Annotated in this window: 31 protein-coding genes, 4 pseudogenes and 1 riboswitch; of the genes and pseudogenes, 5 read left to right on the top strand and 30 right to left on the bottom strand. The window is 40.4% G+C overall.

Annotation, left to right across the window (positions count from 1 at the left end):
- Positions 1-171 (top strand): annotated as a pseudogene (locus tag ACFX4X_RS20225) (IS4 family transposase); the annotation flags it as partial.
- A 227-nt stretch (positions 172-398) separates the two neighbouring features.
- Here the strand turns inward: ACFX4X_RS20225 and ACFX4X_RS20220 are convergent.
- From ACFX4X_RS20220 to ACFX4X_RS20160, 13 genes and pseudogenes are all read right to left on the bottom strand, one after another.
- Positions 399-1,907 carry a glycoside hydrolase family 32 protein gene (locus ACFX4X_RS20220; RefSeq protein ID WP_377385815.1) on the bottom strand — a complete coding sequence of 503 codons (1,509 nt, stop codon included), beginning with the start codon at positions 1,905-1,907 and terminating at the stop codon, positions 399-401.
- Positions 1,908-2,042: 135 nt separating this feature from the next.
- Positions 2,043-3,506, bottom strand: a complete 1,464-nt coding sequence (locus tag ACFX4X_RS20215) for a glycoside hydrolase family 68 protein (protein WP_377385812.1) — start codon at positions 3,504-3,506, stop codon at positions 2,043-2,045.
- A gap of 145 nt (positions 3,507-3,651) precedes the next feature.
- Positions 3,652-4,926, bottom strand: coding sequence for an ABC transporter substrate-binding protein (locus tag ACFX4X_RS20210; RefSeq protein ID WP_377385809.1), 1,275 nt, complete (start codon positions 4,924-4,926; stop codon positions 3,652-3,654).
- On the bottom strand, positions 4,926-6,092 hold the full coding sequence (locus tag ACFX4X_RS20205) for a response regulator (protein WP_377385806.1): 1,167 nt from the start codon (positions 6,090-6,092) through the stop codon (positions 4,926-4,928). Before ACFX4X_RS20205 ends, ACFX4X_RS20210 begins: the two co-directional genes overlap by 1 nt.
- Before the next feature lie 5 nt (positions 6,093-6,097).
- The gene (locus tag ACFX4X_RS20200; protein WP_377385803.1) at positions 6,098-7,900 is read right to left on the bottom strand and encodes a cache domain-containing sensor histidine kinase; all 1,803 of its coding nucleotides are present in this window, start codon (positions 7,898-7,900) and stop codon (positions 6,098-6,100) included.
- Between the two features lie 248 nt (positions 7,901-8,148).
- Positions 8,149-8,607 (bottom strand): annotated as a pseudogene (locus tag ACFX4X_RS20195) (iron chelate uptake ABC transporter family permease subunit); the annotation flags it as partial.
- Positions 8,608-8,657: 50 nt separating this feature from the next.
- Positions 8,658-8,901: pseudogene (locus ACFX4X_RS20190) on the bottom strand (alpha/beta fold hydrolase); the annotation flags it as partial.
- A gap of 422 nt (positions 8,902-9,323) precedes the next feature.
- Positions 9,324-9,847: pseudogene (locus tag ACFX4X_RS20185) on the bottom strand (EamA family transporter); the annotation flags it as partial.
- A 53-nt stretch (positions 9,848-9,900) separates the two neighbouring features.
- Positions 9,901-11,505: an FMN-binding glutamate synthase family protein gene (locus tag ACFX4X_RS20180; protein ID WP_377385800.1), complete on the bottom strand. Its 1,605-nt coding sequence runs from the start codon at positions 11,503-11,505 to the stop codon at positions 9,901-9,903.
- A gap of 47 nt (positions 11,506-11,552) precedes the next feature.
- Positions 11,553-12,182 carry an NAD(P)H-binding protein gene (locus ACFX4X_RS20175; protein ID WP_377385797.1) on the bottom strand — a complete coding sequence of 210 codons (630 nt, stop codon included), beginning with the start codon at positions 12,180-12,182 and terminating at the stop codon, positions 11,553-11,555.
- 632 nt (positions 12,183-12,814) lie between these two features.
- On the bottom strand, positions 12,815-12,997 hold the full coding sequence (locus ACFX4X_RS20170; RefSeq protein WP_034307388.1) for a YolD-like family protein: 183 nt from the start codon (positions 12,995-12,997) through the stop codon (positions 12,815-12,817).
- Between the two features lie 509 nt (positions 12,998-13,506).
- Positions 13,507-15,039: a flotillin lipid rafts scaffold protein FloT gene (locus ACFX4X_RS20165; RefSeq protein ID WP_061463537.1), complete on the bottom strand. Its 1,533-nt coding sequence runs from the start codon at positions 15,037-15,039 to the stop codon at positions 13,507-13,509.
- Positions 15,040-15,056: 17 nt separating this feature from the next.
- Positions 15,057-15,578: an NfeD family membrane protein gene (locus ACFX4X_RS20160; RefSeq protein ID WP_377385794.1), complete on the bottom strand. Its 522-nt coding sequence runs from the start codon at positions 15,576-15,578 to the stop codon at positions 15,057-15,059.
- A 301-nt stretch (positions 15,579-15,879) separates the two neighbouring features.
- Here ACFX4X_RS20160 and ACFX4X_RS20155 point away from each other — a divergent pair, with 301 nt between their 5' ends.
- Positions 15,880-16,452, top strand: coding sequence for a biotin transporter BioY (locus ACFX4X_RS20155; protein WP_289337457.1), 573 nt, complete (start codon positions 15,880-15,882; stop codon positions 16,450-16,452).
- 309 nt (positions 16,453-16,761) lie between these two features.
- Here ACFX4X_RS20155 and ACFX4X_RS20150 read toward each other — a convergent pair whose 3' ends face one another.
- The 3 genes from ACFX4X_RS20150 to trhA form a co-directional block, all read right to left on the bottom strand.
- On the bottom strand, positions 16,762-17,034 hold the full coding sequence (locus ACFX4X_RS20150; RefSeq protein WP_377385791.1) for a YusW family protein: 273 nt from the start codon (positions 17,032-17,034) through the stop codon (positions 16,762-16,764).
- Positions 17,035-17,038: 4 nt separating this feature from the next.
- On the bottom strand, positions 17,039-17,239 hold the full coding sequence (locus ACFX4X_RS20145; RefSeq protein ID WP_377385789.1) for a hypothetical protein: 201 nt from the start codon (positions 17,237-17,239) through the stop codon (positions 17,039-17,041).
- A 120-nt stretch (positions 17,240-17,359) separates the two neighbouring features.
- On the bottom strand, positions 17,360-18,004 hold the full coding sequence (gene trhA, locus ACFX4X_RS20140; protein WP_289337455.1) for a PAQR family membrane homeostasis protein TrhA: 645 nt from the start codon (positions 18,002-18,004) through the stop codon (positions 17,360-17,362).
- A 157-nt stretch (positions 18,005-18,161) separates the two neighbouring features.
- On the opposite strand from trhA, the gene ACFX4X_RS20135 reads away from it, so the two are divergent.
- Positions 18,162-18,749 carry a DUF2087 domain-containing protein gene (locus tag ACFX4X_RS20135; RefSeq protein ID WP_125161395.1) on the top strand — a complete coding sequence of 196 codons (588 nt, stop codon included), beginning with the start codon at positions 18,162-18,164 and terminating at the stop codon, positions 18,747-18,749.
- A 65-nt stretch (positions 18,750-18,814) separates the two neighbouring features.
- Here the strand turns inward: ACFX4X_RS20135 and ACFX4X_RS20130 are convergent, their stop codons facing one another.
- The 3 genes from ACFX4X_RS20130 to ACFX4X_RS20120 form a co-directional block, all read right to left on the bottom strand.
- Positions 18,815-19,414: a cell wall hydrolase gene (locus ACFX4X_RS20130; protein ID WP_289337454.1), complete on the bottom strand. Its 600-nt coding sequence runs from the start codon at positions 19,412-19,414 to the stop codon at positions 18,815-18,817.
- 119 nt (positions 19,415-19,533) lie between these two features.
- A complete protein-coding gene (locus ACFX4X_RS20125) occupies positions 19,534-20,100 on the bottom strand; it encodes a GNAT family N-acetyltransferase (RefSeq protein WP_377385783.1) in 567 nt (188 codons plus the stop codon).
- A gap of 39 nt (positions 20,101-20,139) precedes the next feature.
- A complete protein-coding gene (locus ACFX4X_RS20120; RefSeq protein WP_377385780.1) occupies positions 20,140-20,544 on the bottom strand; it encodes a secondary thiamine-phosphate synthase enzyme YjbQ in 405 nt (134 codons plus the stop codon).
- 167 nt (positions 20,545-20,711) lie between these two features.
- On the opposite strand from ACFX4X_RS20120, the gene ACFX4X_RS20115 reads away from it, so the two are divergent.
- Positions 20,712-21,080 (top strand): VOC family protein, encoded by a 369-nt coding sequence (locus tag ACFX4X_RS20115; protein ID WP_377385777.1) that lies wholly within the window; start codon positions 20,712-20,714, stop codon positions 21,078-21,080.
- A 44-nt stretch (positions 21,081-21,124) separates the two neighbouring features.
- Here the strand turns inward: ACFX4X_RS20115 and ACFX4X_RS20110 are convergent, their stop codons facing one another.
- The 11 genes from ACFX4X_RS20110 to ku all read right to left on the bottom strand — a co-directional run bounded on the left by ACFX4X_RS20110 (position 21,125) and on the right by ku (position 38,762).
- A complete protein-coding gene (locus ACFX4X_RS20110; protein ID WP_377385775.1) occupies positions 21,125-23,017 on the bottom strand; it encodes a PTS fructose transporter subunit IIABC in 1,893 nt (630 codons plus the stop codon).
- A 4-nt stretch (positions 23,018-23,021) separates the two neighbouring features.
- Positions 23,022-23,942, bottom strand: coding sequence for a 1-phosphofructokinase (gene pfkB / locus ACFX4X_RS20105; protein WP_377385773.1), 921 nt, complete (start codon positions 23,940-23,942; stop codon positions 23,022-23,024).
- On the bottom strand, positions 23,942-24,694 hold the full coding sequence (locus tag ACFX4X_RS20100) for a DeoR/GlpR family DNA-binding transcription regulator (RefSeq protein ID WP_377385770.1): 753 nt from the start codon (positions 24,692-24,694) through the stop codon (positions 23,942-23,944). The genes pfkB and ACFX4X_RS20100 overlap by 1 nt, the downstream gene beginning before the upstream one ends.
- A 236-nt stretch (positions 24,695-24,930) precedes the next feature.
- Positions 24,931-26,217 (bottom strand): 2-oxoglutarate dehydrogenase complex dihydrolipoyllysine-residue succinyltransferase, encoded by a 1,287-nt coding sequence (odhB, locus tag ACFX4X_RS20095; protein WP_284470479.1) that lies wholly within the window; start codon positions 26,215-26,217, stop codon positions 24,931-24,933.
- 1 nt (position 26,218) lies between these two features.
- Positions 26,219-29,071 (bottom strand): 2-oxoglutarate dehydrogenase E1 component, encoded by a 2,853-nt coding sequence (locus ACFX4X_RS20090; RefSeq protein WP_089364858.1) that lies wholly within the window; start codon positions 29,069-29,071, stop codon positions 26,219-26,221.
- 365 nt (positions 29,072-29,436) lie between these two features.
- The gene (locus ACFX4X_RS20085) at positions 29,437-30,207 is read right to left on the bottom strand and encodes a dioxygenase family protein (protein WP_377385765.1); all 771 of its coding nucleotides are present in this window, start codon (positions 30,205-30,207) and stop codon (positions 29,437-29,439) included.
- Between the two features lie 80 nt (positions 30,208-30,287).
- Positions 30,288-31,169 carry a polysaccharide deacetylase family protein gene (locus ACFX4X_RS20080; protein WP_377385762.1) on the bottom strand — a complete coding sequence of 294 codons (882 nt, stop codon included), beginning with the start codon at positions 31,167-31,169 and terminating at the stop codon, positions 30,288-30,290.
- Positions 31,156-34,605, bottom strand: a complete 3,450-nt coding sequence (gene metH, locus ACFX4X_RS20075; protein ID WP_284470477.1) for a methionine synthase — start codon at positions 34,603-34,605, stop codon at positions 31,156-31,158. Before metH ends, ACFX4X_RS20080 begins: the two co-directional genes overlap by 14 nt.
- Positions 34,598-36,445 carry a bifunctional homocysteine S-methyltransferase/methylenetetrahydrofolate reductase gene (locus ACFX4X_RS20070; protein ID WP_377385759.1) on the bottom strand — a complete coding sequence of 616 codons (1,848 nt, stop codon included), beginning with the start codon at positions 36,443-36,445 and terminating at the stop codon, positions 34,598-34,600. The genes metH and ACFX4X_RS20070 overlap by 8 nt, the downstream gene beginning before the upstream one ends.
- A gap of 103 nt (positions 36,446-36,548) precedes the next feature.
- A riboswitch (SAM riboswitch) is annotated at positions 36,549-36,647 on the bottom strand.
- Between the two features lie 111 nt (positions 36,648-36,758).
- A complete protein-coding gene (locus tag ACFX4X_RS20065; protein ID WP_377385756.1) occupies positions 36,759-37,409 on the bottom strand; it encodes an MOSC domain-containing protein in 651 nt (216 codons plus the stop codon).
- Positions 37,410-37,919: 510 nt separating this feature from the next.
- Positions 37,920-38,762 (bottom strand): non-homologous end joining protein Ku, encoded by an 843-nt coding sequence (gene ku, locus ACFX4X_RS20060; protein ID WP_377385753.1) that lies wholly within the window; start codon positions 38,760-38,762, stop codon positions 37,920-37,922.
- Positions 38,763-38,911: 149 nt separating this feature from the next.
- Between ku and ligD the strand changes: the two genes are divergently transcribed.
- Positions 38,912-40,756 (top strand): DNA ligase D, encoded by a 1,845-nt coding sequence (gene ligD / locus ACFX4X_RS20055; RefSeq protein WP_377385750.1) that lies wholly within the window; start codon positions 38,912-38,914, stop codon positions 40,754-40,756.
- The last annotated feature ends 76 nt before the right edge of the window (positions 40,757-40,832 follow it).

Below are 40,832 nucleotides of genomic sequence, written 5' to 3'. Positions count from 1 at the left end.
TCTACGATGTTTAGAATGCGTCAGTTACTTTTAGATAAGAAAAAGAAGGAGTTAAGTGAATATAAATCCATCTATATGATAAAAGACTATTATTTATTGTTTTATCAAGGATTACAAAAGGACGCCAAAGAATTATCAAAAGTTTTTCTACGTCTGTCACAAAAACTTAAAGCTGCCTAATATTTTTTTAAAAAAACTATTTGATGTTTTTTTGTCATGAGCATTTTTAGTGTAACCTTAGCAAATTAAAGAGAACACACTTTTATATTATCTCTTGCGCGCTTAGCTTGATGGCGATGTGGTGGTACCCCTTTTAGTAAATGTACATATTTGAAGGAGTCATTTCTTATAAAAGAATGTATGTGTACTCATATGAAAGGTATCTGCCAAGATGAGGTTCAATTAATCGGATCAAAATGTGTAACCTTCATATTCTTAAAGATCGTTTTGCCGCCCTCGGAGAAGAGAGTAATTCCTTTATCTTCAGCATGAGGGAATATTAAGTTTGAATAAGCAGCCTTTCCATCATCCACAAAAACTTCAATACTCGTTTTATCGACGAGTATCTTTAAATGAACCTTCTTCTTACTGACATCAAATGGTGCAGTACTTTCAACGAACTGATTCATTTCGTCAGGTTGATCTGTGAATACTCGATTGACATAAGAGTAATTTCCTTCTGCAGAAATGCCTACGTCAACGTGGCGTTTTTGATCATCTGACTCCCTGAGCCTAAATCCTGCAGTCTTAAAATCCGACCATGAGAGATCTGCCTCTATTTGATAGGCATCTCCTTTAACATCAAGTGTTTCCGAGCCATCCACTTCGATTTTATCAAAAGAATTCGTTGAGCTTGTCAATTCTTTTAATGCTTCTGAAGGCTGTGAAGAAAGATAATACTTGTTCTCTCCTTCACGCTTTAGTTCAATTTGACGGACGATCGAATCCATTCCGTTAAACCCTTCTTTTAATGTCGGCGTATTGTTGGCGTAGGCCCAGTTATTCATCCAAGCGAGGGCATAGCGTTTGTCTAATTTGTCACTTGCCTTGCCATCTTCAAACGATACTCCGCCATACCAATCGAAACCGTAGTCTAGCCATTGGGGTTCATGGTTATCTAGAAGAAATTCTGTTCCATTAAACGTTCCTGTCCAGTATGCATAGGTGTTGGGTTTCCCTGCTGCTTTTCCGTTTGCACTGACGCCCAGCACCCACTTTACTGTCCCGTCATCAGCGCGGATCTGGTAAAGGTCAGGGCACTCTAAAACTCCAATGTTCTTAGTGGAAAAGCTGCTCGTATAGCGCCAATCTTTCAGATTATTAGACTCATAAAAACCTATTTTCGATCCTTCGGCCAAGGTCATGACCCATTTTTGATTTGTGTTATCCCAGATGATTTTTGGATCTCTAAAATCCTTCGTTCCTGGATTTTTCATAATAGGCTCGTCACTGTAAGAGGTAAACGTATTTCCTTTGTCCGTACTGTACCATAGAAATTGTTCTTGTTTCTGGCCATCCTTAGAAGGTTGTGTTGCGATCGCCACAAAAGCCTCTTTTCCAAACCCAGCTGTATTATCCGTGTCTATAACGACTGACCCTGTCCATGGATCCCCATTTTGATTCGTATATTTTGGAATGGCAATTCCTTCATCATTCCAGTGAATCAAATCTTTAGAGGTGGCATGTCGCCATTCTGTACCATTGCCATCCGGGTAATCTCCATTATAGAGGTAAAAATAATGATAATTTCCTTCATAGTAAACGGGCTTCTGTGGATCGTTTTTCCAATGATCAGGAGAAGTAAAATGATAGGCAGCCCGGTAAGAGTGCTTTTCTACCTTATTTGGCTGATTAGCTTCTTTTGTTTTATAAAATGAATGAATCAAAATTCCTGTGCTAATAACCATCCATAATCCAAGAACGAATAATCCAACCATCTTATATTTCTTTTTGTTCACTTAAACTCACCACTTTCCTCTTTTAAAATAGAAAAAAGAAAATGCCAAGTTTTCCTGACATTTTCTTTTTCTTTTCACTGGTAATTACTTAACCGTAATCTGGCCTTGTTCAAGAATACTGTCTTTTACTACTGATGTTTTTTCCCCTTTAATGTTAAGCTGGAAGCTTGGGGCAAAGGTAGATTTATTGTCTTCAAAATAACCTCTGTTTGTCATGTAGCTAGTCACTACAACATTATCACTGTCAGCCTGCGGGATCGCATAGTGTGCATAGTTCCAAGTGATGTCATGTGGATCTAGATCCTGATGCAGGACGATGCCCGTTTTATTTAATGGTTTATATGGGCCAGTTAAGGAATTTGACGTGTAGCCTAACATGTAAATATCTTGATTATCGATTCCATCAATGGTCATTTTTGATCCTCTTGAACTTGTGAATAAATACCACTTGCCATCCTTTTTAAAGATGTTTGGACGTTCGATTTCATCTGTGACCGTATTTGAAACAATCAATGGCTTCATTTCTTTTTTCAATGTATAATCGTCGTTTACTTCAATAATTCCAATTGCACCGTTGGCAAGTTCAGCTAATTCTTTTTTAGGGCTTTGCATAAGTTTGTTTTTTTCACCTTGGAAGAAATTATTGCTGTTGCCATAATAAGCTCGATTGTATAGCGATTCTTCGCCTTGGTAGCCATATTCTGTACCCGTATTTGCTTCAAATACAAGGTATTTGCGGCCGTTGTCTTCTACATAGTGAGGGTCTCTGAAGGTATGATTATCAGCAGAATTTCCGTCCTCTACAAATTTATCTACAGTTTGATAGTACTTGCTGTCTTTGCCTTCATAGATGGATTTGTAATCCTCAACACCATCCACTTCTAATGTTTCAGAATCTGGCTCTGAGAGGTTTACTTGAGCGGTTGTCAAGGTTTGTTTACCATAATTTCCCGACTCAGGTATATACGGTTCCCGGTTTGTATAGAATAAGCGAACTTCCCCGTCCTCAGTGAAGGTTGCAGATCCTGACCACTCTTCGGCTTGCTCTTTTAGGTAAGGATCATTTGGAACGTTTTTATCATTGTCATCAAATACTCTTCCAGCATTCTTCCAAGCATCAAGGGAGTCGTCGCCCACTTTTTTGTAGAATATGTAGATGAACGTATCGCTCGCGTTTTTAGGATCGCCTGCTAATCCAAAAACGATATGATATCCTTTGTACTCTGCAACAGTCCCGTCAGCGTTTTGCAATGGCCATGTATCCCACACATCTAAATCAATGGTTTCGCCTGATTTCGTTACTTTTTTGGCAGAAGGGATGTTTTTAATTGTGGATTCGTCAAACTTAGGAACGGCATATCTAGTATCACCGTGCTGATTAATCATATCTTTCATAGCTGATCGAGTGATTTGTGAAGTATCGTACGTTTCTTTGTAATCTGCCGGATCCTTTGAAGCTGCAAATGATTGGGTAACAGTACCGCTTAATAGAATGCCAGTACTGAGTATTCCTGCTGTTGCCTGTTTGGCAAGCCTGCTAAAGTTCATAAGTCTTCCTCCTCGTTTTATGTGTTTGCTAGTACAATAGAATTATAGGCCATTCCTGAAAAGAGAGGTATGCCACATATTGATTGGAATTTAGTCGTATATTGATATCGCAATTGCGGAAGGCAAAAAAAGCCCCGGCAAGAGGCTATTCCTTCGAAAACCTCTCCCAGGACTTCTGATATTCATTGAGCAGCTGATGGCGGTTCAGCTGTTTCCCGACATAGAGCTGAGTCGCGGCTCCGAATTCCTCTCTAATTTCAACAGGGAAGTGAAACCAGTTAGATGGGACGGTGTTCCCATCTTTGTAATTTCGAAGAGTTTCTTCTGCGAGCGGCCCTATATCATCAGTTTTAATGTTCTTAAACGCAGGAATGAATTTGAATTCTTCCGTCATGAACCGTTTTCCTTGTTCTGACATCACCATCCAATTTAAAAACTTCTTGGCTTCTTTTTTCTTTTCAGGAATGGACTGTTTATTTACGGCCCAATAATTTGGAACGCCGACGACAAGGGCTTCCTTTAAAGGTCGGTCATTAATCGGAATCGGCATAAAACCAATGTTCATGTCAGGCGAAGCTTGATCGATCATCGGCTGAATCCAGTTGCCTTGCTGAATGATGGCTGCTTTTTCTGAGGTAAACAGATTCACTTCCATTGTATAGTCCGTTGATAGTGGATTATCATTTCCGTACTTTATGGTGAGATCCAGCAGGGCAAGTAGATCCTTGAATGTTTGATTGGTACTGATTTTTTCCGTTCCGTTATTTAAATTTCTTATAAAAGCATCAGTATCCTTTTGCTGGGCAAAAGCAACATTCATTAGATGGTCGCCCAATTCCCAGTCTTCATAGTAGCCTGTTGCAAAGGGAGTAATGCCTGCATTCTGCAGCTTTTCGGCAGCTGCTGTCAGTTCAGAAAGAGTGGCGGGCTGTTCAGTAATGCCGGCTTGTTTAAATAGATCCTTATTATAGATAAAGCCATACCCTTCAAGGTTAACCGGCATTCCGTAAATTTTCCCGTCCAATGTGACCGGCGTCAGGGCTTCTTTGTATGCTTGATTAATCCAGGGCTCCCCTGAGAGATCCTCCAGATAGTTCCGCCATAGCTTGGCATTTTCATAGCCGCTGTTTGTAAAGATATCCGGACCAGTGCCGGTCGCCATTTCGGCTTTTAGGTCGGCGAGGTCATCCATTGCGCCTCCAACAGTATGTACCCTGATATTGACGTGAGGATTTTCCCGTTCATAAGCACGCGTCATTTCTTCAAATTGAGTGGAGATTTCCACTTTCGGATTCCTTAAATCCAGCGTGATTTTCCGCTCTGTCTTTTCCGTTTTTTCTGGTGGGGCTTCGTCCTGACATGCAGAAAGAGACAGACTGACGGCTCCGATTAACAAAAGGGATAAAAACTTGTTTTTCATCATGTCACCCCTTTAGATTCATGTTGATCGTTCTTATTCCTGAACTCAAAAGGCGTCATGCCGACGACCTTTTTAAATAGCTTTGAAAAGTAGATTTCATCTTGATAGCCAAGCATGGTCGAGATGGAGTAAATGCTTTTGTCTTTTTGTTGCAGCCACGACTTTGCCTGTCTGATTCTAAGCTCCGTGATGTATTTGGACAGGGTCATTCCGGTTTCTTGCTTATACTTTCTTGAGATATGCTCGCGGCTTAAGAAGAAAACATTCGACAGCTTTTCCAGACTCAAATCCTCCATATAATACATGTCAACATAGGAAACCATGTCTTCCATGCGGCGAGCGGCATCTATTTCATCCAGACGGTGGATGGATCGGAAGTTTTGTTCCTCGAGCTTTTTCTGCAGAGCCTGAAACGAGGTCCTGATATCCGATAAAGTTTCGACCTGGTCTTCAGTTACAAGCCTTACAGGGATATCGAACTCCTGGCTGATCCATTCCTCAACGGAGAGCCATTGATCGTGAATGGTGATAACAAGGCAGAGGTTAAGATCCGTCTGCAGAGAAAACGCATTTCCTAATTTGCGGTCCGCAAGTTCATCTGAAAGCTTTTGAATATAGAGATCCGGATTGTGCATCTGGTAAAAGGAGAGCAGTGTCAGCTTATAGCCCTCCGATTCAGGAAGAAACTCGGCAAGGCTGATTGCATCTGAACGGTCCCCCAGACATATCGCAGTGGCTAACTGGTTTCTCCGCAGTTTTTTCACATCTTCCAGCACTTCAGCATGTTCAAAGTCATCCTTCCAGGCTTGTACCGATTTTTCCAGAGTATGATTGAACGCCTCATACTCAATCGGCTTCAGCAGGTAATCAAAGCTGCTGTGCTGAATGGCTTTCCGCATATAGGAATAATCGTTATATCCAGTAATGAAAATAACTTTCCCCGGATAGGAAATGGAATCCAGCCACTCAATCAGTTCGATTCCGCCCATACCGGGCATTTTCACGTCTGTAAAGATAATCTCAGGGCGTTCTTTCTCAATCAGTGATTTTGCCTCATGGCCATTTTTCGCTTCCAATAGCTTGGTGATGCCGTAAGTTTCCCACTTGCCTAAATGGCGTATGACGTCCCGCACATTGAATTCATCATCGACAATCAGTGCTTTCACCGTGTTCATCTCCTTTCCTGAAGTAAGTCTTTATCATTCCCATGGTCGGTCTTTATCGGGATCCTCATGCTGACGGAAACACCTTGTCCGTCATTAGAATCTACTTTCATTTCTGCACTTGGTCCATACCCTAGAAGCAGCCTGTCACGAATATTCTTCAGGCCTATATGTTCATGCGAATAAGTCCCTTCGTAAGGGGGTGTATAGATATGTTCCCGTAGAGTCTGAAGCTCTTCTTCCGTCAGACCCGGACCATCATTCTCTACAGTAAAGCACAGATCGTTTCCTTGTTTTTCCCCGTTAATGGACAAATGAGCGTTGCTGTAACCTTCCTCATACGTGTGTTTAATGTAATTCTCTGCTAGGGGCTGCAGAATCATACTTGGAATTGTCATGTCCAAAATGGATTCATCGATATTGACCGAGTAACTTACATTTTCACCAAAACGCTCTGTTTGAAGGGAGAGGTACGCTTTTGTATACTCAGCTTCATCCCGAACCCTTACCCATTGATCTGCCTGCATTGAGTAGCGCATCATTTTGGACAGCGAAGTCAGCAATTGATAGACCTTTGGTGCATTCGACCTGAGGGCAACAGCGCCGATGGATTGTAAAGCGTTAAACAAAAAATGAGGATTAACCTGTGATTTTAACGCCCTGAACTGGTTCTTCCTGTTTTCAATTTCAAGCTTATATTCTCGGTCAATGTGGGAATTGATCCGGTTCATCATGTCCTTCATGTGTGACTCCAAATGGCCAATTTCATCGCTTTTGGTATCATCAAAGGGGACATTCATATTTCCGCCTTCAATGGAGCGGACTTTGCTGCTCAGCCTCGTAATGGGACGGGTAATCCTATTTGAGATAATGCATATCATAAGCAAACCCAGTATTCCTACGCCGATGCCGACAAGGATATTGGTATAGGCGGTTTTCCTGGCATCTTCAAATAAAGCCTGACTCGACATGACCTTAATCAATTTCCAGCCGTTCAGTGACCCTGATAACTCCTTTGATAAGATAATATCGTCATCATGCCGGCTCCTATTCCCGTCAAGACGTTGCTTTTCATCGGTAGGAAGAGGTTTTCCAATCAGGGCACGATCGTTTGCATACATGACGCGATCTTTTGAATCAATAAGCAAAACAGAAGATTCGTCTCCCTGGACAAGGTTATTGCAAATGCGGGCGTACTCGCCCAAATCAATGTCGATTGTAATCATCCCAAGAAACTTTTTAGAAAGAACGTCTTTAATTTTGTGGTGAAAAGTCATCACCATCGTTTTGTCCGATTTTGGAACAATGGCTGCATTATTGTAATTCTCAAGAGTGTGGGGCGGCTCAATTAAATATTGTGAGTCAGATGTATACAGCTGTTTGATCGGGTCCTGGTTAAGAAAATTCGGCTGATACCTGTGTGTGCTGATCATTGCATTATAGACAGTAAATGACTCATTGTTTTTAGCAATATAGAAACGGATTTGCCGGAATTCTTTTCTCATTAGATAAAAGGTTTCGAGACTCTTTTCCATGGTCATAGGGCTGAAATAAATGGAGTCTTCGAAGCCATTATTAAAAATCCGAAACAGATCAGGGTTGCGGTACAGAATATATGGAAAATCAATCATGTCGTCAAAATACTGCTCCAGTTCATCCGCATTCTTTTGAAGCAGCTCCCGGCTGTTTTCAAGTTCATACTGCTCCACACTGTTTTTTGTATAAGTGTAGATGAAAAAAACGGACAGGAAATAGGGCAGAACGATGAAAATCAGCAGCATGATCAATAAACGGCTTTGTATACTTTTCACAGGAGGCACCCCCTTTCGCAGTAGGCTCTTTTTTTAGTCTTCTCACTTTAGCATCCTAAAACTATATCAAATCAAAAAACCAAGTCAATCATGCTTAAGTAGGATTCGTGTAAGTGCATGTATCGTTATATATCGCAGTTCGGGCTTATATTATGTTCTAATCTGCGCTGCGCCAGAGATTTGAAGAAGATAAGGCAAACAAAAAAGCTGAAGACATCTTCAGCTTTTACAAAAATTGTTTTTTACTCCTACTTCTTCATCAACAAAAACAAAATATAAGGAGCCCCTATTAAAGCGATCATAATCCCCGCAGGTATACCTTTGGGTTCAAGTATGTTTCTTCCGATGGTATCTGCCAGAAGCAGCAGCCAGGCGCGGATCAGAATCGCTACCGGCAGGAAGAGCTGATTTCGAAATCCGACCAGAGCTCTTGCAAAGTGCGGAGCCCTGAGCCCGACGAAGGCGATGCCTCCTGTGACAAGGACAGCTGCTGCTGCAAGCGCAGCCCATGGAAGGATGGCCCAAATGAAAGGCCAGTCTGCACCCCATATGTTCCCTGACACCAATTTGCAATAAAAATCCACCTTTTGGCGATCAGCAGATGAAATAAGGACAATCATTAGACCTGAGAGGGCCATAGAAAATCCCACCCCGGTTAATTCAAGTTTGACTGGCCGCCCCGAAATGGGAAATAAATATAAAAGTAAGCCTTTGTCACTTTGGGCAAAGGCTCCTTTTTTGACGGGTTTCTTCTATATTAATTTTTTAGAAATGTTAGCAGCGCTTCATTAAATTCTTTTGGGGTGAGTTGCGTTTAATCCATGCGGACCACACTTTATTAGAGCGAGCTTACTACCAGGAATGGAATCAAATGTACGTTTTCCACTTAACTCAAAAGGTACAGTTGTATCAGAGTCACCATGAATAATAAGAGTAGGTATATTGAACTTTTCCAAGTCCTTTCTAAAATCTGTCTTACTAAAGGCCGTTATACAATCGAGCTATCATTATCCCTAAAACAAAGATTATGAAATCCTGCGAATAAGCAAGTATTTGTTAGAAAATCGCATTAAACTGATGAGTGGAAAAGAAAGAAGGATTTGAAAATAATATTGAAATATCCATAAAAATTAGACCCTTTATCTAAAAACATTTTAAAATATGGCTGTTTTCACATACTATGTTGCTATTTACCAGGTAGTGAGTTGTGGTTGGTTTCCCCTCCAGATGCTCGCTTTCTGCGGGGCGGGCGGTGAGCCTCCTCGGCGTAAACGCCTGTGGGGTCTCACCTGTCCCGCTGCTCCCGCAGGAGTCTCGCACTTCCGCTCCAATCAACCTTAAATAGTTTCGTTTTAAAAACAACAATCTTTACGAAAAGAGCCTAAAATATAAAACAGTGGGAAATGAATGCTTCCCACTGTTTTTAACGTTCAGCTGGTGTTTTCATTAATTGTTTTGATAAGTTGACTGATCTAATTTCACTAACAAATGTAGAGCCTAATAGTAATATCCCACCCAGCATTTGAACAATTGTCATTTGTTCTAGCAAGATAATTGCAGAAATCAATATAGCTACAAATGGAGCTACATAACTTAGTATAGCTATACTCTGTGTTTTGATTTTTCCATACAAGGGAAAAATAACCAAAATCCAATCCCTGTATTGATGATCCCTAAAATTTTTAAAAAAGGAGTGGAAGAACTTGATACTTCAAAAATACCAAAGCCTTCAGTAAGGAAAACATATGGCATTAGAAGTAATGTGGTTGTTCCAGGCTGAATGATGGTCAGCTCTAACTTTCCCATATTTTTAATAAATTTATTTAAAAGCAATAACGCTGCATAAAATGCAGCTGCGATTAATCCAAAGGAAATTCCAATAAAATCATCTGATCTGGATGCACTCACGCCTTTTCCTACAATCATTAACATACCAATGATCGCTACAAATTTCGTTTTTCTTCAACATTTTTTTTAAAAACAACTTTCCATTTCTCCACTTATTCCTTATTTCTTAACTTCTCCACTTTTTCGGGAGTTAGGGTGATGTCCCGGACAAGGGAAACTCTTCCCCACTCATCCTTGTGAACGATGTGTTTTCGTTCAAATTTGGTCGGAGTATCTATACCTGCTGCAGCTGCAAGGTTAAATAGCCCCTCGCGGAGGGAAATCACGTAATTGGCGACTCGGTATTGTTTTTCTTCAATAACCAGACCATCCTGCAACTTTGAATCAGTTGTGGCTACTCCTGCAGGGCAATGGTTTGTATGGCAGATTTCAGCCATGATGCAGCCAACGCTAATCATAAAACCGCGGGCTATATTGACTAAATCTGCCCCCATCGCTAAAGCGACCGCCACTTTATCTGGAGAAGTCAGCTTGCCTGATGCAATCAGCTTGACCCTGTTACGTACACCATATTTTTTTAACATCTCATCTACAAGTGGCAAGGCTGACATAATTGGGAGTCCGACTGCATCTGCAAGCTCCTGATAGGTTGCCCCAGTTCCGCCTTCTCCGCCATCCACCGTGATAAAATCAGGCCCTTTACCTGTATCTCTCATGTTTTTCGTCATTTCCTCAAGTGCATCAAGATCCCCCACAACAATTTTGATACCGATAGGCTTTCCGCCTACATCCCTCATTCTTTCTACAAATTCGAACAATTCATTAAAATTCTTGAATTCATAGAACCGGTTAGGGCTATTGATCGTTTGGCCAGGTTCCACTAGGCGAATTTGGGCAATTTCTTCTGTCACCTTTTGCCCTTCAATATGCCCACCTCTGATTTTGGCACCTTGTGCCAGCTTAATTTCAAATGCCTTTACTTGCTCGATTTCACTTTTCTTCTTGAATTCTTCCCAGGAGAACTCCCCACCTGCTGTCCTTACTCCAAACAGTCCCGGACCGATTTGCATTATGATGTCGGGATTTCCGGAGAGATGATATTTGGAAAGACCACCTTCACCAGTATTCATCCATGTTCCTCCTGCAAGCCCTAATCCTCTCGACAGTGCAGTGATGGCATTCTCACCGAGTGCACCGTAGCTCATTGCAGATTGTCCTACGAGCCCCTTTAATTTAAAGGGATTCCGGCATGTGTCCCCTCCGATTATGACAGCATCCTCGTCTCGTAAAAAGTACGGTTCTATTTGTCTATCTTCCCGCTTCTCCTTTCTGGTCAATAGACCTTCCTCATCTACTTCATATACCTTTGTATTGATTTTTTGGCTATTATCTATTCTCAATTCTTCCCGGAGATTGGGAAACATACTATTTCGAATATAGTATCCAGCCTCATTGAAGTCACGTTCCGATCCAAATCCGATTAAACGCTCCTTATATTTTCCTGCTTTTACAACATCCTCGAATTCCTTTCTTGAGAAAGGGGTGCCTTCATTATTATTTTCAAATAAATACTGCCTAAGTTCAGGTCCTATTTGCTCTGTCATGTATCTAATTCGCCCTATTAGGGGGAAATTCCTCAGGATTGAATGTTGTTTTTGTGTATCATCCTTTCGGTAAAAGTACGCTGCGGCCGCAACTGTCCCTAAAACGGCAGATCCTTTTAAAACTGTAGGAAGGTAATGTTTTAATTTGGACATTTTATCACCCTTCGCTTCTTATTTTTTGTGCAAGTTACTCGAGTAATCTATAATCTTTGGAGTGCTTCATCAATCAGAATTTCTCCAGAAGTTACATGGAACGTTTTATTATATACTTCTTTAGTATCCAGCGCTTTGACCAATACAGAAGCAATATCCTCCTTTGGTATCTCGCCTTTGTCATGCACAATTGATGGTCCAGCTTCAACTTTACCTATTCCCGGCTTATCAACAGGCATACTTGTCCGTATGACCGTATATGTAAGCTTTTCCTGTCTTAATAGCTCTTCTGAGTGGTACTTGACACCGTTTGTACTAGAATCTAAGCTCTCCATTTCTTTTGCTCGCATGGTGTTCATCAAAACAAAGCGCTTCACCCCATGTTTCTTAGCAGCCTCAACTGAGTCTATTACTGACTGATGGTCAACCAGTATTGGTTTGCCCTCCCCAGTCCGGGGACTGGCGCCACTCAGGTAGATCACTGCTTCACAGCCTGAAAAAGCACTGGAAAAATCCCTTTTTTCCAAAGAAACTACATCTCGTGCTCCAAGTTTAACCATTTCCTCAACTTTATTTTCTGCTCCTACCAGTGCTACCGGGTTATGGTGCCTGTCTGCCAGCTGTTTTACAACGTGCTCTCCGGTCATGTCCTCTGTTCCTATTACCAGAACTCTCATTTTAATACCTCCCTGCTAGTTTGATACTATCTATTTACCACTTTAAAGTTTAATGAAACAATTAAACGTCTTCGCCGTATCGTTAATTTTAATGATTCTTTGATAGTCCAATTTCTTCAGTGAAGCAATTAGGCTTTTATTGAACGTACGTAATCTCAAAATTAATAATCTGACATCCATTATTACTGAAGCTGTAGGAACTAGATTAGTGATTGGAATTAAATAAGAACGAAACCCAACTACTCTGCTCATGTAAAATGAATTGGGTTTAATTTGGGTAATTATATAAAACTATACATTAAAGACGATTATTTCCTAGGTAAACAAAACCCCAAATTATCTCTTAAAATATTAATTTTTTATGTAATCACTCCATACATTCCATAGTTATTCGCACCCATACTTTCTTACGAACGCCATATTGAGGAATTCCGCACGAAGGATACTGCCATCTATAAAGTATAAAAACTTTTATCAACCTGGAAATGAGGGGCCCTATTTTTTTCAAAACTGAAAAATTACTAACTACAGGAATGCTAAACTGACCAGCTTTCCATATATGAAAAAAGAACCTCTAGTAATATACTAAAGATTCGGGATTAATAAATGTTTTGTAATTTTAATATGTTAAATTAATAGATTTCCATAATACGAGATAAACGAATAGAGAAAATCTTTTGATTTTCATCTTTTAAGGAAAGAGTTTGTTCATTAAGGTTAAGTTTATGCAATTGACCCTTGCATGTTTTTAATACTCCTTCTTTATAATAAATGATGGTCGTAATGCCCTTTTTTTTCAACGATTTCAAGATCATCTGATTATCTCCCTTCTGTCTATTCAATTATTTATTAAAATTGTATGATAAGTGGTGAAATACTATGAAATCAATTAGGATATGTATATTATACAATGAAAATCGTAAGCGTTTTCATTGTTGTTGTGAACAATTTGTGAAAGTTTGAACATTGGAATATTTTAGGTGAATTGGAGTGGGCTAGGAAATGGTAAAAATCCATAAAAAAAATGAATTTTAAGTGAATCGGCATTAAATTCTCGTCTGAGTTGGATAAAATTTCAATTTTTTTGTATAATCATAGGTGGATATGTATGAGTTGCAATTATTTTTTCGAGAACAGCAACTGGCTTTTGACAAGGGTGAAAAATCGCTTTTCCACTAACCATAGGTGCTCCATAAGAAGCCTTATCATAATAAAAATTAAATGTTCTTTTTGTCCCTTTAGTATAGGAAATAAAATATTCTCCTATTCAAAAAAAGGTAAGAGCATATTTGTGCCCTTACCTTTCTTCATTTATTCTTCACCGTTACTCTTCCTTGCTTGCTGCCATATTCATGCTCGCTTCGACATTCTCCTGGCTGATGGTGGTGAATGGTAAATTTCGTTTTCCTGAGAAATTCTCAAGCAAGTCTTTGACATCAATTCCCGAAGATGCCTTTAATGACTCTTGCAATGTTGCCATTAAATCCGTTGCATATCCTGTCACTTTATTAGCCCCGCCATTCGCACCGCTTCCGCCTGTGTCCACTACAGTGATTTTGTCTATATTACTAAGCGGGCTAGCAACTTGTTTTGCATATTCAGGCAGCATTTTCAAAATCATGTCCATTACGGCGGCTTGCCCGAACTGTTCAAAAGCTTCAGCTATTTTCTGCTTGGCTTCTGCTTCTGCTACCCCTTTTAACCTGATGATTTCCGCTTCTGTCGTACCTTGTGCCCTTTGGGCGTCCGCTTTAGCAAGACCGTCCATTCGAACACGTTCCGCTTCCGCTTTGGCCATGGCTTCAATTTTATACTTATCGGCATCCGCTTCTGTAATCTGTTTCATTTTGTTTGCGGAAGCTGCCTGCTCTACCGCATAACGATCGGCATCCGCCTTTTTCTTCACTTCTGAATCATATTGCTTTTCACGGCGAAGGATTTCTTTTTCTTCCAGCTCAATCTGCTTTTGCCGTTCGATGATCCTGATTTGCATTTCCTGTTCGGTTACATCCTGTTTAGATCTGGCAGTTTCAAGATCGTAAGCTTGGTCAGCACGTGCCTTGGCAATATCCTGCTCACGACGGAATTCCGCAACCTTTAGCTTGTTGATTTTTTCGGCTTCGGCTATTTCTGTTGCCCTTTCAAGTTCGGCACGCTGGGCTTCCTTCGAAGCTTCGGCTCGCTTGATTCGCGTTTCTTTCTCGGCATCGGCGGTAGCTATATCGGCATCCCTTTTCACTTGAGCAATCCTTGGCTTACCAAGAGATTCAAGATATCCATTTTTGTCACGAACATCTTTAATCGTGAACGATACGATGATGAGTCCCATTTTAGCCAAATCCTGCGAGGCTACCCTCTGTACTTCCTGGGAAAACTTTTCACGGTTTTTATAAATTTCCTCGACTGTCATCGAACCAAGGATTGAGCGAAGATGTCCTTCCAATACTTCCCGCGCTTCCTGTTCACGGTCATCTTTCGATTTACCAAGGAATTGCTCTGCTGCTGTGGCGATATCGGTGATTGAACCGCCAATCTTGATGATCGATACACCATCAGCCATGACAGGAACACCTTGTTCTGTATATACTTCAGGAGTCGAGACCTCAAGTTTGCTTGACAACAAGCTCAATGGTTCCGCTTGTTGGAACACTGGCAAAACGAAAGCACCTCCACCGCGGACGATTTTAATTTTATTTCCTGATTCGTCGATGTGGACATTCTTGCTGCCCAAGTAACTTCCAGTCACTATCAAGGCCTCATCAGGACCAGCAGTACGGTATTTCGTAACAAACACAGCAATAAGTGCGATTAATAAAAATGCAACAATGGCGACAACAATCCAAATTAAACTAAACATAAATGACCTCCTACCTCTTATTCATTCTCATGGGGCATGACATAGACAACCCCATTTTTAACTTCGATGATCAAGACTTTTGTATCCGAAACAATTCCTTCATTCTTATAACTGGCCGCAGTCTTCGCAATGCTCCCGCTGATGCTTTCGATTAAGACTTCCCCAAACCCATCAACCGGGACTGATGTCAGAACCCTGCCAACCCTGCCTCTCAGGTCATTGTCATGAAACGTTAAGCTTTCCTCCGCCGATGAGATGGGAATCAACACAAATACATTCAATAGGGTGACGATTGTAAATGAAATGAGCAGGGAAATCACGGCAATCATCACATCATTAAGTCCTGTAAGCGATTCAAGCAAAAACCCACTCGAAAAAAATACGGTCACAAAACTAAAAATGAGGGTTGGATTTAATATATCCGGTAATTCTAGGCCAGAAAATATATCATTAAACAAGATAAATAGGAATGTTAGCCCCCCGAATATAATTAATCCATATAAATAGACTGTTTCTAATGGAACTCCAAATAACTCCATCTCTTTCATCCTTTTAATTTGATTTTTCTTTACCGCTTACTACTATTAAGACCTAGGATAAGCGTTTTAACTACCTTTTGAAAGACATATGGCAATGATCCCCCCCATTTACTTCACTTACCATTAATACGAATGACGTTACAGAAAGTTTCATTTTTTTTCCAAGTTTTACGAACCTGGGCAACAACTAGGCCCTTATAAAATAAAATTCATAATATCATTGACAGTGTTTACTTATCATATTAAAATTCTTTATATGTTAACTCGTTTGATAACCAGGTTTACAATAGGGGGAAGCACGATGAGGGAAAGTCACGAGAAATTAAGAATGATGATGGTTACAGCCTTATTTGCAGCACTTATAGGGATCCTTGCCCAAATTACAATTCCACTGCCGTTAGTACCGATTACAGGACAGACTCTAGCTGTTGGGCTGGCAGCCACTATACTAGGTTCACGTTATGGAACCTCTTCCGTTTTATTATACTTGTTCATAGGAGCTGCAGGAGTACCAGTGTTCGCTGAAATGTCTGGAGGACTAGCTAAGATATTCGGTCCGACTGGCGGTTATTTATTATCCTATATCCCGACAGTTTATATTACCGGGCTGATATTGGAAAAAACACGTTTCTCAGTTGCAATGGCTTTCCTTGCAAATATAATCGGGATGTTCATAACGTTGATCATCGGTACGATTTGGTTGAAATATATGAGCTCATTATCATGGACAGTTGCATTTTCCAGCGGTTTTGCCCCATTTATAATCGTAGGCATTTTAAAAGCATTCCTTGCATCTTGGCTTGGGATTACGATCCGTTCAAGGTTAGCATCAGCTAATATGCTCCCAAAAAAAAATACACCACTTTCCCAATGATGCAAATGGGTAAATGAAAGAGAGGGTGCCGCTTGCGGTACCCTCTCTTTCATCTTGTTACTTTTTCAGCCATCATTTTCTATCACTTGCACAAAAAAAGAATCTTAGAAAAAGACTCTTTTTTTACAAGTATTTATTACGGTCCTATCCCCATAAGTCCGAATATGAAAAGCAAATGTATGTTATCCCCTTTGCTAACCGTAATCATTTTACTATAGTTACCGCAATTTGACAACTATTGAAGAATCGTGAAAAGGCTACCATTTATAACTTAAGATAATATAATAAATGGATTTAGTTATTTATTATTCACTTTATATTCTTTTTTCTACCATCATCGAACACGACCTCTAAATCGAATTCTTCATAGGCATCCTTCAAATCAAAAACACTTGTCACTTCTTGAATGACTTGTTCATCTGTTGAATCTTTGGTGAATGTCAATTTATCTAAAATCGGTGTTAATTCTTTCATTGCTTCATCACCGTGAACTTCATGTTTGTTTGATTTATCTTCGATTGAAGCTTCGGTTTGGGCTCCAATGGTATCATATTCAGCTTCGTATTCGTTATCAGTTCCCACATAATCAACTTCCTTCTAATTGAAAATCCTTGAAAGTGAAAGGCACCTTTTCATTATTATCCGTTCTTGTTTCAGGATTTGTTTCCGCTTGATTTTCATTCTCCTGAACCGGTGGATTTTTCACTTCATCGTTTTCTCCCCCACATCCGGCCAAAACAAGCATAGCGGCAAACGGAACAGATAATATTTTGATTGATTTTCTCATTATTAGCCATTCCTCCCTAATCATCTGTATACTTATTGATTACCTAAAAGGGGTCATCCAAAACTACAGGAATCTTTCAGGTATCATAAGATCGATCAAGTAAGAAATCACTAGAAGTGATCATAGAGGAAGGATATAAAACAATACTGCAAAAAAATGGGTGGCAGAACCCCCAAGCACAAAAACATGCCAAACGGCGTGATGAAACGGAAAACCGCGCCATACATAAAAGATAGCTCCAAACGTATAAAGCAAGCCCCCTGCTATCAGTAACTGGATACCTTCTGAGGGCATCGCTGCTGTAAGAGGTCCCCAAACGATGACGATCATCCACCCCATCGCAATATAAAGAAGCGTCGAAAGGAATAGGAACCTTTTAACATAGAAAGCTTTGAAGACGACGCCGATGATTGCAACTCCCCAAATTATTCCAAGCAATGTCCAGCCTAGTGAGCCTTGAATCACAAGGACCATGATGGGCGTGTATGTTCCTGCAATGAATATATATATGGCTGAATGATCAAAGATTTCGAATATATCCTTTGTTTTCCCCTCTGGAAAACTATGCACTAAAGTGGATGAGACATATAAAAGAAGCATGGAAGCGCCATAGATGACTGAAATGACTACATCCCAAGGCGATCCTTTTTGGACTGAGAATATTATTAAAAACACAAGAGCGGCGATACTCAACAAAACACCAACACCATGGGTTATCGCATTGACCACTTCTTCTTTTTTTGTATAAACATGTGTATTAGCCATGTTACAGCTCCTTTATCTAGATAAAAATTTTCAACATTCTCCTAAATTATACATCATATTTTCCAAGCAATATAGAAAAGTGAATATAGCTTGATTATCACCACTAATTAGATTATTATCTAATTAGATAATAATCTAATTAGTGAGGGGGATAAAAGTGCAATTAGAAAAGTTGGTCGCTTTCCATAAAACGATTGGTGATGTGACTAGGATTAGGATTATATCCATTCTGGCAAACGGTCCAAAACACGGACAGGCTCTTGCGGGAATATTAAAATTGACTGCCCCAACCATTTCACACCATTTAATGAAATTGAAGGACATTAATTTAGTGAAGGATCGGAGAGAAAAAAATACGGTATATTATTTTTTGAACGAAGATGTCCTAGAGCATTATTCTTCAGCATTACCTAAAATCATTTCAAATAAGGGGGACTCCAGTAAATTGGATAAACAAAAGCTGATTTTAGAGCATAAAAAGATCCTTGAAAACTTCTTTACACAAGATGGTCGACTAAAAACCATACCAGCACAAAGAAAGAAGAAAATGATCGTTCTTCATCATATTGCAGGCCTCTTGGAAAAGGGACGTAAATATCCAGAAAAAGAACTGAATGAATTCATCCAGTCATTCCATGATGATTACGCAACGATAAGACGTGAACTCATTATCGGAGGCATCATGTACCGGGAAAACAGCATTTATGAACTGAATCCCCGCGAGATGTGGGCTGAAATCATTTAAGAGTTAGTTTTAAACATGAAAAACAGGCCTCCCTTTGTTGGTGAGACCGGTTCTTGAAATGTAGTTTATATGGCAAAATGGTGGCCACCAATGATTTTGATTACCTCCAATTGCTTCATCCATTTGCTGTCCGAAATACTGGGATTCCAAAAATACAAGGCATCATTTGTGTAGCCATGAATCGCCAATGCTTCATTGACAGCCTTCTTGGCATCATCTCCGGCTGCTTTGTTTATACTGCCATCAGCAACGGGCGAGAATTGGTTTTTTTGATAGATTACTTCCCGGACCGTATCAGGGAATTCTTTGCTATCGAGGCGATTCAAAACTACTCCTGCCACCTCTACCTTTCCTCTATAAGGCTCCCCTTTGGCTTCTGCATGCACAAGCCTTGCTAATAATTCTTTATCTTTTTCATTCATTACATGTGGAATAATCAATGTTTTACCAGGTTCGGCAACATTATTTACATTATTATTGACTTCTTTTAACTTTTTGATTGGGACACCATACTGCTTCGCAATATCCCATATTGATTCACCTTGTTTAATGACATGTTTGGTTGCTCCATCAGAAGCTATACTGGTCGTTCCCTTAGGAATAGCTATCCCAAGTACGATGACACTTAGAGTCATTATCACGGTTATTAATACTGATAATTTCATCTTGTAACCTCCTCGTTAAGCATCTTCCTAGGATAACAGACCATATGGGAGAAAACAGTGCTAAATTTTTCCCAAGGAAATCAAGGAAAAATTTTCACGGGTCAATTAACTTAGAAATTTTAAAGATTCCCATTCCATTCCTCACGTAGTATACCCATTCTGATTGAATCATAATAATAACCATCATAATAACGGCATTTTCTCATTCTTCCCTCTATTTGCATGCCTACCTTTTCCCCAACAGCCATCATACGCTCATTACCTGACCATGTCGTCAGTCCAACCCGTTCAATCTCCAAGTTTTCGAATAAATAGTCTATGAACATCATTAACGCTTCTGTTCCATACCCGCCATTCCAATACCTTGGCTCAAAAATCGTAATCCCTATTTCCAGCCAACGTGAGGGTTCATGTTCCCAGTAATATACAACAGAACCTATTATTTGATCGTTTTTTTCCATTAATAGCTCGGAGTAAGCCCCCATTTTCTCATCATTGGTTCTGTGCTTCGTTTCTTTTTCGATATACGTATGGTAATCCATGAGTTCAAGAGGATAGTAAGGTGCATCCCACTTTTTCCATTCTGGTTTGACTTCTCCATATTTCAGGCTCCATAAACGTTTTAAATCGGCTTGTTTAACGTTCCTCAATATTACTTTTCTTCCTTTAATCCAAACATCGTCCAATCCTCTTCCCCCCACTTATTCCAGTATGTCCCCCCCGTTTTAGCCGTCGACACATAATTTAATAAAATATTGCCTATCTCTGGGACCATCGAATTCACAAAAATATATCCCTTGCCATGTACCAAGAATTAAACTTCCCTTATGGATGATCACCTGTTGTGAAGAACCAACCGTACTTGATTTCAAATGGGCAGCCGTGTTTCCTTCCTTATGTAAATCCAATGTATGATTCCATGGGTATTGCTCATCCAATCTTCTTAGCATATCCTTTTTGACATCGGGATCTGCATTTTCATTAATTGTGATCCCTGCTGTCGTATGCGGACAATATATAAGAGCTAACCCCTGTTGTATCCCGTATTCATTGATGAATGCTTGCACTTCTGCCGTAACATCAATCATATCATCCCTTTTAGTTGTTTTTAAGGTGTTTTTCTTCAGCATGTACGTCCACTCCTTTACCCATAAACATGACATTTATGCTTTAATAAACGAATCAAGAACCAACGATAAGCAAAACCGATCGATGATGAATTAAAAAATAAGCTATTTTTATTGATTTTTTTATTTTAATATTGGATATATAAGTAGCTAAGGGAGGGTGGGGAAAAATGGGTTTCGTTTTTAAAGCAATCGATCATTTCCAATTAGCATCTCCCAAAAATACCGAGGACCAATCAAGGAAGTTTTTCAATGAGATTCTAATGTTTCAGGAAGTGGATAAGCCTGCATCCTTAAAGTCAAATGGCGGAGTATGGTTCGAATCAGGATCGATCAAAATTCATGTTGGAACGGAAGATCAGTTCATTCCCGCGAGAAAAGCCCATCCAGCGCTTGAAGTAGAAAATCTTAGAGACTTTAAACAACATTTAATAACTAATCGTGTTTCTTTTACAGAAGACAAAAGGTTACCTGGGGCGAACCGCATCTATATATCCGATCCCTTCGGCAATCGGATTGAAATTTTGGAATGGATATAATAAAAGCGGGTCCATAAAATTGGACCCGCTTTCTTCATTATTTATTATTTTTGTTTCTTTTTCCAGAATCCCAACATTAAAGCGGTAATGAGGGACCCTATTAAAATGGCCAGCAAATAGAGAAAAGGATGGTTGACAAGGGGGATGACAAAAATTCCTCCATGTGGTGCTGGCAGAGTTACACCAAAAGCCATTGACAGGGCTCCTGCTGTCGCTGCCCCTACTACACTGCTGACGATAACGCGCAATGGATCCGCCGCCGCAAAAGGAATGGCCCCTTCTGTAATGAATGAAGCACCCATGAAATAATTTGTGAATCCAGATTTCCTTTCCGTTTCACTGAATTTGCTTTTAAAGAATGTAGTTGCAAAGGCAATCCCGAGAGGAGGTACCATTCCACCTGCCATGACGGCAGCATGAGGCCCGAAACTATGAGCTTCAATAGCTGCAAGTCCGAAAGTGAAAGCCGCTTTATTCAGGGGTCCACCCATATCTACAGCCATCATACCTCCTAGAATCAATCCAAGCAAAATAGCATTCGTACCTGATAAACCTTGTAGCCAGTTGGTTAAGCCTGTGTTAACTGCGGTTACTGGCCCATTTATAACAAATATCATGATTAAGCCTGTAATTAACATGCCGAATACAGGATAGAGTAAAACCGGTTTAATGCCTTCTAGTGTATGCGGTAACCTAGAAAACAGCTTTCGTAAAAATAAGACGACATAACCTGCAAGGAAACCGGCGATTAGTCCGCCAAGAAAACCGGCATGAGCCTGTGCTGCCAATAATCCCCCTACCATACCGGGAGCAAAACCCGGACGGTCGGCTATACTTGAAGCAATGAATCCAGCAAGGACTGGGACAAGTAAGAAGAAGGCACCACTAGTTCCCCCGCCAATATCACTTAATGCTTTGGCAATGGGATTATAATCAGGGTTTGCCGGATCGGCTGCCTGGATCCCAAAAAAGAAAGAAAGCGCAACCAAGATTCCGCCCCCGACAACAAATGGAAGCATATTACTTACCCCATTCATTAAGTGCTTGTAAATCCCCAATCCTCCTTTTGCTGAATCACCTTCATCACTTTTATCATTTCCAGTTCCTTTATAAACAGGTGCATCCTGATTAATGGCTCTGGTTAACAGCTCCTCGGTCTTCCGGATCCCATGGGCAACAGGGACAATAATGACGTGTTTACCATTAAAACGATCCATTTCCACCTGCTTATCCGCTGCAACGATAATCGCATCCGCCTCATCAATTTCTGCCGCGGTTAAACCATTTTTGATTCCTGTCGATCCATTTGTTTCCACTTTGAAATCGATTCCCATTTCCTTCGCTTTGGCCTTTAATGCATCAGCAGCCATATAAGTATGGGCAATTCCTGTTGGACAAGCTGTAACGGCAAGGATTTTCCCTTTGTTGTTACCGCTGGCAGCATCACTTGATTGCTGCTCTTCTCTTTCTTCTTCATCTGCTTCCATCTCTTTTTGATTGATTATCTCTAAGACTTCTTCACCAGAAGAAGACGAGATCAATCGGTCTCTGAATTTTTCATCCATCAGTAATGAAGAAAGCCGGGAAAGGGTTTCCAAGTGATCCGCATTCGCTCCTTCACTTGCTGCAATCATAAAGAACAGATGAGCTGGCTGACCGTCAAGCGATTCATAATCCACTCCATTAACTGATTTTCCGAAACAGATGGCAGGTGTCCTTACAGCATTTGTTTTAGCATGTGGTATCGCTATCCCTTCACCAATCCCTGTTGTGCTTTGTTGTTCACGTTTTAAGATAGCGGCTTTGAAAGCCTCCACATCGTTTAACCTGTCAGCCTCGGCTAACTTCCCTGACAGTTCATCAATGACAGCTTGCTTTGTAGCACTTTGTAGATTGATTATGATTGTATCCAATTTCAACAAGTCTGTAATTTTCATAAAGTCAGCCTCCTGTTAGTTGTTTGATATCAATTTGCGGTAATAACTCTTCGATTTTATCCAATGTACCAAGATCTGATGAAAAGGCTGTAGCACTTCCTGCTGCAAGACTGAATCGGAAAGCAGATAAAATATCCTCTGTCTTTTCATATGTCCCGATGAAACCGGCCACCATCGAATCACCGGCACCCACTGAGTTGAGGACTTTTCCTTTTGGCACATTAGCGGAATATGACTCACCACCGGAGCAAAGCACAGCACCCTGTCCTGCCATTGAAACGATAACGTTTTGTGCTCCTGATTGAACCAATTTAGAACCGTATTCGATAGCATCATCAACCGTTCTAATTTCTGTAGAAAAAAGTTCACCCAATTCATGGTGATTAGGCTTTATCAAAAATGGCCGATACGGAAGGACACTCAGTAATTCCCTCCCACTCGTATCCACCACCACCTTAATGCCATTATCAGAACAAGACTTTGCCATGGCTTCGTATACATCCGAAGGGACGCTTGGAGGGATGCTCCCTGACAAAATGAGAATATCTTTATTTTTCAACTGTTCAATCTGACTAAATAATTGTTGATAATCCCCTTTTGAAATAACTGGCCCTTGGCTATTGATTTCAGTCTCCAGCCCTGTTTTCAATTTAATGTTTATTCTTGTATCTCCTGTTATCTCTGTAAAATCCGTGAAAATCTCTTCCTGTCTTAAAAACCTTTTTACAAATTCACCTGTTTGTCCACCTATGAAACCTAAAGCTGTCGTACTATTTCCAAGCCTTTTAAGCATCCGGGAAACATTAATCCCTTTCCCTCCAGGGAATTTGGCATCATAACTAGTTCGATTCACCTTGCCCATTTTAAAACTCTCCACCTCGACCAGATAATCGATGGATGGGTTAAGTGTCACTGTATAAATCATTAAATGGTCACTACCTTTACCTTTGGATTTTTATGGAGCTGAGCAACAGCCTCTTCATCATTGCTGTCAGTAAGGATTATGGCATCGCTTACATCTGCCACCTTAGCGAAAGTAGCTTCATTCAATTTTGTACTGTCAGCAAGCACGTAGGTTTCGTTAGAGAGTCGTAATGCCATCTTCTTCAGTAGAGCTTCTTCCGGATCTGGTGTTGTGAAACCCAATTCTTGATGGATGCCGTTCATTCCCAAGAAACATTTATCGAAACGGTATTCATTCAAAAATTGTACAGCATTACTTCCTATAACCGCATTTGTCGAGAATTTAATCGTTCCGCCCACTAAGACTGTTTTGATTTTCAATTCAATAAGTTTTGGAATATGCATAAGACCATTTGTCATGACCGTTATATTCTTATCCTTTAAGTAAGGAATCATTTCTGCAGTGGTTGTGCCTGCATCAAGATATATACAATCATTTTTCTCTATGAATGAAGACGCAAGCTTTGCAATCAGTTGTTTTTCAGCTATTGCTTTGTTTTGCTTTTCTATAATCGTTGGTTCAAGGCCTTTTCTTTGAAGTAAAGAGGCCCCGCCATGCACGCGTTTCAAGAGCTTCATTTCTTCGAGTTGCACTAAATCTCTCCGAATGGTCGACTCCGAAGCATGTAACTGATCTACAAGCTCCTGAAGCTTAATCGTTCCCTGTTCTTTAAGGATCGATAAGATGAACTGGTGCCTTTCTGTTGTCAACAATCAATCCCACCTCACTTTAATATCATCATCATATATGAAAACAAAGGAATAATCAATCACAAACGTTTAAAAATATTCAAATACATTCAAAAATACCTCCAAAAACATTCACAACAGAGACAGAACCTTTTCATGACCCCCATTATCTTTTTTCAATGAAAATATGCCTTTCAGTTAAACTCATTCACAAAAAAATCCCCCATGTCATTATGACATGGGGGGGTTTTTATGATTTATTAGCCTTGAAGTAAAAGTTGTTCTGGATCTTCTAGCATATCTTTGATAGCTACTAAGAAACCAACCGCTTCTTTTCCATCAACGATACGATGATCGTAAGATAATGCAAGGTACATCATTGGTCTGTTTTCGATTTGATCTCCAACAGCGATTGGACGCGTCTTAATTGTATGCATGCCCAAAATCCCAACTTGAGGGGCATTCAAGATTGGTGTAGATAATAGGGAACCGAAAGTCCCTCCGTTTGTGATGGTAAAAGTACCACCAGATAAATCTGAAAGTCCCAGTTTGTTGTTACGCGCTTTAACAGCCAAATCAGAAATGTTCTTTTCGATTTCAGCAAAGCTTTTGCGGTCAGCATCCCTTACCACCGGAACGACAAGACCTTCATCAGTGGATACGGCTACACCGATATCATAAAAGTTCTTTTTCAGGATATGGTCGCCTTTGATTTCTGCATTCAATAACGGATATTTTTTCAATGCGCCAATGACCGCTTTAGTGAAGAATGACATGAAACCAAGTTTAACATCATTTGTTTTCACGAAAGAATCTTTATGGCGGCTACGCAATTCCATGACTGCAGAAAGATCGACTTCGTTAAAAGTAGTAAGCATGGCTGCTTCGGATTGTACTTGAACTAGACGTTTGGCAATGGTTTGACGACGGCGAGTCATCTTAACCACTTCAATGCGATCATCATTCACTTCAACAGGAGCTGCTGCTTGTTTAGCTGCAGGAGCTTGTGTTGGAGCTGCAGCAGGTGCAGAAGATGCAGCAGGTGTCACAGGTGCATTATTTGCTGCTTCTACATCTTGTACACGTACACGACCTAGTGGATCGACTACAGGCACTTGAGTCAAGTCAATTCCTTTTTCACGAGCCAATTTCCTTGCAGCTGGTGAAGCAATGACTTGTTGATTGGATGATGCTTCTTTCGTTTCAGCTTTAGGAGCCTCTTTAACAGGAGCAGCTTGTTCCGCTTTAGCTGGTTCTGCTTTGGCTACTTCAGCCTTAGGAGCTTCCGCTTTTGGAGCTGCTGCAGCTGACCCATTTTCATCAACGATAGCGATAGCCTGTCCAACTTGGACAGTATCGCCTTCTTCTGCTAATTGTTCCGAAAGAGTACCCGTATAATCTGAAATGATTTCCACGTTTACTTTATCCGTTTCAAGTTCAAGGACATATTCGCCTTTTTCAACATGATCACCGGGTTGTTTTAACCATTGCGCAATAGATCCTTCAGAAATTGATTCTGCTAATTCAGGTACTTTTACTTCAGCCATTTTATTTCTCCCCCTCATTATTGCGTGTAATTGCTTGAGTCATAATCCGTTGTTGTTCATTTTTATGGACAAGCGGATCTCCCTCAGCCGGGCTTGATCTGCGTTTCCTTCCTATATATGTCACTGAAAGATTCCCAGGAGCCGCTGCATTAAGGCGAGGTTCAACAAATGTCCAAGCCCCCATGTTCTTAGGTTCTTCTTGAGCCCAGAAGATCTCTTTAAGATTTGTATATTTTTTCAAAGCTTCTTGAACGCCAGTGAACGGGAATGGATAAATTTCTTCGATACTGATGATTTGCAACCAGTCCGTTTTTTGTTCAGTTGCCGCTTTTTCACGAAGTTCAACCGCCAATTTACCTGATGCAAAAACAATGCGTTCAACCGATTTAGGTTTTTTGCCTAAAGCTTTAGTTTCAACGAATGATTCAAAAGAGCCTTCACTGAATTCTTCAGCTGTAGAAGCCATCACTTGATTACGAAGCATACTCTTCGGTGTCATAATGACAAGCGGACGAACTTGCTCTTGATCCAAAATCTTAGCTTGTCTTCTAAGGATATGGAAGTATTGAGCTGCCGAACTTAAGTTAGCAACTGTCCAGTTGTTTTCAGCCGCTAATTGAAGGAAACGTTCTAGGCGTGCACTTGAGTGCTCTGGCCCTTGTCCTTCATAACCATGTGGAAGTAGCATGACAAGACCTGATTTTTGACCCCATTTTGCACGGCCAGCCGCAATGAATTGGTCAAAGATCACTTGTGCTGTATTTGCGAAGTCACCGAATTGGCCTTCCCATAATACTAGTGCCTCTGGAGCAAATACATTATAACCATATTCATAAGCTAGAACTGCCGTTTCAGTAAGCGGGCTGTTATGAACAGCGAAAGAAGCTTTAGCAGTTTCAAGTGTGTGAAGTGGTGAATATGTTTTTCCATTAACACTGTCATGTAACATGATATTACGTTGAGCGAATGTTCCACGCTCTGAGTCTTGTCCTGTCAAACGGATTGGAGTACCGTCACTCAATATGGATGCAAATGCCAGTGTCTCGGCATGAGCCCAATCAATTTTACCGTCAGCACCAAAGGAATCCAAGCGACGTGATAAAATCTTACCTAATTTTTTATTAGGAGTGAATCCTTCCGGCCACTTAACAAGTTCTTCGTTAATTGAAACCAGTTCTTGTTTCGGAACAGCCGTTTCAATGGCTGGAAGTCCTCTTTCAATAATCCCAGGAGGATTACATTCTTTAGAAGCTTCCGGTTTATTTCCGGAAATTTTCGCATATGCATCCGCAAGCCTTGTATCCACTTGCTCAGCAATTGCTTTAACTTCAGCTTCAGTGAACTCACCAGATTGAATGAGTTTCTTCCCATAAAGCTCTTTGACAGTTTGGTGCTTATGAATTAATGCATACATTTCAGGTTGAGTCACCAATGGCTCATCCATTTCGTTATGGCCGAAACGTCTGTAACCGATCAAGTCGATCAAGAAATCCTTATTGTATTTTTCGCGATATAGGTTCGCAAGGTTCACCGCAGCCATACATGCCTCTGGATCATCTGCATTCACATGTACGATCGGCACTTCAAAGCCTTTTGCCAAATCACTGGCATATAGAGTTGAACGTGAATCTTCACTTTCCGTTGTGAAACCAATCATATTATTGGCGATGATATGGATAGCGCCGCCAACTTGATAACCGCGTAAACGGCTTAAGTTAAACGTTTCAGGAACAATACCTTCACCTGGGAATGCTGCATCACCATGAATCAGGATTGCAAGTGATTTGGAAATGTCTTGGACAGGGAATCCTTTTTCTGAACGGTCTTCTTGTGCCGCACGAGAATACCCTTCCACTATTGGACCGACTACTTCCAAGTGACTTGGGTTATTGGCAAGTGTAACCCTTGCTTTTTGTATGTTAGCATTAGTAATCTGTTTATCCAGACCTAAATGGTATTTAACATCACCAGTCCATCCGTTGTTAATGCCTGTAGAACCTTCGGAAGGAACCAAATCTTTATTAGGTGAATGTTGGAATTCAGAGAAAATGACCTCATATGGCTTTCCTAGTACGTGTGCAAGCACATTCAAACGTCCCCGGTGAGCCATGGCAATATTCACATTCCCTGTTCCATTTTGAACAGTTTGTGAAATCATTTCATCTAAAATCGGCACTAGGGCGTCTAGTCCTTCAATGGAGAAACGTTTTTGCCCCACATATGTGCGGTGAAGGAATTTCTCGAAACCTTCAACTTCATTCAATCGCTTAAGTAATAGTTCTTTTTTCTCTTTAGCCACTTCCGGGAACATTTTTCCGGATTCGACCATATCAGTAAGCCATTGCTTTTCGTCCAAGTCATTAACATGGTGAAATTCAAAGGCTATCGTTTTTGTATAAAGTTGTTTTAGGTATTGAACGGCTTCGTATCCGTCTTTCACGTTTTCAGGTGATTCTGGACAAATTAAGTCAGCCGGTATTTTCCTTAAATCATCTGCGGTCAATCCATATTTTTCAAAGTGAATTTGTTCCGTATCTAGAGCTTCTTCTTTTAAAGGATAAATATTTGCTGCAAGATGTCCGTATGCACGGATGTTTTCTGCTAACGTAACTGCAGACATTATTTTCTTCATTGGAAGAACTTCTCTAGTTTGTACAGTTGGTGCACTTCCGATTGTTGTTTCAGCCGATACATCGAATGAAGGAGGACCTGATACTTCAAAAAAGTTTTTCAGTTCCGGATCTACTTCTTCCGGGTTGGCTTGAAATAGATCGTATTGCTCCATGACATACCCAAGGTTTGGACCTGAAAAAGTTTTCCATGGGTCGTATGCCTTAGCGTCCTTGATGGTCATTTTGTAAACCCCCAAATTTTTCTCATAATTTTTTGCATTTCGTTTTATCTATCCCCAAATTTCTTTCTTCTAAATTTTCCCCAAAAATATGATATATAATTAACAACTTTGGTTATTGAATAATAAAATTTTAAAGGATAAAACGTTTTCAGATGTTATATTAACATGTTTTTGTCGAAATATCCAAAGGTTAAACAACTTTATGCAACCTTTTTTAAACTATATTTTTGTTTAATTCGTCAAATTACGCTTTAAATTGACTTTTTTGCTCATTTAAGCCTTTTTTTCGCTAAAAAAAGATTTTTGTATTTTTGTATATCGTTTATATTTCAGGTATATTTAACTTGACTGAAAACCCTTACAAGTCAATCAAACTTCCAAGCTGTTAAACTCAGATTGCCATATTGAAATGTTCTGTGAAGGAGAGCCGATTTTTTGTTGACATCTCCTGCTCCCATTGCGATGATCAATGGAATGAAATGCTCTTTGGAAGGCACAGCATCTGTACTATAAGGAGCGATTTTTGCATAATTAAACAAAGATTCCAAATCCCATTTCATGATTTTCTCTTCAACCCAGTTCTCAAAGTTGATTGCCCACCCCTCTGCAACATGCATATCCTCCTGAATATGGGTGAAATTATGGACAATTCCACCGCTCCCGATGATTAAAACATTACTTTCCTTTAATTCCCTCAATGTTCTCCCGATTTCATACTGCTTGTCCAATGGAAGTGCAGGACTAATGGACATAGATACGATCGGGATGTCAGCTTCAGGATACATAATGTGCAAAAGCCCCCATGCTCCATGATCTAGGGGGCGCCTTTCATCAAGTTGCCCCCATACACCTATCCTTGACAATAAGGTTAAAATTCGATCGGACAGCTCCAGGCACCCCGAAGCAGGATATGTTATCTGAAATATTTCTTCAGGATACCCTGCAAAATCATAAATGACTTCATGCTTCCCTACCGCTGAAATCATCTGATCTTCACTTTCCCAATGTGCTGACAAAATAACGATGGAAGTTGGTTTTTCCATACCCTTCATATAATCCTTCAAAAAAGAAGTGTAGCTATTTTTTTCCAGAGCTAATAAAGGTGTTCCATGTGATAAAAACAATGATGGCATCATAGAAACGATAAATCCTTTCACAAAAGTAATCTAATCTCTTATCTTATACCTTAAATTACTTAACATAAACAATGTGTTCATCAATTAAATTGTATTTTTGGGGTTGTCTCGTCAATAGTATCAAAGGTATACCCTTCTTTTTTAAGATATTCAATAATATCAGGCAATGCCTTCACTGTATTTTTCATACTATTGATATCATGCAGCAAGATATTAACTTGCTTTTGATCTTTCGTGCCTTTTTGTACGGAAGTAATGATTTGTTGTTCACTTATTGATGGACTGATCCCATCTGTCGAATCAATCGTCCAATCGAAATAAATATACCCTTTTTCCATTAGTTGTTGAAGGATTCCATTAATGATGGGTTTAGTTGCAGCCTGATGCCTAAGACGATTATTGGAACCGCCAGGAAGGCGTACAATACGGCTTTTAACCCCAAACTCCTTTTGCAGCATGGTTTCAAGCCTATTCAAATCTTGAAAGAAGCTCTCGGTCGATCGATAAACGATGGAATAATCATGTGTATAAGAATGAAGGGCAATCGCATGACCTCGGGAAATCATTTCCTGATAGCATTCCTTTGCGTATGGTTCTTCGTTACCTTTAACGAAAAATGTGGCCTTAACATGATAGCGGTCCAAAATATCTAATATCTCCATCGTATTCAAAGAAGGTCCATCATCGAAAGTCAAATAAGCGACTTTCTGATTTTCCTTACTTTTTAGGATCGGTTTCATCTCTTCGGGAACCATTGCATGTACATGAATGGCCAGCACATCCGTCAATAACAAAAAAATAATGAAAGAACATACTATGGTGAGAAATAATTTAAGCGGATTCTTCATATGCTGCATCCCCTTCCTTTTGACCATTAAGATGTACCATTCAAGAGGTTTCATGCGCAATAAGGCAGCGGTAAAAAATACCGCTGCCTTATCCATATGCTTACCGATCGACATTAAAGTAACGAGCTTCCGGATGTGCAAAAACTATGGCTGAAACGGAAGCCTCAGGTTCCATCATGCATCCTTCAGTCAATTCCACGCCAATATCCTGAGGTTGTAACAGGCGGAATAGCTTTTCCTGGTCCTCCAGATTAGGACAAGCTGGATAACCAAATGAAAATCTTTGCCCGGTGTACTTAGCGGCAAACCGCTCTTTCATAGACATTTCAATCGGATCGCTTATACCTAAATCATCACGCATTAATTGATGAATTCTTTCGGCAAACCCTTCAGCCGTTTCGAGAGCAAGTGATTGAAGGGCGTGATTTTTCAAGAAATCACCTTCAAGCTTTAGTTTTTCTGCCCATTTTCTGATCCCTTTTCCGGCGGTTACCAGGAAGAAACCAACATAATCCATTTGTCCGGAGGAAACCGGTTTCGCGAAGTCCGCTAAACAAAGGTGCGGATTGGTATCTTGCCTAGGAAAGTCAAAAGTCTCCAATATCTCCAGGTGATTTTCCGGGTTGTAAACCAATAGTTTGTCTCCTTCACTTTGAGCAGGGAAAAATTGATAAATTGCATGCAAGCCGTAGTCGGGTTCCGTCTTTAAGAATTCGATCAATTCATCAACAAGCGCATTCAGCTGCACTGCTTTTTCATTCCCTTGCTTTAGCAATTCGGCGAGCTTACCTTTTAAGCCCAAATGATGTCCAATCAGCATTTGCCTATTAATGTATGGCTGGATTACATCCAATGGATAGTTTTTCAGGACGTGACGTTTGATATCACGCGGTTTTTGAACAGGCACATTACTCAAAGGCGCAGCTGCGGACTGCTTCCGAACAGGTTTTTCCATCGTGGCAGCAATAGCGGCATTGACTTTCGATTTTTCTCGTTTCTCGACTAACTCTTTTAAATACACCACTTTTTTGTCAGTGTCATGTAAAATATTCGTTACAGCTAAACCATCCATCGCATCTTTGGAATATAAAACAGGTCCTTCATATTCTGGTGATATTTTAAAATCGGTGAATTTACGGGATAGCGCTGCCCCTCCCACTAAAATAGGGGTATCTATTCCCGCCTGCCTTAAATCCTGTGCGGTTAAAACCATTTGCTGTGCTGATTTAACCAGTAACCCAGATAGGCCAATGATGGTTGGCTCATGTTTTCGAACCTCCTCAATGATTTGTTGCGGTGCGACCTTGATACCCAAATCAATGACTTCATAGCCATTATTGGATAGGATGATATCCACTAAGTTTTTCCCGATATCATGTACATCCCCCTTGACAGTAGCTAAGAGGATCTTTCCTTTTTTAGCGCTATCTTCAGAGTTTTCCATTAGCGGCTCAAGGTGAGATACAGCCGCCTTCATTGCCTCTGCACTCTGAAGCACTTCTGCGACAATAAGTTGGTTGTCGTTAAATAACCGACCCACTTCACTCATCCCATCCATCAATGGTCCATTGATGATTTCCAATGGGGTATCACCGCGCTCAATTGCTATATTTAAATCATCAATTAATCCTTCTTTCGTTCCTTCGATAATATAGTTACCTAAACGTTCGTCCAATGGCAGGATAACACCATTATCCTTCTTCTCCGCTTTTTTACCACGATAGAACTCGGTAAAGATACCTAAAGTTTCTGTAGATGTCTCAAACAGGAGTGCCTCAGCCAATTTCACTTCCTCTTCAGGTATCAGAGCGAAACGTTCAAGTTTTTCTGTATTAACGATAGCATAATCGAGACCTGCTTTTGTACAATGGTAAAGGAAAACGGCATTTAGAATTTCCCTTCCCCTTGCTGGCAGACCGAATGAAACATTCGAAATGCCAAGTATCGTTAAGCATTCCGGATACTTTTCTTTGATCGCCTTTATTCCTTTCACCGTTTCTAAAGCAGATCCGATATATTGTTCATCTCCCGTCCCTACAGGAAATACCAGCGGATCAAAAATGATGTCACTTTTGTTTAGACCATATTTATTGACAAGCAATTCCACCGACCGTGTAGCCACTTCCAATTTCCGTTCAGCATCGACGGCCATCCCAATTTCATCAATCGTTCCTACGACAACGGCAGCACCATATTGATGGATGAATGGTACAATTTTTTCAAAGCGTTCTTCACCATCTTCAAGATTAATGGAATTAATGATGGACTTTCCTTGTGAATGTTTTAATGCTTGTTCAAGTACGGCTTCATCTGTAGTATCGATGACCAATGGGACTTTCACTTTTTTGACGACCTCTTCTACGAACTCCTTCATATCGCCAAGTTCATCCCCATCAGGATCAGCAAGACAGATATCAATGACATGGGCACCTTTTTTCACCTGGGCACGTGCAATTTCAGCAGCTGGCTCGTAATGCTTTCCACGAATCAGCTCCTTGAATTTTCGAGATCCGATAACATTCGTTCTCTCACCAACGAATAAAGGGCGCATTGAATCATCATAAATGAGCGGCTCTATGCCTGATACGGCATGACCATGGGCTGAGGTCGAAATAGCACGGGGCTGAATGCCTTCGAGGACCCTGGAAAGTTCTTTAATATGCTCTGGTGTCGTACCACAACAGCCCCCAATGATATTGACCCATCCCTTTTCGGCAAATTGCTTCATTTTCTCCGCAAGGGAAGTCGGTGACTCATGATAGTGACCCTCTTCATCCGGGAGCCCAGCATTCGGATAACAACTGATGGCGCTATTTGCTATATCTGCAAGTGTCCTGATATGGTCTATCATGAACTCCGGACCTGTTGCACAATTCAGGCCGACAGCCACGGGCTTCATATGTTCAACCGATAAATAGAAAGCTTCTATGGACTGGCCAGCGAGTGTCGTGCCCATCGGTTCGATCGTACCTGATATGATGACAGGCACATCTTTTCCTGTTTTAGCGAAGGCTGCTTTGATTCCAGAAAAGGCAGCCTTGACATTAAGCATATCCTGACAGGTTTCCACCAATAGCAAGTCCACCCCACCATCCAAGAGACCAAGTGCCTGTTCTTCATAGGAATCGGTTAAAATATCAAAAGTCGTTCCCCCTGTTACGGAAAGCGTTTTTGTAGTGGGACCCATCGAGCCAGCCACATATCTTGGCCAATCTTCATTTGAATACTTTTCACATGCTTTAACGGCAAGCTCGGCTGAAATTTTATTAAGCTTGTAAGCGATTGTGCTTATTTGGTATTCTTCAAGCACGATGCTTGTCGCTCCGAAGGTATTTGTTTCAATGATATCAGCGCCTGCTGCTAAATATTTTTCATGGATGGATTGGATGATTTCTGGTTGTGTCAGTGATAAATACTCATTGCAGCCCTCGAATTGTTCCCCGCCAAAATCCTCTGCTGTTAAATTCTCCGCTTGGAGCATGGTCCCCATCGCTCCATCAAGAAGGAGAATCTTAGTATCCAACTGTTCTTGAATCGCTTTTTTATTCATGTACTGCCACCTCTGATGTTTGTTTACTATCGACTTTTCTAATATATTTCGTAAGTTCCGCCGTCATTTCATAGCGAAGGAACGGAGTAATTAAATATATGCCCTTGAATTTTTCCCTTGCCGCGTCCACTAGCTCTCGTGCGATATTCACCCCTTCAATCCTTGACTTTACAGGGTCATCCCCCGCTAAAGCCATAGCCCTTCTAACATTATCAGGCAATTTGATGCCTGGGATTTCATTATGGATGAATTCGGCGTTCCGTGTGCTTGTCAAGGGCATGATACCGATGAAAATCGGGGTCTCTAAATGTTTTGTAGCTTCATATACCTCTTCAATCTGCTCCACCGAATAAATTGGCTGTGTCAAAAAGGATTGAGCACCACATGCAATCTTCTTTTCCATTCTCTGAACAGCTTTATCTAGATATTTCACATTGGGATTAAAAGCGGCGGCAATTTTAAAATTTGCCCGTTGGCCCAAACTTTGACCGGAATAGGAAAGACCCTCATTAAATTGTTTGACCATACTTATCAGGTCAAACGACGATAAATCATAAACCGAAGTGGCACCTGGGAAGTCCCCAATTTTAGAAGGATCTCCGGTGATGATCAATAACTCGTTCAGCCCCACAGTCTGCAGACCCATTAAATGTGACTGCAGGCCAATTAAATTTCGATCCCGGCATGTTATATGCACCATCGGCGTTACATTCAATTGGTTCTTCAGTAAATTAGCCAGTGCATCATTCGATATCCTTGGTGAAGCAAGTGAATTATCCGCTAATGTAATTGAATCGACCCCTGCTTTTTTCAAAACCTCAGCACCAGTCATGAAACTCTCTATTCCCAACTTTTTCGGTGGATCAAGTTCAACTAGTATCGTCCTTTCAGTTTTGGCCTTTTCGTAAAGTGGGATTTCCAACTCTCTATCAATCACTTCAATTATTTCTATTTCACGGATTTTAGTAATTTTCTCTTTTACTGGAACCAAACTTCCAATTGCATTCTTTACAGCTTGAATATGCAAAGGCGTCGTTCCACAGCAGCCTCCTATGATCGTGGCACCTTGCTCACGCAGCTCGAGGGCACTTGAACCGAAATATTCCGGTACAGCTTTATAGACAAGCCTTCCATCCACATAATCCGGAAGGCTGGCATTAGGATAAATGGCAATCGACGCTTGCTTTGGCAAACTTACTTCTTCCAAGGCCCTAATCATATGATGTGGACCGAGACGGCAATTCACCCCAACAACATCGGCACCCAATTGCTCAAGTTTTTGAAAGGCTTCATTTAAATGGACTCCATTTTGAAGATTACCCAGTTCATGCATCGAAACATTTGCGATGATCGGCAGTCCAGTTTCATTTTTAACGATTTGCAGGACGGTTTCAAGTTCTTCCAGGTCATAGAATGTTTCTAGGAGAATCCCATCAGGATTTTCCATCAGCAGACTGTATAGCTGTTCTCGAAAACCTCGCTTTATCTCTTCAATGCTTAAATCCGATTTCCTGATACTCCGCTGTGCCCCTATGGTACCGAAGACATATGCCTTTCCTTTTGCCGCTTTTTTAGCAAGGATGACTCCCTGGCGATTGATTTTGCTTACTTCATCTTCTAGTCCATGGCGTTTCAATTTGTTGAAGTTGGCTCCGTAGGTATTCGATTGAAGGATATCTGCACCAGCTTCCAAATAAGCACGGTGGATGGACACTATTTGATCTGGGTTCGTACAGTTTAATTCCTCATAACATTGATCGATGCCATTAGAGTACAGTAAGGTCCCCATTGCCCCTTCCCCAACCAGCATTCTTTCTTTCACTTCTTTACGAAAATTCATCATTACATCCTCTCTCAAAAACAATCCTGTTTTTGTCGTTTTCTATGAGTATGAGAGAAAAGAAAAAAAACCTTCTCAAAGAAGAAGGTTTTTTGAAACATTCTCCTCATCTATCAAGCTCTGCTTGTTGGATTTAGCACCTTTGCCTAAGCTGGTTGCTGAGGTTTCTTCGGGCCAGTCCCTCCACCTCTCTCGATAAGATCCATTTATATAATTTTCACAAGATTTCAAAATTTGATTATATTTAATTTACATTAATAATCTGTCAATTTCAATACCTGATCGTCATTTTTTTCACTTTTGCAAAAATCATTCAATCTTTTGCAGCCTGGACTCCCTTTAATATCCTCCGTTTCCAGTCTTCCGCTAACGAATCCAGTTTAAGTAAAGCGTTTGCGCCTTCCAGCCCATCTCGTTTATGAAGGATCACCTCTGCTGCATAATGAACTGAAATTTTTTCTTGCAAACGATCTATTAGCACGATTTCGTTTTGTTTATTTATCGTTCCTTCTTGAAGTACTTTTGCAAAATAACCAGTGAAACTCGTTTTTAGCACGAGTTCCAAAAACTTAGGTTCTTGATTGAAGTGGGAAATGGTCGAACAAGGAATCCTCCCCTGGTTAATTTGAACAATCACTTCGCCTATTTGATAAATATCGCCGATATATGTTGATACTTCCGTCATCCCCGCTATGGTTAAATTTTCACCGAATGCAGGGATATCCAGCTTTTTAGAGAATTTTTCATTCCATAATGAATAATGCTCAAAGGGGTAAAAGCACAAAGCCCGATCAGGACCTCCATGGAACTTTACATTACCTACCCCATCACCAATTATGCCAGATCTAGTTACTGTCACATTATCCTGTGCTTGTTTATCCATGGCTGAAAAGATATCGATATTCGAAAAATTTTCCTGTTTGGCCCTTCCGGCATGAAGCGATTTGATTTTTCCATTTTCCATTTTTAACATCATCTTCCGTTCATTTTAATTTATATCATCCCATATGTTTAAATTATACTAAAAATCCATTTTTTCTGTAATTATTTATGAGAATATAGTGGATCGGAACATACAAAATCCCCCATGATCGGTAGAATATCATTGATTTCCAGAAAAAATCATAGGATAGTTTAGTAATTTTGTTGCTATTTCAGAATTAAATATGGTAGAATATGAACACAATATATAGTCGAAAACTACAACCGTTCGCCTATATGTTGATTTTCACGATTGAATTCCTCATTGTCGCTCTTTAGGGAGCGAATTTTTTTGCCTTCATTTGCATCCACTATTTCCTTTTAATCCCATTAATCGGATCACATCTAGATCCAATACCTATTTGTACATGCATTACTTATGTAATTTTAACGAATTATTTCTTTGTAAAGTCTTTCATAATCTTGCCATTCCCTTGGCTAAAACGAGCAAAAAGCCGAGCGACATAATGCGTCTTCCGCTCAGCTTCCTGTTTTATGCTTGTTTCTTTTTTTTCGGTGCCGCTTTCTTTCGGGTCGTCTTTTTCTTTTCTGGTTCATCATGTTTCGTTCGGTCAATGGATGCCTGTAAAGCCTCCATTAAATCTGTTACATTGTTGGAAACTGGCTCTTTTGTTTTGGCTGTAATCGTCGTTTGTCCCGTTTTCTTCGATTCAATCAATTCAAGTAATGCTGTTCGATAGTCATCGGTGTATTTTGCCGGATTGAAAGTAGTCGTTAATTGATCTATCAATAACACGGCAGTATCTATTTCCTTTTTTACAATGGTATCATTAGCAGGGATATTCGGTACATCCGCTGTTGAGCGAACTTCATCCGGGTAATGGATCGTTTCCATCACCAAGGTATTATCAACGACTCGAATTACCGCCATTTGTTCTTTTGAGCGAATGATGATTTTCGCTAACCCTACCTTATCCGATTCCTTGAGGGCCTGTCTCAGAAGGGAATAAGCCTTTATCCCTCCATCATTAGGCGACATGTAATAACTCCGGTTAAAATATATGGGATCTATTTCTTCTATTTTAACGAAATCCACAATTTCCACGGCTTTTTCTTCGTTTTGTTTTTTCAGTTGCTCTAGTTCATTGTCTTCCAAGACAACAAATTTTCCCTTTGTATACTCAAAAGCGCGGACTATATCATCCTTACCCACTTCTTTCTGGCATACCGGACAAACTTTTTCGTATTTAATCGGTGAATGACATTCCTTATGCAACGTCCTTAAAGAAATATCCTTATCCTCCGTTGCAGCATGAAGTTTAATCGGAATGTTCACCAAACCGAATGATATGCTCCCCTTCCACATCGTATGCATATTCGTCACCTCATAACTTATTTTTAAAGAGAAGAACAATTTTATTATTCCCCTTTGTTCAAAAAAAACCGAAAAAACAATTGCCAACTCTAACACTTCGTTTTTTTGGCAAAATAATGTTAATCAATTATTTGCGGAGGTAAAACTAAATGAAACCAATGCTGCCAACCTATTACCCTGAAGCCCCCACCTCCAAAGATTGGCGTTATGAGGTCAAATATGACGGCTTTAGGACAATTTTAACGATAGACTCCGATACGATAAGCATCTCGAGTCGAAACGAGAAGGAATTATCACCACAATTCCCAGAAATCATTGCTTACATCAAAAATTTGGACCTGGAAGATTATCTCCCGCTACAGTTAGATGGAGAGTTGGTTTGGCTTACCAATCAAGCAAAGGCCGACTTTTGCCAAATACAGTGGCGAGGGCGCCTTGGGAAACAATCCTTAATTTCAGAAAAAGCTCATTTTTCGCCATGCCGGTTTATTGCGTTTGACCTGATTCGCATCAGCGGAAAGGACATAGCTGCTAAACCTATGGAAGAACGAAGGGGATTCATGCTGAATATGGGTGAAGCACTTGGTTTTCCTATGCCGCCTGACCCCAACGATAAGGCTTTGATCCAAATAATTGAGAGTTTTGACGTTTTGGATAATGCCTTGAATAAGGTCATCCTATTAGATGGCGAAGGGGTTGTCGCTAAGGAAGTTCGGGGTACTTGGCAAGAAGGAAAACGTACTACATCTTGGATCAAAGTGAAAAATTGGAAGACCGTTTCTTGTTTCATTACAGCATTGCACAAAGAAAATGGTTACGTTTCCCTCGCAGTTTTAAAAGAAGGTGCCGCAACGAAAATCGGAAGTGTTAAAAATGGACTGAGTGCTCAAGATAAAAGGATATTGCATGAACTGATCAAGCAAAATGCATCAGATGAAGATGCACAATTTTTTTATATCCATCCATCCATTTGCATCGAAGTTCAATTCCTACACGTATATGAGGAAAATGAATTGCGTGAACCTCAGTTTTCGCAATGGCTTTTACAAACGGCTCCCGAAGAATGCACCTGGGAGAAATTCGTGATAGGCCAGTACACGTTTCCAGATACTGTACAAATAACCTCCAAGGATAAACCGCTTTGGTTAACTGGTAGAAAAAAGGTGGTAAAAGTTGAATACCTCCATTATTTAAGAGAGGTTTCATCCTTCTTCTTACCTTTCTTAAAGGATAAACTGCTTACGACAATCCGTTATCCTCATGGCACTATGGATAAAGAAAGATTTTTCCAGAAAAACAAACCTGATTATGCGCCGGCCTTTATTAAAACGTTCATGGATGTGGATATCGAGTATATGCTGTGTAACGATATTGAAACGCTTCTTTGGTTTGGTAATCAACTTGCATTGGAATTCCATGCCCCATTTCAGAAAGCGGGTAAAACAAGACCCGACGAAATCGTCCTGGACTTAGACCCTCCTTCCATCGAATTTTTCTCATTGGCGATAAAGGCCGCACAGGAAATTAAAAAAGTGATGGAATCATTAAGGATAAAGGCTTTTGTAAAAACGTCAGGTAACAAAGGACTGCAAATTCACATCCCTCTGCCTGATGACAGATTTACTTATCAGGAGACACGCATATTCACCGACTTTCTCGGCGACTACCTAACCAGTTCCAACCCAAATGATTTTACAACGGAAAGAATGAAAATAAATCGGCATAATCGACTTTACTTGGACTTTGTGCAGCATAGTGAAGGAAAAACCATAATTGTTCCTTATTCCCCACGCGGAAATTCTTTCGCGGGTGTGGCCACACCTTTGTTTTGGAAGGAAGTGGACGAAAGTCTCCAGTTGAAGGACTATACGATTGAAACCGTACCAAACAGATTAAAAAGGGAAGGGTGTCCATTTATGGATTACAGACTTGTCGATAATGGCCCAGCCTTTTTGGAAGTATTGTCGTTCCTAAAACAAAAAAAGACCAACTAATTGAACTGCACCCCAATTGTTAGACACTATCTAACAATTGGAGGTGCTATTTTTTATGACAAAATATTCATTAGAG

Origin of the sequence: Peribacillus sp. YIM B13481, assembly GCF_042787985.1 — a bacterium.
GTDB lineage: Bacteria > Bacillota > Bacilli > Bacillales > DSM-1321 > Peribacillus > Peribacillus simplex_A.
Note: the sequence above shows the minus strand (reverse complement) of the source record. Positions and strands in the feature narration are given on the sequence as shown.

What these genes read in the sequence shown, in the direction of transcription:
- ACFX4X_RS20220 (WP_377385815.1), bottom strand. Translation starts at nt 1,907, where the DNA reads ATGGTTATTAGCACAGGAATTTTGATTCATTCATTTTATAAAACAAAA.
- ACFX4X_RS20215 (WP_377385812.1), bottom strand. Translation starts at nt 3,506, where the DNA reads ATGAACTTTAGCAGGCTTGCCAAACAGGCAACAGCAGGAATACTCAGT.
- ACFX4X_RS20210 (WP_377385809.1), bottom strand. Translation starts at nt 4,926, where the DNA reads ATGAAAAACAAGTTTTTATCCCTTTTGTTAATCGGAGCCGTCAGTCTG.
- ACFX4X_RS20180 (WP_377385800.1), bottom strand. Translation starts at nt 11,505, where the DNA reads ATGTCCAAATTAAAACATTACCTTCCTACAGTTTTAAAAGGATCTGCC.
- ACFX4X_RS20175 (WP_377385797.1), bottom strand. Translation starts at nt 12,182, where the DNA reads ATGAGAGTTCTGGTAATAGGAACAGAGGACATGACCGGAGAGCACGTT.
- ACFX4X_RS20170 (WP_034307388.1), bottom strand. Translation starts at nt 12,997, where the DNA reads ATGATCTTGAAATCGTTGAAAAAAAAGGGCATTACGACCATCATTTAT.
- ACFX4X_RS20165 (WP_061463537.1), bottom strand. Translation starts at nt 15,039, where the DNA reads ATGTTTAGTTTAATTTGGATTGTTGTCGCCATTGTTGCATTTTTATTA.
- ACFX4X_RS20160 (WP_377385794.1), bottom strand. Translation starts at nt 15,578, where the DNA reads ATGGAGTTATTTGGAGTTCCATTAGAAACAGTCTATTTATATGGATTA.
- ACFX4X_RS20155 (WP_289337457.1), top strand. Translation starts at nt 15,880, where the DNA reads ATGAGGGAAAGTCACGAGAAATTAAGAATGATGATGGTTACAGCCTTA.
- ACFX4X_RS20145 (WP_377385789.1), bottom strand. Translation starts at nt 17,239, where the DNA reads ATGAGAAAATCAATCAAAATATTATCTGTTCCGTTTGCCGCTATGCTT.
- trhA (WP_289337455.1), bottom strand. Translation starts at nt 18,004, where the DNA reads ATGGCTAATACACATGTTTATACAAAAAAAGAAGAAGTGGTCAATGCG.
- ACFX4X_RS20130 (WP_289337454.1), bottom strand. Translation starts at nt 19,414, where the DNA reads ATGAAATTATCAGTATTAATAACCGTGATAATGACTCTAAGTGTCATC.
- ACFX4X_RS20120 (WP_377385780.1), bottom strand. Translation starts at nt 20,544, where the DNA reads ATGCTGAAGAAAAACACCTTAAAAACAACTAAAAGGGATGATATGATT.
- ACFX4X_RS20115 (WP_377385777.1), top strand. Translation starts at nt 20,712, where the DNA reads ATGGGTTTCGTTTTTAAAGCAATCGATCATTTCCAATTAGCATCTCCC.
- ACFX4X_RS20110 (WP_377385775.1), bottom strand. Translation starts at nt 23,017, where the DNA reads ATGAAAATTACAGACTTGTTGAAATTGGATACAATCATAATCAATCTA.
- pfkB (WP_377385773.1), bottom strand. Translation starts at nt 23,942, where the DNA reads ATGATTTATACAGTGACACTTAACCCATCCATCGATTATCTGGTCGAG.
- odhB (WP_284470479.1), bottom strand. Translation starts at nt 26,217, where the DNA reads ATGGCTGAAGTAAAAGTACCTGAATTAGCAGAATCAATTTCTGAAGGA.
- ACFX4X_RS20090 (WP_089364858.1), bottom strand. Translation starts at nt 29,071, where the DNA reads ATGACCATCAAGGACGCTAAGGCATACGACCCATGGAAAACTTTTTCA.
- ACFX4X_RS20085 (WP_377385765.1), bottom strand. Translation starts at nt 30,207, where the DNA reads ATGATGCCATCATTGTTTTTATCACATGGAACACCTTTATTAGCTCTG.
- ACFX4X_RS20080 (WP_377385762.1), bottom strand. Translation starts at nt 31,169, where the DNA reads ATGTCGATCGGTAAGCATATGGATAAGGCAGCGGTATTTTTTACCGCT.
- metH (WP_284470477.1), bottom strand. Translation starts at nt 34,605, where the DNA reads ATGAATAAAAAAGCGATTCAAGAACAGTTGGATACTAAGATTCTCCTT.
- ACFX4X_RS20070 (WP_377385759.1), bottom strand. Translation starts at nt 36,445, where the DNA reads ATGAATTTTCGTAAAGAAGTGAAAGAAAGAATGCTGGTTGGGGAAGGG.
- ACFX4X_RS20065 (WP_377385756.1), bottom strand. Translation starts at nt 37,409, where the DNA reads ATGGAAAATGGAAAAATCAAATCGCTTCATGCCGGAAGGGCCAAACAG.
- ku (WP_377385753.1), bottom strand. Translation starts at nt 38,762, where the DNA reads ATGCATACGATGTGGAAGGGGAGCATATCATTCGGTTTGGTGAACATT.
- ligD (WP_377385750.1), top strand. Translation starts at nt 38,912, where the DNA reads ATGAAACCAATGCTGCCAACCTATTACCCTGAAGCCCCCACCTCCAAA.